A 56,438-nucleotide genomic window follows, 5' to 3' on the forward strand; every position below is an offset into this window, starting at 1 on the left:
CATCGAAGCCGCCGCCAAGGCCTTTCCCGCCTGGCGCGCCAAGACCGCCGGCGAGCGCTCCGCGCTGCTCCACAAGCTGGCGGACCTGATCCTCGCGAACCAGGATGAGCTGGGCCTCATCCTCACCACCGAGCAGGGCAAGCCCCTGCCCGAGGCGAAGGGCGAAGTCGGCGCCTCCGCCGCCTATGTGCGCTGGTTCGCGGAAGAAGCCCGCCGCATCTATGGCGACACCATCCCCTCCCCCTGGGCGGACCGCCGCATCCTCGTGACCAAGGAGCCGGTGGGCGTGGTGGCGGCCATCACCCCCTGGAACTTCCCCTCCTCCATGCTCTCGCGCAAAATCGGCGCGGCGCTGGCGGCGGGCTGCACCGTGGTGTGCAAGCCCTCCGAGCTGACCCCCTATTCGGGCCTCGCCTGGGGCGTGCTGGCGGAGATGGCGGGCATCCCGGCGGGCGTCATCAACATCGTCATGGGCGATGCCAAGTCCATCGGCGCGGAGATGACCTCCAACCCGCTGGTGAAGAAGCTGACCTTCACCGGCTCCACCGCCGTGGGCAAGCTGCTCATGAAGCAGTGCGCCGACACGGTGAAGAAGGTTTCGTTCGAGCTGGGCGGCAACGCGCCCTTCCTGGTGTTCGACGATGCCGACCTCGACAAGGCCGTGGAAGGCGCCATCGCCTCCAAGTATCGCAATGCGGGCCAGACCTGCGTGTGCGCCAACCGCTTCTATGTGCAGGCGGGCATCTATGACGCCTTCGTGGAGAAGTTCGCCGCCGCCTCCAAGGCGCTGAAGGTGGGCAACGGCCTCGACGAGGGCGTGGTGCAGGGCCCGCTCATCGAGGAGAAGGCCGTCGCCAAGGTGGAGCGCCTGCTGAAGGACGCCCTGGACAAGGGCGGCAAGGTGGTCACGGGCGGGCATCGCCACGCGCTGGGCGGCACCTTCTTCGAGCCCACCGTCATCGCCGGGGCGACGCCGGACATGGAATTCTCCCGCGAGGAGATTTTCGGCCCCATGGCCCCGGTCTTCAAGTTCGAGACCGAGGAAGAGGCCATCCGCCTCGCCAACGCGACGGAATACGGCCTCGCCTGCTACTTCTTCACCAAGGATCTCGGCCGCGCCTTCCGGGTGTCCGAGGGGCTGGAATACGGCCAGGTGGGCGTCAATGCGGGCGTCATCACCACCGAGGTGGCCCCGTTCGGCGGCGTGAAGGAGAGCGGCTTCGGCAAGGAAGGCTCCAAGTACGGCTGCGACGATTATCTGATCAGCAAATATGTCTGCATCGGCGGCATCTGACGCTGGCAGGCCCGTGTAGGATCGCACCGGCCGGGGCCTATCCCGGCCGGTTTTTCTTTGCCTGCCTTTCGGGAGGTTCGGATGGCGTTGCGCATCCCGTTGGCCCTCGCGGCCGTCCTTGTCGCGCTTCCCTGCATGGCCGCGCCCCTTGCCGCGCCCCTTGCCGTGGACCTGCGCAACGAGAGCGAGCCTGTCCTGTGCGCGGAGAAGGACAATGTGGCCCTCTCCTTCTCATCCGCAGCCGTCCGGCGCTTTCGCATTGAGGCCGTCCATCCGGCCTATCTGGGCACGCTGGTGGCCGACCGCACCGCGCCGGACTGGACCCAGTGCGACATGAGCGGCGACCCGGCGGTGCCGGCGAAGCCGCGCACGGAGATTCTCTATTCCGATAAGCGTTTCCGCCTCGTGGGCTTCACCTATGCCTCGTTCTGGCGAGCACCCATCGTGCCGGTGCGCGTGGCGGGCCGCAGCTTTGAGGGCCTGCACATGGTGCAGCTCTTCACCACCACGCCGCGCGGGCGCTATGAGGCGCTGGTCTTCTATCCGCCCGACGGTTATTGGCGCGCCCGCCCCTTGCCGCCCGCCCATCTGAAGGAGGCGGCCTACGGTTCGTCCTTCCTGGTCGGCCCGGTGGAGGTGGACGGGCGCCCTCTGGTGCGCCTGAAGGACGTGGCGTTCGATCCCGCCACCGCCACCTTCACCCTCGGCTTCGCGGCCGGCGGATCCGCCGCCATGCGCATCGCCACCCTGGATACGGAACGCCAATCCCTCGACATCACGCTGTCGGCGGCCGTTTCCGCCCGTCCCTTCGCGGCGCTGCGCTCCATGTATGTGACCGCCTTCAACAATGACGCGGCGGCAGCGGCCTGGAAGCCGCCGGAGGCGAAGGGCTGGCGCGAGGCGCCCATCATGGATGTGCCCGGCGGCCCGGTGCTGGAACTGTGGGCCGGGCGCATCTCGCCCTCACGGCACAATACCAGCGCGCCGGACATGGTGTTCGGGCCGTTCGCGGGGGACTGAAAACATGACGGCCCCCTTCCCGGCTTGGGAAGGGGGCCGCCCGAAAGCGATCGATCACATGGCCTTAGCGGGCAGGATGGCGATATCGCGCACCGTGCCCGAGAGCCCGGCAATCTTGCCCGCCGCCGTGGCCGTGCCGGAGGTGAGGTCCACCTTGTAGAGCGTGTCGCCGGACATGAGCCAGGCGGCGTTGCCGCCACTGCCGTCCGAGACGATGTCGAAGGCGGCACCCTTGCCGCTCATGCCGAGCTTGCCCACGGTGTTCAGCACGCCGTCATTGGGCGGCGCCTGCTTCACCAGCGTGCCGGAAGCGTCGATGTCGAACAAAGCGGTCTCCTTCGTGCCCTTCACCGAATTGGTGTAGGCGCCGGCGACGATGCTCGGCTTGGCTTCCTTCATGGTGTCCGTGCCGGAGAAGTTCAGGTTGCCGTCCCGGATCACCTTCCCGTCGTCCACATTGACCCGCAGGTTCGTGCCATCGGAGCCGATGAGGCGCAGGCGGTCCGCGACGGGATTGAAGTCCACGGTGGCAACCACGCCGGCGGGCAGCATGCTCTCCAGCTTCGCCTTTTGCGTGGCCTTGCCGGTGGCGGTATCGATGGTCACGATGGACCCATCATCCACCACGGCATAGAGCATGCCGTCGGCGGGGCGCACGTCGATGCCGAGAATCTTGCCGGTGATGCCGGTGACCTTCCAGCTTTTCTCAGCCTTCTTGGCGGCGGCATCCACCATGACGATGGTGTCGTCGCCCGTCAGGGCGGCGACGGACTGTGCGTGCGCGGCGCCCAGCGCGACGGAGGACAGGAGGGCGGCGAGGACAGCGGACTTGATCATGATCGGTCTCCATTTGCCTGCCGGCGCTGCGAGCCGGTCCCGAGGGCTACACGCCAGCTCGGCGTCCGGATGCAGCGGCACATGAAAAATAATTCCGCCACCTGCGCACGGTGCCTGCATCCGTGACGCGCCCCGGCGTGTAACCTCCCTGGCCAGTGGGAGACCTGATGTCCGCAATGTCCGGTATGGATCACGCTTTCGATTTCGACGCCGCCCTTGTCGCCTGCGCGCGCGGCGAGCGGTCCGGCCTCCAGGCGCTCTATGCCCGCGAGGCGGGACGCATGCTGGGCGTCGCCCGGCGGATCGTGCGCCGGCAGGCACTGGCCGAAGAGGCGGTCCATGACAGCTTCGTCCTCATCTGGCGGCAGGCGGCCTCGTTCGATCCCGGGCGCGGGAGCGGGCGCACCTGGATCTATGCGGTGCTGCGCCACCGGGCCCTGAACATCCTGCGCGGGGAGACCCGCACGGACCTCACCGACGATTTCGAGCCGCTGGGCCTGGAGGCGCCGGAGGAAAGCCCGGAGGCGGCCATGCTGCGCCTTTCGGAATCGGGGCGCCTGCGCGCCTGCCTGGAGGGGCTGGAGGCCTCGCGCCGCGCCGCCATCCTGCTGGCTTATGTGAACGGCCTGACCCATGGCGAGCTTGCCGGACGCTTCGGCGTGCCGCTCGGCACCATGAAATCCTGGATCCGGCGGACGCTCCTCTCCCTGCGGGAGTGCCTCGCATGAGCGACCGGCCCCATATGCCCGACGAGATGGACCTCCGGGCCGCCGAATATGTGCTGGGCCTTCTCGACGGCCCGGACGAGGCACAGGCCACGGAGCAGCTGCGCACGGACGCGACATTCGCGAAGGCGGTGGAGCATTGGCGCCAGCGCTTCTCCGAGCTGGATTTCACCGCCGCCGAAGGCGCCGGCGACCCGGCGCTCCTCGCCCGCATCCTCGCGACCCTGGACGGCGAGGCGCCGGAAACGCAGGCAGCGGGCGCGCAGACGACCCGCCTGCATGTGGGCCCCGACACTCTGAAAAGCAGCGCCCCGCCGCCGCGAGCGGCGCCGCGCGCCCGGGCCGAAAGCCCCATCTCCCGGCTCTGGCAGAGCCTCGGTTTCTGGCGCTCCACGGGATTCGCGGGGGCCGCAGCGACCCTGCTGCTCGCCCTCGGCATCGCCTTCGGGCCGTTCGCCGCCCCGCCGCAGCCGAAACTGGTGGCGGTGCTCATGGGGCCGCAGGGCGAGCCCGCCGCCGTGGTCAACGCCTATGGCGACGGCACGGCGGACCTCATTCCGCTGCGCCCCATCTCCGTTCCGGATGGGCGGGTACTGGAAGTGTGGACCCTGTGGGATCCCGCGCGCGGCCCCGTTTCCATCGGTCTCGCGGGCGAGGCACGGCGCATCAAGCTGGATCTCAAGAACCTGCCGCGCACCGGCCCCGACCAGCTCTTCGAGATCACCCTTGAGCCCAAGGGCGGCTCTCCCATCGGGCGCCCCACGGGCCCGATCCTGATGAAGGGGACCACCAGCGTCGCCCTGTGAGGTGCGGGGCGTCACGGGCCGCCGGGCCTCAACGCTCGACGATGCGCCGCCCCGTCGGCCGCAGCGTGGCGCAGGCCGGGGTGCCGTCCGCCCCGGTGCCACAGACCATTGTTTCGATGATGCCTTCGCCCCTGGCCGCACGGTCCAGCACATCAGCCCCGATATCGTGGATGTCGATCTTCATCCGGCGGGACCAGGGCGAGGACGGGTCGCCGGCCAATTGGCCGATCCGGATATAGACGAACCTGCGCACCGGTCCCTCGCGGCGCACCTGATCGCCGAAGAATTTCGGCCCCGGTTCCACCCGGACCTGGAAATCGAATGAGAGCGCCTCACCCGCACCGGAGTGTTTCGCATCAAGCGGTGACTCATCCTTGGCTTGAAGGCTATGGAGCACGCCCACGACCGGCTGCTCGATAACGATCCGCATAGTGATCATGGTCCGATCTCATTTGATTGGGATCTGATCGACAATATATCCGAACGACCTGAGGTCGACAGAAGCGAAACGATGCCGCCGCGTGCCGTGGCGGGAGGAAATCCGGCCGGAACCGCCGCCGAAACCGGCCTGCCATTGTCTCGCCGGCTTCGTGGTGCTATTAGCGCGCTCTTCAAGAGGACGGCCACGCCGATCCAGCCGACCGGGACCCGATCCCGGAGGTTACCGCCCGACAGCGCCATGCGCCCTCGGGCGCGTTCGGCGTTGTGCGTATTCTCGCGAAACCTCTCTCCGGCGCAAGCCGGGGACGACCGGACGGACCCATGTTCGACAGCCTTTCCGACCGCCTTGGCGGCATACTCGATAAGCTCAAGCGGCGCGGCGCGCTCAGCGAAGCCGATGTCGGGGAAGCCATGCGCGAGGTGCGCCGCGCCTTGATCGAGGCGGACGTCGCCCTCGACGTGGTGCGCGGCTTCACGGACAAGGTGCGCGAGCGCGCCGTGGGCGTGGAGGTGGTGAAATCCGTCACCCCCGGCCAGATGGTGGTGAAGATCGTCAATGACGAGCTGGTCTCCATGCTCGGCTCCGACGCGGAACCCATCGACCTCAATGCCCCCGCTCCCGTGCCGATCCTCATGGTCGGCCTCCAGGGTTCGGGCAAGACCACCTCCACCGCCAAGATCGCCAAGCGCCTGACCGAGAAGGGCAAGCGGCGCGTTCTCATGGCCTCGCTCGACACCCGCCGCCCGGCCGCCATGGAGCAATTGGCGACGCTGGGCACCCAGGTGGGTGTCGCGACCCTGCCCATCGTGGCGGGCCAGAGCGCGGTGCAGATCGCCAAGCGCGCCATGGAAGCCGCGCGCTTCGGCAATTACGACGTGGTGATGCTGGACACCGCCGGCCGCGTCACCCTGGACGAGGCCCTCATGGCCGAGGTGGCCGAGGTGAAGGCCGCCACCCAGCCGCATGAAGTGCTGCTGGTGGCCGACAGCCTCACCGGCCAGGACGCGGTGAACACCGCGAAGGCCTTCGACGGGCGCGTGGGCCTCACCGGCATCGTGCTGACCCGCGCCGACGGCGACGGGCGCGGCGGCGCCGCCCTCTCCATGCGCGCCGTCACCGGCAAGCCCATCAAGCTCATGGGCACCGGCGAAAAGATGGACGCGCTGGAGGATTTCGATCCCAAGCGCGTGGCCGGGCGCATTCTCGGCATGGGCGACGTGGTCTCCTTCGTGGAGAAGGCCGTCGAGAATATCGACATCGAGAAGGCCAAGGCCACCGCCGAGAAGATGCGCAAGGGCGCGTTCGATCTCGACGACCTGCGCGACCAGCTCAACCAGATGCAGAAGCTCGGCGGCATGAACGGGCTCATGGGCATGCTGCCCGGCGTCGCCAAGGTGAAGAACCAGATCGCCTCCGCGAACATCGACGACAAGGTGTTCAAGCGGCAGGTGGCCATCATCGGCTCCATGACCCGGCAGGAGCGTCGGAACCCCAAGCTTCTCGACGCCTCCCGCAAGCGGCGCGTGGCGGCGGGCTCCGGCACCAAGGTGGAAGAGATCAACCGCCTGCTGAAGATGCACCGCCAGATGGCCGACATGATGAAGGCCATGGGCGGCGCCGCCGGCAAGCGCGGGCCGCTGGCGGGCCTTGCCAACATGTTCGGCATGGGCGGCGGCATGCCCTCTCCCGAACAGGTGCAGCAGATGGCCGAGAAGATGCCCGGCGGCCTCGGCGGCGGCCTGCCGCCCACCATGCCGGGCCTTGGAAAGGGCCTGCCCCCGAACTTCCCCGGCGGCCTCAGCGGCCTCGGCGGCCTGCCCAAGGGCCTGCCGGGCCTCGGCGGCCCAAAGAAGAAATGACCATCGCGCCCTCGGGCGCCTTGTCCTCAACCCGTGATGGCCCGGGACATGCCCGGGCGCCACGGACCTGAAACGTGAACGTGAAGACCTGAAAGGAAAGTCCCATGTCCCTGAAGATTCGTCTCTCCCGCGGCGGTACCAAGAAGCGCCCCTACTACCGCATCGTGGTCGCTGACGCCCGCTCGCCCCGCGACGGCCGCTTCATCGAGAAGATCGGCACCTTCAACCCGCTCCTCGCCAAGGATGCCGAGAACCGCTTCACCCTCGACGTGGAGAAGGCCAAGGCGTGGCTCGCCAAGGGCGCCCAGCCCACCGACCGCGTCGCCCGCTTCCTGGACGCCGAAGGCCTGCTGAAGCGCGAAGCCCGCAACAACCCGGAAAAGGCCGAGCCCGGCAAGAAGGCGCAGGAGCGCGCCGCCGAGAAGGCCAAGAAGGCCGCCGCCGCTGCCGCCGCCGAGGAAACCGCTTCCGCCGAGTGAGGCCGCATGCGGCCTTCGGGCCGTACCGTTCAGGTCTTTTCAGGGATGGCCGGGCCTTGCTCGGCCATCCCCGGAAAGCCTGCCGGAACCACTGACATCACATCCCCTCCCGCACGCGGGAGCGGGATATGCGCCGGGTCCGCCGGCCGCCCTATCCCTTTCCAGCCGAACCTGAGCGCATCATGACCGACCGCGTCCTCATTGCCCGTATTGGCGCCCCCCATGGCGTGCGGGGCGAGGTGCGCCTGTTCGCTTTCGGGGAAGACCCCGGAGCGCTGCGTGACTATGCGCTGACCGACGAGAGCGGCAGGCGCACCTTCCGCATCGCCGCGCTTCGCGCCGCCAAGGACCATTTCGTCGCCCGTCTGAAGGACGTTGACGACCGGAACACCGCCGAGGCGCTCACCAATACCGATCTCTATGTGTCCCGCGCCGACCTGCCGCCCGCCGAGGACGAGGACACCTTCTACCACGCCGACCTGATCGGCCTTGCCGTGGACGACCCGGCCGGGGCGCGGTTGGGGACGGTGACCGCCATGCATGATTTCGGTGCCGGCGACATCCTGGAATTCGCCCCCACAGAGGGCGGCACCTCGCGCCTCGTGCCCTTCACCAAGGCCGCCGTGCCCGTGGTGGACCTTGCCGGCCGCCGTCTCGTGGTGGACCTGCCGCCCGAGATCGAGGCGCGCGAGGGGGAAGGCGACTCCGAGTCCGGCGAGGACTGAGCACCCTTCATCTTCAGGAACAAGATGCGATGGTTGGTTGCGCGGGCGCGCAACCAACCTGCTACACGCCCGTCAGTGCGCGCTCGACCCGCCGATCCGGTCCGACCAGGCCAGGATGAGGCTGGAGATCACGAACACCATGTGGATGATCACCAGCCACATGATCATGGTGGTGTCCGTGCTGGGATTCATGTTCATGAAGGACTTGAGCAGCGCGATGGCCGAGATGGCGACGATGGACGCCAGCAGCTTCTGCTTGAGGCCCGAAAAGTCCACCTTGGTCATCCAGTCCGGCCAGTCGGGATGCTTGGCGGTGTCGATCTTGGACACGAAATTCTCGTAGCCCGAGAAGATGACGATCAGCACCAGATTGCCGGTGAAGGTGAGGTCCACCAGGGTGAGGACCCCCAGGATGACGTCGCTCTCGCTGGCGGAGACGGCATGGGTCACGAAGTGCAGGAGTTCGTGCCCGAACTTGAACATCAGCACCATCAGCGCGACGATGAGCCCGACATAAAAGGGCGCCATCAGCCACCGGCTGCGGAACAGGACGCCCTCCAACACTTTCTCGACCATCGCACCTCTCCGGCTCTGACGCCCGGAACCCGAGGCCCGCGCCTTGGATCCCGCCCGCGCGGCGCCTGAACGACGCCCGCCCGGCTCCGGTCTCAGACCGGGGGCCGACGGCATGGGTGCCAGACCCTCCGCCGGAGGGCAAGGGGGTTGCCGCAGCGTCAGACCGGCAGGGCGGCCGGTCTATTCCTTCACGGCACCGGTCATGGACGAGACGTAATAGTCCACGAAGAAGGAATAGAGGATCACCACCGGCAGCGAGCCGATGAGCGCGCCGGCCATGAGCGCTCCCCATTCATAAACGTCCGAGCGCACCAGTTCCGTGAGCACGCCCACCGGCACGGTCTTGTTCTCGGACGACTGGATGAAGGTGAGCGCATAGATGAACTCGTTCCACGACAGGGTGAAGGAGAAGATGCCCGCCGAGATCAGCCCCGGCACGGAGAGCGGCAGGAGCACCTTGGTGAGGATCTGCCAGCGCGAGGCCCCATCCACCAGCGCGCACTCCTCCAGTTCATAGGGAATGGAGCGGAAATAGCCCATGAGCAGCCAGGTGGAGAAGGGCACGAGGAAGGTGGGATAGGTGAGGATGAGCGCCAGCTTGGTGTCGTAGATGCCCAGCTTGAACACCATGAGCGCCAGCGGGATGAACAGGATGGAGGGCGGCACAAGATAGGCCAGGAAGATGCCCAGCCCTACCCAGCGCGAGCCGTGGAAGCGCAGCCGCTCGATGGCATAGGCGGCGAACACCGAGGCCACCAGCGAGATCAAGGTGGCGAAGAAGGACACCAGCATCGTGTTCCAGAGCCACCCCGGATAGGAGGTCTCGAACAGCAGGTACTTGATGTGCTCCAGCGTCGGCTCCACCACCCAGAGCGGCGAGTAATTGGCATAGTCCGTGAGCTGGAAGTTCGGCTTCACGGCCGTGATCGCCATCCAGTAGAACGGGAACAGCAGCACGAACACGAACACCAGCAGCGGCAGGAACACGGTGACCATGCGCCGGGGCAGGCTGTCCAGGTAGCTCATGCCGGTGGAATTGTCGGTAAGGGGCTGGTCGGTCATGAGTTGGTCCTCGAAGTCTGGTCGCCGCCGAGAGCCCTCTCCCGCTTGCGGGGGAGGGTTGGGAGGGGGCCGGCCACAGGCCAGAACCGCTGGGAAATGGGAAACGTCGCAGTCCCTCGCTTCGCTCGCCCCCTCCCCCACCCTCCCCCGCAAGCGGGAGAGGGAGCGTGTGGCGTGGAATGACGGCGCATCAGTCGCCTCCTCCCTGCTGCCACTTGCGCCGCTGCAGCCCGAAATAGCTGAACAGGATGGCCGAGAGCAGGAAGGGGATCATGGCCACCGCGATGGCCGCGCCCTCGCCCAGTTGCCCGCCGGGAATGGCCCGCTGGAAGGAGAGCGTCGCCATGAGATGGGTGGCGTTCAGCGGCCCGCCACGGGTGAGCACATAGATGAGCTGGAAATCGGTGAAGGTGAAGAGCACCGAGAAGGTCATCACCACCGCGATGATGGGCGAAAGCATGGGCAAGGTGATGTAGCGGAAGCGCTGCCACCCCGTGGCGCCATCCAGCGTCGCCGCCTCATGGAGCGAGGCCGGGATGGTCTGGAGCCCCGCCAGCAGCGAGATGGCGACGAACGGGATGCCACGCCACACATTGGCGGCGATCACCGACAGTCGGGCATTGGTGGTGTCGCCCAGGAAGTTGATGTTGTGGTCGATGAGTCCGAGCTTGATGAGCGCCCAGGAGATGATGGAGAACTGGGCGTCGAAGATCCACCAGAAGGCGATGGCCGAGAGCACCGTGGGCACCACCCAGGGCAGCAGCACCACCGCCCGGAAGAACGACTTGAACGGCAGGTGCTGGTTCAGCAGCAGAGCCAGCCAAAGGCCGAGCGCGAATTTCAGGATCGAGGCGCCCACCGTGTAGAGGAGCGTGTTGAACACCGCGAGCCAGAACACGCTGTCGATCCACAGCAGTTCGTAATTCTCCAGCCCGACGAACACGCCCTCGCGGCCGATGCGCGTGTCGGTGAAGCCGAGCCACACGCCGAGGCCAAGGGGATAGGTCAGGAACAGGACCAGGAACACGGCCGCGGGCAGCAGGAAGAGCAGGCCGAGCACATGCCGCCCCTGCCCGATGCCCGCCCACCAGCTTCTGCGCCCGGCTGAACCGGCAGTCACATCGGCCATAACGCGAAATCTCCACCGCGACCCGCCAAGCGGGCATGCCACCGGCACGCGAGGTGCCGGACAAGTCTTTCGGAAAGGGAAGCGCCGCCCCGTTGCCCTGACAGAACGGGGCGGCGCGCAGGCTCAGCCGCGATAGATGCGGGCTGCCCGCAACTCGGCGCGGCGTGCCGCCTCTTCAGGCGTGCGCTGGCCGGTGGCGGCCTCCGCAACCATGTCCACCACGATCCAGTCCGCCATGGCCGCGGCCGATTGCGGGCCGAGCGGCCCGGAATAGCCATTGGGCCGCAGCGTCTCGGAGGCGCGCGAATAGGGCTTGTGGATCGGATTGTCGGTCCAGACCGGGTTCGCGGCGAACGCCTTGAGCGTCTGGCAGCAATAGGCGCTCGCGCCCTTGATCCAGGCATTCATCTGCGGCGCGTCGAACATGAAGGCCATGTAGGCTTGCGCCGCCTGGGGAAACTTCGTGTACTTGAAGATGCAGGCCGAGGTGGTCTGGTGAAGCTCCGCTTCTTTGCCCACCGGGCCGATGGGGAAGTTGGTGGAGCGCATGTCCGCCGCCATGTCGGCGAGCTTGGGGTCGTTCTTCGCGCCGTAATAGACCGACACGCCGTTGGCGGTGACGGAGATTTCGCCGGCGAGGAACGCCCGGTTGTTGTTCACGTCGAGCCAGCTCTCCGTGCCCGGGATGAAGGTGGGATAGAGTTCGCGCATATAGCGCAGCGCCGCCACGGTTTCGGGGCTGTTGATGACCACCTTGCCGCTGTCGTCCACCATCTTGCCGCCGTGGCTCCACAGCACCCAGTGGCAGAAATTGTTGCCGTCGCCGACCCCGTGGCCGAGGGTGAAGCCCATGGGATGGCCCTTGGCCTTCAGCGCCTTGCCCAGTTCAAGGAAGGCCTTGATGTCCTTCGGGAACTCGCTGAACCCGGCTTCCTTCACCCAGCTGTCGCGATAGACCACCGCATTGCCGATGGTGGCGAGGGGCAAGGCGATGAACTTGCCCTGGTTCTTCGCATAGAGGGCGGGCGCGTCGTACCAGCCGCCATATTTGGCGCCGAGGCCGTTGGCGAGCGTGGTCACGTCCAGCAGCTTGTCGGGATATTGCTGGGCATCGTCGAACCACACCCAGACGATGTCCGGGCCGGAGCCCACATTGGCGGCCACAGCCGCCTTGGGGCGGATATCCTCCCAGCTCTCCTTGTCGATGCGCACCTCGATGCCGGTGGCTTCGGTGAATTTCTTGGTGTTGGCGATCCAGGCTTCCTCCTCGCCCTTCACGAAGGGCGACCAGCGCAGCACGCGCAGGCTGGCCCCAGGCTCGGGCTTGAAGTCAGGCATGGGCGCGCCCTGCGCGAAGGCGCCGGGTGTGAAGCCCGGAAGAGCCGCGGCGCCCGCAAGGCCCGCACCCGCCACCAATAGGTCGCGTCTCGAAATGGTCATGGCGTTCCTCCCAAACGATCTGTCGTCGTTCACTCTTCTTCCCCGCCGTGTCCGGTACCGGCACGGTCTTTGGGGTCGTCAGTCCACGAGGCGGGCGCCGCTCGCCTCGTCGAACAGATGGGACATGCCCTTCTGGGGCGCGATGTGGATGATCTCGCCGGGCGCGAGGGACAGGCGCTCGCGGAACAGGCAGGAGATTTCCTGGCCGCCCTCCCCGCCGAGGCGGGCCACCGCCAGGATCTCGGAGCCCGTGGGCTCCACCACGACCACCTGGGCCGGGGCGCCCCCCTCCACGATGCGGATATGCTCGGGCCGCAGGCCATAGACGGCGCGCTGTCCCGGCCTGGCCCCCACCATCCCCTCCAGCGGCAGGCTCGCGCCCCCGTCGCAGGCGAAGGCGTGCCCGTCGGAACCGACCGCGCCCTTGATGAAATTCATGGCCGGCGAGCCGATGAAGCCCGCGACGAACTGGTTGGCCGGGCGATCGTAGAGATCGAGCGGGGCGCCGATCTGCTCCACCACGCCGTCATGCATCACCACGATCTTGTCGGCCATGGTCATGGCCTCGATCTGGTCGTGGGTGACATAGACGGTGGTGGTCTTGAGGCGCTGGTGCAGTTCCTTGATCTCGGTGCGCATCTGCACGCGCAGCTTGGCGTCGAGGTTGGACAGCGGCTCGTCGAACAGGAAGACCTGCGGATCGCGCACGATGGCGCGGCCCATGGCGACGCGCTGGCGCTGGCCGCCGGACAATTGGCGGGGATAGCGATCCAGCAGATGGGAGAGGCCGAGAATGCCGGCGGCGCGCTGGACGCGGCTATCGATCTCGGACTTGGGCGCGCTGCGCAGCTTGAGCGAGAAGCCCATATTGGCCCCCACGGTCATGTGCGGATAGAGCGCGTAATTCTGGAACACCATGGCGATGTCGCGCTCCTTCGGAGGCACGTCGTTCACCACCCGCTCATTGATGAGGATCGCGCCGCCGGTGATATTCTCCAGCCCGGCGATCATGCGCAGCAAGGTGGACTTGCCGCATCCCGAAGGTCCCACCAGCACCACGAACTCACCGTCGCGGATGCTCACATCGACGCCATGGATGACCGCCGTGGTCCCATAGGCCTTCTTCACACCGCGAATCTCGACGGTTGCCATTCCCGCTCCACCCTTGGACATCCAACCCGAATGGCCGAAGATGCGGGCCGAACCCTGCTCCCCGGCCTTAGTTTTTGCGGCCGAACTGCGTCAACCGCGCCGCCCTTTGAGCGGGCGTTGCAAAGATCATGGTGCCGGGGCGGCGGCTGATCAAGCGATTTTTAAAACGATTGAACAAAAGGACTATATAGGAAATGCCCGCCCGGAACCCGTCCTCAAATCCCGAGTCATCCATGCCCTCAGACACCCTTCCCGTCCTGCTCCAGACCGGCCTCGTCATGCCCAGCGTGGTGGAACAGCAGCTTAAGGAGCGCTTCCGCCTGGTGGGCGCCGAAGGCTTCGAGGCGGCGGTGGCCGAGCATGGGGGCGAGGTGCGCGGCATCCTGACGCGCGGCGCGCAGCCGGTGAACGATGCCCTCATGGCACGCCTGCCGCGCCTGGAGATCGTCGCTAATTTCGGCGTCGGCTACGACACCGTGGATGCCGCCGCCGCAAGCCGCCGCGGCGTCATGGTCACCAACACGCCGGACGTGCTCAACGAGGAGGTGGCCGACCTCACGCTGGGCCTGCTGCTGGCCACCGTGCGCGAGATTCCCCAGGCGGAGCGCTTCCTGCGTGCGGGCAAGTGGACGAGCAGCGCCTATCCGCTCGGCACATCCCTGCGCACCCGCAGCGTTGGCCTCGTGGGCATGGGCCGCATCGGCCAGGCCATCGCACGCCGCCTCGAAGCCTTCGGCGTGCCCATCGCCTATCACAGCCGCAACCCGGCGCCCGGCATCGCCTATCGCCACTATCCCGACCTCATCGCCCTGGCGCGCGACGTGGACACGCTCATCCTCATCCTGCCCGGCGGCCCCTCCACGCGCGGGCTGGTGGGACGAGACGTGCTCGCCGCGCTGGGCCCGGACGGCATCCTCATCAATGTGGCGCGCGGCAGCGTGGTGGACGAACCCGCTTTGGTGGAAGCCTTGCAGAACCGCACCATCCGCGCTGCGGGGCTGGACGTGTTCGCCCATGAGCCCGAGGTGCCCCAGGCCCTGCTCGCCCTCGACAATGCGGTGCTGCTTCCCCATGTGGGCTCCTCCACCCACCATACGCGCGGCGCCATGGGGCAATTGGTGGTGGACAATGTGGTGGGCTGGTTCGCGGGCAAGGGGCCGCTGACGCCCGTGGCCGAGACGCCCTGGCCCCGCCCGTGACGGCAGGACGGCGCCTGGGGGCTCCGGGGAAACCGCAACTTCACGGGGGCGGCGGCGTGGGTTAGCGTTGGCCCATGCGGTTCGCGCCTGTCCTCTCCGCCCTCCTCCTCGGTGCCGCGCTGACGGCACCCGCCCTCGCACAGACGCAGGGAAAGCCGGACGCCGCGAAACCGGCGGCGCCGGCAAAGCCCGCTCCGCAGCGCCCTGCCCCCGCCAAGCCGGAACCGGCCCGGCCGCTGGCCAGCGCGCCGAAAGTGGACCCCGCTTTGCTCGCCGCCGCCCAGAAGGTGGCGGCCACGTTCCAACTGGCCAGTGCGGACGGCGCGCGGGCCTGCGCGGTGACATTGACCACCGATCCGGCCGGCAGCGGCTTCGCTGTGGACTTCGCCCGCGACGCCTGCGCGGCCCTTCCCTTCATGGCGCAGGTCGCCTCCTGGGGGCCCGACCCGTCCGGCGCCATTCGGCTGACCGGCGCGGAGGGCCGCACGATCGCCGAATTCACCGAGGCGACAGGGGGCAGCTATGAGGCCCTGCGGGACGGCGACGGCGTCTATTTCCTCGCCCCGCCCAGCGCGCTCCACGGCATCGAGGCGGCACCCGAAGAGATGTTGGGCGAGTGGCAGTTGTTCCGCGCGGTCGGTGCCCCCGTTTTGTGCCGCTGGACCTTGACCGACACACCGGCCGGCGGCGGGCGCCAGGTGCAGGTGGCGCCGGGCTGCAGCGCCCCGCTCGCGGAGTTCGCCGCCACCGCCTGGCGGCTTGAAGGGGGAAATGTGGTGGTCACGTCCGCCGCCGGACAGTCCCCGTTGCGATTCGCCAGGCAGGAAGATGGGACCTGGGCGAAGACTCCAGAGCGCGGCCGGCCACTGCTTCTCATCCGCCCGTAAACAGCCGAAAACGGCCTCATTTGGCTGACTTCAACGCTTCCTTCGGTTGAGCGACTTTCAGTTCCTCCACCTTGTTGCACAACTGCAACATTGAAAATCCAGCATTCATGCGGGTTTGTTTAATTATTGTGCAAATCTTGCCCGATTTTTCACATTGGAGAAGGTTCGGAAATTTGGTCTCAATCTGGTCAGAAATCCATTGGGGGTCCCCTTTATGAAGAAGCTTGCCGTCGCCGCTGCTGCCACCATGATGTTCGCTGGTGCGGCCTCCGCTGCCGACATGGCTATCCCGGTGAAGGCCGTGGTGGCGCCCCCGCCGCCCCCGGTGTTTGACATCGCCTTCGGTGTGACGGGCACTTCTGACTACGTGTTCCGCGGCATCAGCCAGACGAACAACAACCCGGCCATCCAGGGCTTCGTCGAGCTCCAGATGTTCGACTGGGTTTACCTGAACGTGTGGGCGTCCAACCAGAGCTGGGTTGAGAACTTCCAGGTCGATGGCAACAGCTCGCTCGAAGTCGACTTCGCCGGTGGCCTGCGCCACACCTGGGGCGCCTTCACCATGGATGTCGGCGGCGTGTACTACACGTTCCCCGGCGGCACGGACAGCGTCGGCCTCAGCTCCACCGACTACAACTACTGGGAAATCTACGCGAAGCCCAGCTATGTGGTCGCTCCCTGGCTGACCGTTGGCGTGAACCTCTTCTGGACCAGCGACATGTACGCCACCGGCACCGACGGCACCGCGCTGTCGGCGACCGCGAAGGTTCCGCTCCCGGCCTTCGGCCCCGGCGGCGACTTCGGCTGGTACCTGTCGGGTGAGTACGGCTATCAGTGGCTGTCCACCAGCGCCTTCAACTATGACGTGACCTACGTGGTCGGCCCGTCGGTCGTCACCGTGAACGAGCAGATCTCCGGCTACAGCTGGTGGAATGTCGGCGTCGGCTTCACCTACAAGGCCGCCACCCTCGATCTGCGCTACTCTGGCTCGGACCTCTCCGAGAACAACTGCGCCTACATGATCGGCATCTACAACGGCTGCGGCGACAAGTTCATCGCCTCCCTTTCGTTCGCGACTTCGCTGAACGCTCTCAAGTGACCTCGCCAGCGCGGCCTAGCCGCGCAGGCACCTTCCAAGGCGCCGCGCTCACGCGCGGCGCTTTTTTTATGTCTGTTTCGGCGCTGCAGATGGCCGAGCCGCCATCGGTGGGCATTGCCCCAGCGCACGACATGAGCCGTTCGGGCAGCGGCAATAGCCATGCCCGGCATCCCGTTCGCGACGGGAACGTCCTTCAAAGTTCAGATGAGCCGCAGGCCCTTGAGGCTGGCATGGCCGTCCTTGCCCACGATGATGTGGTCATGGACCTCGATGCCCAAAGGCTTGGCCATGTCGATGATGCGGCGGGTCATGTCGATATCCGCCCGCGACGGCGTGGGATCGCCGGAGGGGTGATTGTGGCAGAGCACCAAAGCGCTTGCCGAAACCTCCAATGCCCGCTTGATCACCTCACGCGGATAGACCGGGGCGTGATCCACGGTCCCGGTCTGCACCACTTCGTCGGCGATGAGTTGGTTGCGCTTGTCCAGGAACAGGACCCGCACCTGCTCGCGCTCCGCAAAGGCCATGGAGGTGCGGCAATATTCGATCACGGAACTCCAGGAGGAGAGAACCGGCCGGCGCTTCACCTGCCCGCGCGCGATGCGGTGGGCCGCCGCCTCCACCACTTTCAGCTCCGTCACCACGGATGCCGTGATGCCGGGCATTTCCTCCAGCAATCCGGCGGGCGCGCCGACCACCTCGGCAAAGGAGCCGAACCGGTCCACCAGCGCCTTGGCGATGGGCTTCACGTCACGGCGCGGAATGGCGCGGAAAAGCACCAGTTCCAGCAGCTCATAATCGGCCAGCGCAGCCGCCCCCGCTTCCCGGAAGCGCGTGCGAAGCCGTTCCCGATGGCCGTGAAAATGCGGCGCCGCCTCCGCAAGACCGTCATCGGGCTTCCCGGCCATGCGGGTCAGGCCGGGAAATAGGGCGGCTTGTGGTAGCCCTTCGGGCTCTCGGTGAAGATCTCCACGCCCGTCTCGGTCACACCCACGGCATGCTCGAACTGCGCGGAGAGGGAGCGGTCGCGGGTCACCGCGGTCCAGCCGTCGGACAGCACCTTCACATGGGGCCGCCCGAGATTGATCATGGGCTCCACCGTGAAGATCATGCCGGGCTTCAGCTCCGGCCCTTCGCCCGGCCGGCCCACATGCACGATGTTGGGCTCGTCATGGAACACCTGGCCCACGCCGTGGCCGCAGAAGTCACGCACCACGCTCATATGCTGCGGCTCCACGAAATCCTGGATGGCCGCGCCGATATCGCCCACATGGCCGCCCGGCTTGATGGCCGCGATGCCCAGCATCATGGCCTCATAGGTCACGTCGAGCAGCCGCTCGGCGCGCCGGGGAACGTTGCCCACCGCATACATGCGGCTCGAATCGCCATACCAGCCGTCCACCACCAGAGTGATGTCCACATTCACGATGTCGCCGTCCCGCAGGGGCCGCGCATTGGGCATGCCATGGCACACCACATGGTTAATGGAGGTGCAGACCGAGTAACGGTAGCCGCGATACATCAGCGTGGCCGGATAGGCCTTGTTGTCCATGGCGAACTCGAACACGAGGCGGTCGATCGCCTCCGTGGAGACGCCCGGCCCGATTAGGCCCGCCACTTCGTCCAGCGCCCGTGCCGTCAATTGTCCGGCCCGGCGCATGCCCTCGAAGCCCTCGGGGCCGTAGAGCTTGATGTGTCCGGTCTTCCGCAACGGCGCCTGCGCCGCCTCTACATAAGTCATGTCCCTGGTCCTGCCGGTGAAAAGGCCCCCGGCCCGCCATCTGAACCATGATTTAGGCCAAAGAGCCCGCAAAGCAAGACGTTCCAAGCGCGCGCCCCATCAACCCAGCATGGGCACGGCGTGCGCCACGGTGATTCCGTCAAGATCCAGGGCACAGATGAGACCCAAGGCCTCCACACCTGCCTCCCGCGCCAGATCGAAGGCGTGGCCATAGGCCGGATCAATGTCGCGCGCCAAGGCGATGGCGGAGGCCGAGCCGATCTGGCTCAGATAGACCATCACCGCGCGGGCGCCCCCTTGCGCCATGGCGGCAAGCTCCACCAGATGCTTGGTGCCGCGCGCCGTCACGCAATCGGGAAACTCGGTCAGCCCCGGACGCCGGATGAGGTGGACATTCTTCACCTCCACATAACAAGGCGCCCGCCCCTCCCCTTCCAGAAGAAGGTCGATGCGGCTGTTGACGCCGTATTTCACCTCCCGGCGCAGGCTGGTGTAGCCGGCAAGCGCGGGAATGGCGCCCGCGCGAATGGCCTCCGCCACCAGCGCGTTGGGATGCATGGTGTTGACGCCCACCAGTTCGGGGCCCGCGCCGAAATCCGCCTCCACCATTTCCCAGCCGAACGCGAGCTTGCGCCCCGGCGAGCGGGCGGGAGACAGCCACACCCGCGATCCCGGCACCGCAAGGCCCGTCATGGCGCCGGAATTGGCCACATGGGCCGTGGTTTCGCGTCCATCCTCCAGCACCACGTCTGCGAGGAAGCGCTTGTAGCGGCGCACGAGGCGCGCGGGGACGAGGGGCTCCGGGAAGCGCATCAGGCGCGCGCGTCGCTCCGGCCCTGAAGGCACATGAGGGTCTGCGTCGCCGTCGCGCAATGCACCCGCTCAGTGCCCGTCTCGGCGAACACGTCCACCCTCACGATGGTGAGCGTGCGCCCGGACCGAACCACTTCGCCCACCGCCACAAGGCGATCGCCGCGCCCGGGCGCCATGATGTTGATCTTGTATTCCACGGTCAGAACGGTCGAATCAGCCGGAAACAGCGTGAAGGCCGCATAGCCGCCGGCCGTGTCCGCCACCGCGCCCACCGATCCGCCATGAAAGAAGCCGTGCTGCTGCGTCAGGCTCTCGGAATAGGGCAGGATGATCTCCGCCCGGCCCGGCGCCAGGGCGCCCATCTGCGCGCCCATGAGGCTCATGAAGGGCTGGCGGGCAAAGCTCTCGCGCACGCGGCGCTCGAAATCGGCATCGGGCGGCGTGAAGGTAGGCATGGCGGTCATGGCACATCCAGGCAGGAAGACGCACGCATAGAGACGCAAGCGCGAGCGGGTGGCAAGCCGCCGCCCCGCCCTCTCAGGCCAGAGCGTTTCAGCCTTTCCATGGAAACGCTGAAACGCTCGCTCTCTTTGTTTTTCGCGTTTCCTTCACGCGAACCGCTTCACACTTCGCTTGGAAACGCTGTTGGCGTCAGGCCCAGAAGGCCCTGATCTTGGGCGCTTCGACCTTGGCCCGCTCATATCCGGTCTTCAGGGCCGGCTCGATCTGCTTGGGGTCCAGCAGGTTCACCCCCGGCGGCGTGCCCGCGATGATGAGCATCGCCTTGGTGCCGGTGGCCTCCAGGGCGCTGATCTCGTTATGGATATTGTGGGGGATGCCGCTGAGCAGGCTGCCCTCATAGCCATTGGTGAGCGTGATCACGAGGGCGCGCTTCGAGCCGGCCACGAGATCGGTGTGCGCCCAGCTCTTGCTGATGCCGCCATCCATGCAGAAGCGCTGCCCGAGCTGCGTGGGGCCGATGACGCCCGGAAGCGAGGAGCTGGCGCCCGCCGCATGGGCGAGCGGGATGGCGTTGCGGCGGGCCACATCCTGACGCACCACCAGCCGCTCGCCGGTGTAGCAATCATTGGAGGTGGTGAACATTTTGGGCGTCGGCCAGCTGGTGCGGCTGTCGCCGGTCAGCAACCAGGCGAGGCGCTCCACGCCGTCCCCGTTCAGCCGGTTGTCCGCCGCCAGCGCCGCGTGGCCGATGGCGCGGATCGTCTCCGGGTTGCCGTCCTTGACGGCGAAATTGATCTCCTGCGCCCGCTTCTGGCTGGCATTGGGCGCGGTCACGGGCGCAAGCTTGGCGAACAGCCCCGGGAAATGGCCGAAGAAGTCGAACTGGGAGAGCAACTGCCAGAAGCGGCCGGAGAGAAGCGAGGAGCCCATATAGGCCCCGGCCGATGTGCCCACCACCATCTCGGCGATGGTGGGGTCCACGCCCTGTTCCTTCAGACCGTGGAAGAAGCCGCAATACCAGGCCACGTAATATTCGCCGCCGCCGCCGAGCACGAGCGTGCGGTCGAGGGTACGGGCGAAGTCCGACGCCACCGGCTGCGCGGGAATGGGAACGGCGAGGCCGTCACCGTCGAACAGCTTGTCGGAGATGGAGGCCGCGAGCTGGGCGACCGGGCTGGCGGCCACCTGCTCCTCCGCCGCCTGCGCGGCGGCAGGCAGAAGGGAGGAGGCCGCAAGGCCCGCCGAGGCCCCAAAGATCTGTCTGCGGGAAATCATCCTGGCCTCCTGCGTCGCGTCAGCGGGCACAAGCTAGAGCGCCATGGTCCGGGAGGGAAGCGTCCGCGCCGCCGCCATCCCGGATCCGGAATGTCTCCAATGTTATGCGCGCAGCCGCTAAAGCCTGATCCATTCAGGTTGAAACAACCCCAGTGGATCAGGCTCTAACACATTGATAGAGGGCGATTCACGCTCCACCTCAAAGCACTGCGGTGCTTCGAGGTGGAGCGATCGCGCTCTATTGCACGAAGGTGTTGCGCAGCGTGCCGATGCCGTCGATGGAGACCTCCACCTCGTTCACCGCATCCTTCATGGAGCCGACGCCCAGCGAGGTGCCGCAGGCGATGAGATCGCCGGGCAGGAGCGTCATGTCCCGCGAAAGCATGGCCACCAGCCGGCGCGGGGAAAAGATCATGTCCCCCACCGCATAATTCTGCCGCTCCGCTCCGTTGAGGATGGTGCGGATATGCGCGCCGTCCGGCGGCGCCTGCGTGGTGATGAAGGGGCCGAACGGGCCATAGGCGTCGAAGCCCTTCGCCCGCGCCCATTGCGGGAAAGTGGGATCCTTGTTGAGGATGTCGGCGGCGGTGATGTCGTTGACGATGGTGTAGCCGAAGATATGGGCGTCGGCCTCGGCCTCGGAAATGTTCGAGGCCGCCTTGCCGATGACGATGCCCAGCTCGCCCTCATAGACGGTCTTGCCCTCATAGGCGGGCGGGCGGCGCACGGTGGCGCCGGGCGCGGCGGCGGTGGTGGGCGCCTTCAAGAGGTAGAGCGGCTCGGCAGGCTCTGCCACGCCCAGCTTCGCCGCCAGAGCGTGGAAGTTGTTCCACAGGGCGATGATCTTGGTGGGCGCGCAGGGCGCGTCCAGCTGAACATCGCCCAGCGCGACCCGCGCGCCGGTGGGCCGGGCGCCGGAGAACATGCAGCCCTCATGGACCGTGATCTCCTCGCCCTCCAGCGTGCCGAAGCCCGCATTGCCGCCTGCGTTGAAACGCACCCAGTTCGCCATCTTGTCCTCCCGCGGCGCACCGCCGGAGGGCGGGGCCTAGCTTTTGTTCTGAAGTGACGCGAGAAGCTCCCGGTGGCGGCGCTCCTCATTGTCCGAATTGACCACCATGACGGCCCAGATGGCCGCCGGCAGCCAGCCGATAAGCGTGATCTGGAGGACCAGGCAAAGCAGACCCTGGAACATGCGGCCCCGAAGCATCAGGGCCAGCCAGGGCAGAAGCACCGCGACGGCGAACATCATCTCCATCTCTCCCAGCGGAAGGATGAAGGATATGTGGGGCCGAACGGCGAAAGTGGAAGGGGCGCACGCGGCAACGGGGGGCTTCGCCCACATCCGGCCGGACAGGTCCGCGGCCCTTGATCAGCAGCAGAGGAAAACGACCCTCGCCCGCGTGCGGGCAAGGAAGGGGGAGTGCGCCACGAAAACGAGCGCCCCTCCCCGCCTCGGCCCTCTCCCGCATGCGGGAGAGGGGAGACGCAAGGCTTGCCTCAGACCGCGCGGGCCGCGTGCATTTCCTTGATCTGGTCGGCGCTGTAGCCGAGCTCGGCGAGCACCTCATCGGTGTGTTCGCCCAGCAGCGGAGAGCCCGTCACTTCCACCGACATGTCGGAGAACTTGATGGGGCTGCCGACCGTCAGGTACTTGCCGCGCTCCTTGTGGTCCACCTCGACGATGGTGCCGCTCTCGCGCAGCGACTTGTCCTCGGCGATCTCCTTCATGGTGAGCACCGGGGCGCAGGGGATGTCGAACTTGCGCAGGATATCCACCGCCTCGAACTTGGTCTTGTCGGAGAGCCAGTTCTCGATGATGCCGAAGATCTCGAAGATCTTGTCCTGGCGGGCAAGCGCGGTGTTGTAGGCCGGATCGTCGATCCACTCCTCACGGCCGAGCGCGCGGCAGATGGGCGCCCAGGCATGGCCCTGGATGGTGAAGTAGATATAGGCGTTGGGATCGGTCTCCCAGCCCTTGCACTTCAGCACCCAGCCCGGCTGGCCGCCGCCGCCCGCATTGCCGCCGCGCGGCACCACGTCGGAGAACTCGCCGTGCGGATACTGGGGGTATTCCTCCAGATAGCCCACGCGGTCCAGGCGCTGCTGGTCGCGCAGCTTCACGCGGCAGAGATTGATAACCGCATCCTGCATGGAGACGGCGACCTTCTGGCCCTTGCCGGTCTTGTTGCGCTGGTGGAGCGCGGTGAGGATGCCGATGGCCAGGTGCATGCCGGTGTTGCTGTCGCCGAGGGCGGCGGCCGACACGGTGGGCGGGCCATCCCAGAAGCCGGTGGTGGAGGCCGCGCCGCCCGCGCACTGGGCGACGTTCTCATACACCTTCAGGTCTTCATAATGGTGGCCGTCGGAGAAGCCCTTCACCGAGGCGACGATCATGCCGGGGTTCAGCGACTTGATGTGCTCCCAGGTGAAGCCCATGCGGTCCAGCGCGCCGGGGCCGAAATTCTCCACCAGAACGTCGCTCTCCTTGATGAGCTTCGTGAGCACTTCCTTGCCGGCCTGGGTCTTCGTGTCCAGGGTCAGGGAGCGCTTGTTGGAGTTCAGCATGGTGAAATAGAGCGCGTCCGCATTGGAGACGTCGCGCAGCTGCGAGCGGGTCACGTCACCGGAACCGGGACGCTCGACCTTGATCACGTCGGCGCCGAACCAAGCCAAAAGCTGGGTGCAGGCGGGACCCGCCTGGACGTGGGTGAAATCGATGATCTTGATACCTTCCAACGGCTTAGACATCTTCGCTTCCCTTTTTCTAAAGCGTTGATCCGTTTCCTCCCGGCCCGGTGCCCATGGCGCCGATCCGGACGATTTTTCCCCTCGCGGTCCGGTGCGCCGCGGGAAGCGGCGCCGCCGGGCGCGGGGGATTTCCTCAGCCGCTTTGTCCTTGCCGGCTCATGGAGCCGGAGCCGGAAAGGACGCCGTCGGGAGCGCGGGAAGCACTCATCCAGATCGCCATTGGCCTTCTCCAGCTAAGCAAGGACAGCCGCTTGTCTTCCTTCGGTCCGCGCCCGGCCTGCAGCCGCGCGCGACATGGGAGTCGTCAGATCCCGCGTCTCACTCCGCCGCCATGCGCACCGGAACGCCCAAAGCGCCGGTGAGCCGGAGGGCCGAGATGCGTGCGTCGTCGAAGCCGAGCACATGCGCCAGGATGTCGTCCGTGTGCTCGCCCAGGAGCGGCGAGCGCTCCACGGGCACGTCATTGTCGGAAAGCTTGATGGGATTGCCGACCGTGACATAGGCCCCGCGCACCGGGTGCTCCACCTCCACCAGCGTCCCGGTGGCATAGAGGGAGCGGTCGGCGGCGATCTCCTTCATGGAGAGGATGGGCCCGCAGGGAATGTCGTATTTGTTCAGGATCTCCATGGCCTCGAACTTGTCGTGGGCCATGGTCCAGGCTTCGATGCGGGTGAAGATCTCGTTGAGGTGCGGCAGGCGCGCGGCGGCGGTGGCATAGCCGGGATCGGTCTTCCAGCCCGGCTCACCGATGACGTCGCAGATCTTCCCCCAGACCGGCGCCTGGGTGATGAAATAGATGTAGGCGTTGGGATCCTGCTCCCAGCCCTTGCACTTCAGGATGCGGCCCGGCTGGCCGCCGCCGGAATCGTTGCCCGCGCGGGGCACCGTCTCGCCGAAGGGCACGCCCTCGCCGAACTGGCTGTATTCCTGCAAGGGGCCGTGAGCGAGGCGCTGCTGGTCGCGCATCTTCACGCGGCACAGGTTCAGCACCGAATCCTGCATGGCCGCCAGCACCTTCTGGCCGCGCCCCGTATGCTCGCGCTGGAACAGCGCGGTGACGATGCCGAGCGCCAGATGCAGGCCGGTGCCGCTGTCACCGATCTGCGCGCCGGTCACCAGCGGAAGCCCGTCGCGGAAGCCCGTGGTGGAGGCGGCGCCGCCCGCGCACTGGGCCACGTTCTCATACACCTTGCAATCCTCGAACGGGCCGGGGCCGAAGCCCTTCACGGAGGCGAGGATGAGGCGGGGATTGAGTTCCTGGAGCCGCTCCCAGGTGAAGCCCATGCGATCCAGCGCGCCGGGAGCGAAATTCTCCACCAGCACGTCGCAGACCTTCACCAGGTCCTCCAGGATGCGCTTGCCCTCGGCATTCTTGGTGTCGAGGGTGATGGAGCGCTTGTTGGAATTCAGCATGGTGAAATAGAGGCTGTCCGCATTGGGGACGTCGCGCAGCTGGGTGCGCGTCACGTCGCCCTCGCCCGGGCGCTCCACCTTGATCACGTCCGCGCCGAACCAGGCGAGCAGCTGCGTGCAGGTGGGACCGGACTGGACATGGGTGAAGTCCAGGATGCGAACGCCGTCTAGTGCCTTGCCCATAAGAGCCTCGTTTTCCTCTTGGCACGCGCTTGAAGCGACGCTTGTTCTTTTTGTGTGAACCCTCTGGAGATGTCGGGCGGAGCCATGGCTCCGCCCGGTCGGCTGATGCCGTATTCAGCGCGTCCCGAGATCAGGACTTGCGCTTCACCACGCTCTGCGGATTGAGATTGCCGATGCGGCCGCTCTCGGTTCCGGCGGTGGGATCGATCACCGCGTTGATGAGGGTGGGCTTGCCGCTGTCCATGGCGGCGTCCACGGCGCGCTTCAGCTCGTCCGGCGTGGTCACGTTCACGCCGATGCCGCCGAAGGCTTCCATCATCTTGTCGTAGCGGCTGTCCTTCACGAACACCGTGGTGCCGGGATCGCGGCCCGTGGGATCCACGTCGGTGCCGCGATAGATGCCGTTATTGTTGAAGATGACGATGCAGACCGGCAGGTCGTAGCGGCAGATGGTCTCCACTTCCATGCCGGAGAAGCCGAAGGCGCTGTCGCCTTCCACCGCCAGCACCGGCTTGCCGGTTTCCACGGCGGCGGCGATGGCGAAGCCCATGCCGATGCCCATCACGCCCCAGGTGCCCACATCCAGGCGCTTGCGCGGCTGGTACATGTCGATGATGCCGCGGGCGAGGTCGAGCGTGTTGGCGCCCTCATTCACCAGGATCGCGTCGGGCCGCTCCTTGATGACCGTGCGCAGGGCGCCGAGCGCGCCATGGAAGTCCATGGGGGCGGAATTCTTCAGGAGGCGCGGCGCCATCTTGGCGATGTTCTCGTCGCGCTTGGTGACGATGGTCTTCGTCCAGTCGGCGGGCGAGCCCGGCCAAGAACCGTCGATGCCGTCCAGCAGCGCGGCGACGCACGAACCGATGTCGCCCACGAGCGGGGCGGCGATCTCGACGTTGGAGTCCATTTCCTTGGGCTCGATGTCGATCTGGATGAACTTCTTCGGGGCATCGCCCCAGGTCTTGCCCTTGCCGTGGGAGAGCAGCCAGTTGAGGCGCGCACCCACCAGCACCACCACGTCCGCATCCTTCAGCGCCGTGGAGCGCGCAGCGCCCGCGGACTGGGGATGGGTGTCGGGCAGCAGGCCCTTCGCCATGCTCATGGGCAGGAAGGGAATGCCGCTCTTCTCAACGAATTCGCGGATGGTCTCGTCGGCCTGGGCATAGGCCGCGCCCTTGCCGAGGATGATGAGGGGGCGCTTGGCGCCCTTGAGCACGTCCAGCGCGCGCTTCACGGCATCCGGGCCGGGGATCTGGGCCGGAGCCGGGTCGATCACCTTCACCAGCGAGTTGGCGCCCGCCTCGGCATCCATCACCTGCGAGAACAGCTTGGCGGGCAGGTCCAGATAGACGCCGCCGGGACGACCCGAGCAGGCCGCGCGGATGGCGCGGGCGACGCCGATGCCGATATCCGCCGCATGCAGCACGCGGAAGGCGGCCTTGCAGAGCGGCTTGGCGATGGCGAGCTGGTCCATCTCCTCATAGTCGCCCTGCTGGAGATCCACGATCTCGCGCTCGGAGGAGCCGGAGATGAGGATCATCGGGAAGCAGTTGGTGGTGGCGTTGGCGAGCGCGGTGAGGCCGTTGAGGAAGCCCGGCGCCGAAACCGTGAGGCAGATGCCCGGCTTCTTGGTGAGGAAGCCGGCGATGGCGGCGGCGTTGCCGGCATTCTGCTCATGGCGGAAGGAGACCATGCGGATGCCCTCGGCCTGGGCCATGCGCCCGAGGTCCGTGATCGGGATGCCCGGCACGTTGTAGATGGTCTCGATGCCGTTCAGCTTCAGGGCGTCGATGACCAGATGGAAGCCATCGGTCAGCTCCTGCTCGGGGGCTGCATCGATGCTGTGGGCTAGTGCGGACATTCCGTTTCCTCCCGGAAAAACTTTGCTTGTTCGATTTTGCGGCGTTCCCGTCGGGCTCCCTTTCGGGGGCTATTCGGGGAAGACCCCATGCTTTTCCACATGGGCCGCGAGGCCCATGGTGTGCTCGCGCACGAGCCGCTCGGAGCGGTCGCCATCGCCGCCCTCCAGCGCCTCGATGATCCCGGTATGCTCCCGCATGGAGGTCTCGGAGCGGTTCTCCTGCCGCATGGAGACGGCGCGGATGGCGCGCATGTGCAGGAACAGATTCTCGGTCATGTCCACGATGAGCTTGCAGCCGCCCATGCGGATGATGGCCTGATGGAAGGCGATGTTGGCCTGCGAGTATTCGTTCATGTGGACCGCGGGCGGGTCCTTCTCGAAATCGTCGAACAGGCGCCGCAGGCCCTTGATGTCGGTGGCGGTGGAGCGGATCGCGGCGAGGCGCGCGGCCATGCCCTCGAGCGCCGCCCACACCGTGATCATCTCGATGATCTGACGCTTGGTCTTGCGGACCACGAAGATGCCCCGGCGCGGCACGGAGCGCACGAAGCCCTCCTGCTCCAGCACGGTCATGGCCTCGCGGATCGGCGTGCGCGACACGCCCAGGTCCTCCGAGAGCTGGCGCTCGTCCAGCCGGAACTCGGTGGAGGCCCCGTAAATGTCCATCTCGGTGATCGCACGCTTCAGCGCGTCATAAGCGAGCATACGCAGGCTGGAGCTCGCGCCCAGCGGCTCGACATTCAGCTTCGGTGTGTCTGCGACGTGCTGCACCGGATGTTCCCTTCCCTGTGGCCGGCACCTTCTGTCGGGTGCTCGCGCCGTCGGTGAAATACTGTGTACTGTATTCTAGGCATGGACACAATCCCCGACCGGGTCGCTCGCGTCCGATATGTGGCCGGCTATCTGGAGCGGGTGGGAACGGGCCTCCGGGGCCGCAAGGCCGGGCGGAGGGACAGGACGCCGCGCGTGATGGGGCCGGATCGTCCGGGCGCACGCCTGTGCCCCGGGGGACGGCCCGGCGCCGAAGCGCCGGGCCGGTTTCGCTCACTCGGCGGCAGCCGGGCGCGGCCCGCCCATGAGGCGCTCCTTCACCTTGGTGATCAGCGGCCAGAACAGCATGGCCAGAGCCAGGGTGACGATGGAGCCCACCAGCGGGTTGGACCAGAAGATGCCGATATTGCCCTGGCTCACCAGCATGGCCTGGCGGAAGGAGCTTTCCGCCATATCGCCCAGCACGAGGGCCAGAACGAGCGGCGCCAGGGGGTAGTCGAGCTTCTTGAAGATGTAGCCGACGACGCCGAAGATCAGCATCACGGCGATATCCAGGCCCGCATTGTGGACCGTGTAGGCACCCACCGCGCAGATCACCAGGATGATGGGCGCGATGACGCTGAACGGGATGCGCAGGATCGCGGCGAACAGGGGCACCGTGGTGAGCACCACGATGAGCCCGGCGATGTTGCCGAGATAGATGGAGGCGATGAGGCCCCACACGAAGTCCTTCTGCTCCACGAACAGCAGCGGGCCGGGCTGGAGACCCCAGATGAGCAGGCCGCCCAGCAGCACCGCCGCGGTGGGCGAGCCGGGGATGCCGAGCGTCAGCATGGGCAGCAGCGCCGAGGTGCCGGCCGCATGGGCCGCCACTTCCGGCATCACGACGCCTTCCAGCTCGCCCTTGCCGAAATTCTTCCCGTTCTTCGAGAAGCGCTTGGCAAGGCCGTAGCTCATGAAGGACGCCGGGGTGGCGCCGCCGGGGGTGATGCCCATCCAGCAGCCCACGGCGGCGGAGCGCAGCGCGCCCACCCACATGGCCGGGAGCTTCTTCCAGGTCTCCAGCACCACCTTGGCGTTGATCTTGGCGCTCTTGCCCTTGAAGGCGAGCCCCTCCTCCATGGTGAGCAGGATCTCGCCGACGCCGAACAGGCCGATGACCGCCACCAGGAAGTCGAAGCCGCGCAGCAGTTCGGTGGAGCCGAACGTCATGCGCAGCTGGCCGGTCACGGTGTCGATGCCCACTGCCGCCAGGGCGAAGCCCAGCGTCATGGCCGCCAGCACCTTGAAGGGTGATTCGCGCCCCATGCCCACGAAGGAACAGAAGGTGAGCAGGTAGACCGCGAAGAATTCGGCCGGGCCGAACTGCAGCGCGAACTTGGCGATGACCGGCGCCAGGAAGGTGATGAGCAGCACGGCGATGAAGGCGCCGAGGAAGGAGCCGGTGAAGGCGCCTGTTAGGGCCTCGCCCGCCTTGCCCCTCTGGGCCATTGGGTGCCCGTCGAAGGTTGTCGCCACCGACCAGGGTTCGCCGGGAATGTTGAACAGCACCGAGGTGATGGCGCCGCCGAACAGGGCTCCCCAATAAATGGAGGAGAGCATGATGATGGCGGACACCGGCGACATGGAGAAGGTGAGCGGCAGAAGGATCGCCACCCCGTTTGCGCCGCCGAGGCCGGGCAGCACGCCGATGAGAACGCCCAGTCCGATGCCGACGAACATGTAGACGATGTTCATCGGGTCGCCGAGGACGCTAAAGCCTCCGATAAGATTTGAGAGCGCTTCCACTGTGTTCCTCCCCAGGTCCCCGGCCTTCAGGCGCGGGGCGTGCGGGTGACGTTTTGAGGTCGGTGTCCCGCTTGCGGGCCGCGGCTGAACGGCGGCGGATTGCGGAATCTGCTGGTTGTTCGGCGCCGCCCGCGCGGGCGGCGCGGGTCAGTAGCCGAGCGCGGTCTCGATGGGACCCTTGGGCAGGGGCACGAGGAACCAGATCTCGAACATCACGAACAGCACCGCGGGCACGCCGATGGCCACGGGCACGATGACCATGGGGCTGTATTTGCCCAGCCACCACATGAAGAAGGCGATGAAGATCATCGACGCGATATAGATGCCGATGAAATTGATCAGCACCACATAGACGATTGTCGGCACCAGAACCTTCAGGACCGAACCCAATTGCTCGCGGTCCACGAAATTGGAGAGGTTCGGCGTCTTGGTGAAGAGGTTCGTGGCCAGCGTGCCCACGCTCGCTAAGAACATGATGAGGCCGACATAGAAGGGGAAATAACCGGCCTGGGGACCATCGGACGCCCAGCGGGCGCCAATGCGCCAGCTATCCGCCATGACGAGCGCCGCGACGCCCATGAAAAGCAGGGCGACGACGATGTCCATGGTCCGCGTGGTGACGGTGTGCTCGGACTTTTCGGATTCGATTGCCATGACTGACGTCCTGTCGAGAAGATCATCGGACGGGATGCGGCCGTGGGAACGCACGCACGGGGGCGTGCGCGTCGCTGCGGACCGGAACCCCGGACCTTGCCGGCGCGGCGCGCGCCGGCATTTGGGATCATCATCCGGGCGGGGGATCATGCGGCTGCGCCTGCATGTCGGCCGCCCCGGCGGCTGGGGCTGCGACCCGGTTCCGCGCGCGGCGCGGAAGGGGCGGCGCCCCGCCGGAGCGCCGCCCGAGGGCAGCGCATCCGGCGCCTCATGCGCCAGCAGTCACCAGGTGACTACTTGGCGATGAAGCCGGCCTTCTCCATCAGGGAGCGGTGGCTTTCCGCCGCCTTGCCGAGCCAAGCCTTATATTCGGCGCCGCTGAGCATGGTGGTGTTGAAGGCCCCCTTCTCCATGAAATCCTTCCATTCAGGCGTCTCGCGCACCTTCTTGAAGAGGTTCACATAGTAATCGACCTGATCCTGCGTCACTTTCGGCGCCATGAAGATGCCGCGCAGCATCAGGTATTCGATGTCGAGGCCGCCGTCCTTGCAGGTGGGGATGTCGGCCCACGACTTGCCCGACGCCACCGGCTCCTTGTAGGGCAGGCGCTGGCTGTCGAACACGCAGAGCGGCTTCAGCTCGCCCGCGCGCCACTGCGACACCGCTTCGATGGGATTGTTCACCGAGGAGGTGACATGGCCGCCCACCAGCTGCGCCGCCACGTCTCCGCCGCCCTTGTAGGGCACATAGATGAACTTGGCGCCCGTGGCCTGCTCGATGGCGGCGGTGATGATCTGGTCTTCCTGCTTGGAGCCGGTGCCGCCCATCTTGAATTCGCTGCCGGGCTGCGCCGCCTTGAGGGCCGCCAGATAGCCCTTCACGTCGTCATAAGGCGCCTTGGCGTTCACCCAGAGGATGAACTCGTCCAGGGCCAGCATGGCGACGGGGGTGAGATCGTCCCACTTGAACGGAACGCCGGTGGCAAGCGGCGTGGTGAAGAGGTTCGAGAGGGTGATGATGATCTTGTGGGGGTTGCCCGAGGACCCCTTCATATCCAGGAAGCCCTCGGCGCCCGCGCCGCCGGACTTGTTGATGACCACCAGCGACTGGGCCATCAGGTTGTTCTTCTGGATGATGCCCTGAAGCATGCGCGCCATCTGGTCGGCGCCGCCGCCCGTGCCCGCCGGCACAATGAATTCGACGTTCTTGGTCGGCTCCCAGGCCCATGCGGACAGGGGGGAGAGAACCGCAACCGCAGTACAGACCGCCGCGAAACGTTGGATTGATCTGGCAAAAGCCGAACGCATCTTGTTTTCCTCCCGGGTCGCCCGCCTTCTTACGAGGCGGATTCTTGGCGTAACCTGTTGAAGAATTTTATCTTCTTACCACCTTGGCGTTTGGTGGATTTGGAAAGAGTATATTGTATGTCAACCTCACGCAATGGAAATCAGCAATTCTGAATTCGGTGCGCCGAATACATGCGTCATGTATTTTGCATAAAATATTTCAGGGAAAATGCGCAGATATTTGCTGCACGCGCACTGGCCATTTGCTGCAAAGCAGCACCTGAAGCGGCACCACGCGCCGCTCGCGGCCGGACGGAAAACATCCTGCAATGTCCGGGACTTGAACAATCACAGGTGGTCCTTGGCCCACCACCTTATCACCGATAGGCGACGAATTCCGGCGGCAAGGTCTCGTCAGCGCCCGAATAGAGGCGTGTCATCTGGTCGGCGGCGGCGACGATGCGGCGGCCCAAGCGCTCCACCCGGTCGTCGCTCATGCGCACGGACGGGCCGGACACCGACACCGCGCCGATGGGCTCGCGCCACTCGTTGAAGATGGCGGCCGCGACAGCGCGCATGCCGGCCGCATGCTCCTCATTGTCGATCGCGTAGCCGCGCGCGGAGACAGCGACGATGTCGTCCACCAGTTCCCGCTCGGACCGATGGGTGCGCACGGTGAAGGCCTCGTAGCGGACCTGCGCGAGGCAGGCCCCGCGAAAGGCGGGGCTGGCCGCCGCCACCACCGCCTTGCCCGCCGCCGTGGCATGGAGCGGCAGCCGGGCGCCCAGGCGGAAGAAGGCCCGGACCGGCGCATGCCCCTCCGCCTGCCCCACCACCACCAGCTCGTTGCCGTCGAACATGGCGAGGTTCACCGTCTCCTCAGTCTCATGCAGCAGGCGCCGGATCACGGGGCGGCCCACATCCGGCAGCTTGCGGATGCGCAGATACGCGGCGCCGATGCGGAACAGGCCGAGGCCCACGGTCCACAGGCCGTTCTCCTGGTCGTGATTCACCAATTGGCGCTTCTGGAGCGTGGCGAGAAGCCTGTGCGCCGTGGAGGCCGGCAGATCCGTGCGCTTGGTGATATCGCTGAGGCTCATGCCGTCCGCCTCGGCCAGCACACGCAATAGCGCGATGGCCCGATCCAGCGACTGAACCTCACCACCGTCCGACGCGGACGCGGGTCGGCCTCGGCGCCGCGGCAAGGCGATCTGGTCCTCCATAGCCCCTCCGCACATATTGGCCGGGCCGATTATCATTCGGCCTTGCCCTAGAAGGCGCTTTTTCCCCTGCCTGGGCAAGGGGCACACGCCCCGCGCGCACCAAGGTGCGACCACCTGCGGCAATTTTCCATATTACGGAAAAATATCCCATAAATATTCTTGGGGCATGGGGATGCAGGCAAACCTGCGCCCACGTTATTGGCATACAATATACACCATCAACGATACGGGAGGCTTCGCCATGAAAATCTGCATCTATGGCGCGGGAGCGATCGGCGGCTATCTGGGCGTGAAACTGGCCCAGGCCGGCGCGGATGTGAGCCTGGTGGCGCGCGGCGCCCATCTGGAAGCCATGAAGCAGAACGGCGTGAAGTTGCTGATCGGCGGCGAGGAGCAGGTGGCGCGGGTGCGCGCGACGGACGATCCCACGGAGCTCGGGCCGCAGGACTATGTGTTCATCGCCCTGAAGGCCCATTCGGTGCCGTCCGTGGTGGACCGCATGCGCCCGCTGCTGGGCAATGACACCAGCGTCGTCACGGCCGTGAACGGCGTGCCCTATTGGTATTTCTACAAGCATGGCGGCGCGCTTGAGGGCCGGACCCTGCAGAGCATCGATCCCGGCGGCAAGCAGTGGGAGGTCCTGCGGCCCGAGCGCGCCATCGGCTGCATCGTCTATCCCGCCACCGAAGTGGTGGCGCCCGGCGTCATCCAGCACGTCTATGGCGACAAGTTCCCGCTGGGCGAGCCCTCCGGCGAAGTGACGGACCGCGTGACGCGGCTCAGCACGCTCATGGAAGAGGCCAACCTGCGCGCGCCCGTCATGACCAATATCCGCGACGAGATGTGGCTCAAGCTGTGGGGCAATCTCTGCTTCAATCCCATCAGCGCCCTCACCCACGCGACCCTGGACGTGATCGCCACCGACCCGGACACCCGCGCCGTGGCCCGCGCCATGATGACGGAAGCGGAGACCATCGCCCGTCGCCTCGGGGTGAACTTCCGCGTGGACGTGGAGCGCCGCATCAATGGCGCAGGCGCCGTGGGCGGCCACAAGACCTCCATGCTCCAGGACCTGGAGCGGGATCGCCCCATGGAGATCGACCCGCTGGTCACCGCCGTCCAGGAAATGGGCCGCCTGCTGGAGGTGCCCACCCCCACCCTGGATGTAGTGCTGGCCCTGGTGCGCCAGCGCGCGGCCATGGCGGGCCTCGGCGGCCATCTCGCCACCCCGCCGCTCACTGCCGCCGACCTGCCGCCGGAGAAGACCCGTCACTGAGGGGGACGGCACACTCAACCGATCGGGCACCGGAAACATAAGAGGCCCCCGGCGCAGTGCGCCGGGGGCCTCTTCATGTCAGGCACTCTCTGAAGCTGCGCCTCACGGCCCGGGCCCATGGGGCCCGGCGCACGTCAGACGGCGCGGATCACTCGGTGGCGATGGCGATCGCAGCGCCGGTGGCCGCCACATCTCCGGTGGAGAGCGCGACGCCGGCGAGGGCGTAGCCGAGAACCAGGGTCGCGAAAACTGCGATGCGCTTCAACATGGGGCCACTCATCGAACGGGAAGAACTGGGGAGCGCGGGTGCGCGATTGAGGCACGCTGCGCCACAGAGGTTCCCAAAAAGTTAAATCCGGTGGGAGAATCGTTTCCGTCCCAACCCACCTTCGTCGGCAGGGTTAATGCACGACGAGCCACCCGAGTTCCACACGCCCGTCGCTCTTCGGAAACAAAAGCGCGAACCCTGTCGCTGCGGCGCAACACATGCTTCCCAAGGGTCAACTGGACAGGCACGCGGGCGCCGTCTATGCGGAGCCGACATCTCCTGCGGGAAGACCTCCACTCCATGCTCCGCAAGCTCTACGACTGGGTGCTCGCCTATTCCTCGCGGCCCTCCGCGCCCTGGGCGCTGGGCATCGTGTCCTTCGCGGAAAGCTCCATCTTCCCCATCCCGCCGGACGTGCTCCAGGTGCCCATGACGCTGGCACGGCCGGAAATGGCGTGGCGCTACGCGCTCATCGCCACACTGTCCTCGGTGGCGGGCGGCCTCGTGGGCTACGCCATCGGCGCCCTGCTCTATGACAGCGTCGGCCTGTTCCTCATCAATCTCTACGGCTACGGCGCCAAGGTGGATGCCTTCCGCCATGCCTATGCCCAGTACGGGCATTGGGTGATCCTGCTGAAGGGCATCACGCCCATCCCCTACAAGCTGGTCACCATCACGTCGGGCTTCGCCAACTACAATCTGTTCTGGTTCGTGGTGCTGTCGCTCATCACGCGCGGCGCCCGCTTCTTCCTGCTGGCGGCGCTACTGAATTATTTCGGCCCGGCCGCGCGCGAATTCATCGAGAAGCGGCTCGGCCTGGTCACCATCGGCCTGTTCCTGGTGGTGGTGGTGGGCCTCGTGGCGGCGGTCTATCTGTTCTGACGACACCCCGGCGGCGCAAACGAAAAAGGCCCTCCATGCGGAGGGCCTTTTCTGTTTTTCCGACCTGTCGGGGCGATCAACGCGGCAGCGTGGTCACGCCCATCAGATCCTTGTCGATGGCATGGGCCGCCTGGCGGCCTTCACGGATGGCCCACACCACCAGGGACTGGCCACGCCGCATGTCGCCCGCCGCATAGAGGCGCGGCGTGGAGGTGAGGTAGCTCTCCTCGTCCGCCGCCACGTTGCCGCGCTTGTCCAGCGCCGCGCCGCTCTGCGCCAGCATGCCTTCCACCAGCGGATGGGCGAAGCCGATGGCGAGGAAGACGAGATCCGCGCGCAGCACGAATTCCGTGCCGGGCACCGGCTGGCGCCGGCTGTCCACGCGGGCGCACTTCACGCCGGTCACGCGGCCGTTCCGGCCCTCAATGCCCAGGGTCGCGCAGGCGAACTCGCGCTCGGCGCCTTCCGCCTGGGAGGAGGAGGTGCGGAACTTGGTGGGCCAGAAGGGCCACACCGCCAGCTTGTCCTCCTTCATGGGAGGCACGGGGCGGATATCCAACTGGGTGACGGAGAGCGCCCCCTGGCGGAAGGCGGTGCCCACGCAGTCGGAAGCCGTATCGCCACCGCCCACCACCACCACATGCTTGCCGGCGGCCAGAATGGGCAGGTCGCGATTCACGTCCTCGCCACCCACGCGCCGGTTCTGCTGCACCAGATAGGGCATGGCGAAATGCACGCCCTCCATCTCCTGGCCCGGCAGCTGCGGATCGCGCGGGGCTTCCGAGCCGCCCGCCATCAGCACCGCGTCATGGGAATCCAGCAGGTCCTGGAGGCTCGTGGTCACGCCCACATTGACGCCGTAGTGGAAGGTAACGCCCTCCCCTTCCATCTGCGCGACCCGGCGGTCGATGTGGTGCTTCTCCATCTTGAAGTCGGGGATGCCATAGCGCAGCAGGCCGCCGGCCTTGGGCTCGCGCTCATAGAGGTGCACGTCGTGCCCGGCGCGGGCGAGCTGCTGGGCGGCGGCAAGGCCCGCCGGGCCGCCGCCGATGACAGCCACCTTCTTGCCGGTGCGCACCGCCGCGGGCTCGGGCTTGATCCAGCCCATCTTCCACGCCTTGTCGGCGATGGACTGCTCCACGGTCTTGATGGTGACCGGCATGTCCTCAAGGTTCAGCGTGCACGCTTCCTCGCAGGGGGCGGGGCAGACGCGGCCGGTGAATTCCGGGAAATTGTTGGTGGAGTGCAGGTTGCGCGCCGCCTCCTCCCAGTCGTCCTGATAGACGAGGTCGTTCCAGTCCGGGATCTGGTTGTGCACCGGGCAGCCGGTGGGACCGTGGCAGAAGGGAATGCCGCAATCCATGCACCGGGCGGCCTGATTGACCACCTCGGCATCCGGCAAAGGCAGGGTGAATTCACGGAAATGACGGATCCGGTCGGAGGCGGGCTGATACTTCTGCTCCCGCCGATCGATCTCAAGGAAACCCGTAACCTTGCCCATACCCACTCCTCCGGGAGCCCGTCGCAAGCCTGCGCCGATTAGCTCCATTACAAGAATTGTTCCAGCTTGGGGACTCTGCTTTTGCGGTGCGGTTGGTTGAGTGCGCCGCAATGCCCTCTCCCGCTTGCGGGGAAGGGGTAGGGAGGGGCACGCCGCACAGCGGCGAGCCGGCCTCCGAAGCACGACAGGGCATCCTCGCTTCGCTCGCCCCCCTCCCCCGCAAGCGGGAGAGGGATCGGCGGCAGCGCACGATGAGGAAGCTACTCCGCCGCCTGCAGGCCGCGCAGTTTCTCCATTTCGCGCAGGGCGCGGCGGTATTCCACCGGCATCACCTTCACGAACTTGCCGCGATAATCGGCCCAATTGTCCAGGATCGTCTGCGCCCGCGCCGAGCCTGTATAATGCAGGTGCTTGGCGATGAGCTGGTGCAGGCGCTCCTCGTCATGGCGCGACATGTCGCCCTGCACGTCGATACGGCCCTTGAACTCCAGGTCGCCGCCATGGTGGTGGAGGCGCTCCAGAAGATCTTCTTCCTCTTCCACGGGCTCGATATCGACCATGGACAGGTTGCAGCGCTTGGCGAAGCTCTTGTCCTCGTCCAGCACATAGGCGACGCCGCCCGACATGCCGGCCGCGAAATTGCGCCCGGTGGGGCCGATCACCACCACGATGCCGCCGGTCATGTACTCGCAACCGTGGTCGCCAGTGCCTTCAACGACGGCGATTGCCCCCGAATTGCGCACAGCGAAGCGCTCCCCGGCCACGCCGTGGAAGAAGCACTCACCCTCGATGGCGCCGTACATGACGGTGTTGCCGACGATGATGGAATTCTCCGGCACGATGGCGCTGTGGGCCGGCGGGCGCACGATGATGCGGCCGCCCGAGAGGCCCTTGCCCACATAGTCGTTGGCCTCGCCCACGAGGTTCAGCGTCACGCCCGCCGCGAGGAAGGCGCCGAACGCCTGGCCCGCGGTGCCCGTGAGATGCACCTCGATGGTGTCGTCCGGCAGGCCGGCGCCGCCATAGCGCTTGGCCACCTGGCCGGACAGCATGGCGCCGGCCGAGCGATCCACCGAGCGGATGGGGCTCTCGATCACCACCTTCTCGCCGTTCTCCAGCGCCGGCATGGCCTTCTTGATGAGCGTGCGGTCGAGCACGGTCTCGATGGGATGGTGCTGGCGCTCGGTGTGGTAGATCGAGACGTCCGCGGGCACATCCGGCTGGGCGAAGATGCGCGAGAAGTCCAGGCCCTTGGCCTTCCAGTGGTCGATGGCCTTGGTCTGGTCGAGATAGTCGGAGCGGCCGACGATCTCGTTCAGCGAGCGCACGCCGAGGGCCGCCATCATCTCCCGCACTTCCTCGGCGATGAAGAAGAAGTAGTTGATGACGTGCTCGGGGGTGCCCTTGAAGCGCTTGCGCAGCACGGGATCCTGCGTCGCCACGCCCACCGGGCAGGTGTTCAGGTGGCACTTGCGCATCATGATGCAGCCCGCCGCGATGAGCGGGGCGGTGGAGAAGCCGAACTCGTCCGCGCCCAGCATGGCGCCGATGATGACGTCACGCCCGGTACGGAAGCCGCCGTCCACCTGCAGGGCGATGCGCCCGCGCAGCCGGTTGGCCACCAGCGTCTGCTGGGTCTCGGCGAGGCCCATCTCCCAGGGCGAACCCGCATGCTTCAGAGAGGTGAGCGGAGACGCGCCCGTGCCCCCCTCGAAGCCGGAAATGGTGATGTGGTCGGCGCGCGCCTTGGCGACGCCAGCCGCCACCGTGCCCACGCCCACTTCCGAAACGAGCTTCACCGACACGTCCGCATCGGGATTGACGTTCTTCAGGTCGTAGATGAGCTGCGCCAGATCCTCGATGGAATAGATGTCATGGTGCGGCGGCGGCGAGATGAGGCCGACGCCCGGAGTGGAGTGGCGCACCTTGGCGATGACCGCGTCCACCTTGTGGCCGGGCAGCTGGCCGCCCTCGCCGGGCTTGGCACCCTGGGCCACCTTGATCTGCATCACGTCCGAATTGACGAGATATTCCGCCGTCACGCCGAACCGGCCCGAGGCCACCTGCTTGATGGCCGAGCGCATGCTGTCGCCGTTGGGCAGGGGCTTGAAGCGCTCCGGCTCCTCGCCGCCCTCACCCGTATTCGACTTGCCGCCGATCCGGTTCATGGCGATGGCGAGCGTGGTGTGCGCCTCGCGCGAGATGGAGCCGAACGACATGGCGCCGGTGACGAACCGCTTCACGATATCGGCGGCGGATTCCACTTCGCTGATGTCGATGGGCGCCTTGCCGATCTCCTGCGCGTCGCGGATGCGGAACAGCGCGCGCACCGTGAGCAGGTTCTCGGGCGCGTCCATCATCTTGGCGAAGGCGCGATAGCGGTCCTGCGCATTGCTGCGCACCGCATGCTGGAGCAGCGAGACGCTGTCCGGCGTCCAGGCATGCGCCTCGCCGCGCATGCGGTAGGCATATTCGCCGCCCACATCCAGCGCGAGCCGGTAGACCGGCGCGTCGGAGAAAGCGAGGCGATGCCGCAGCACGGTCTCTTCCGCGATCTCCGCGAGGCCGACACCCTCGATGGTGGTGGCGGTGCCGAAGAAATACTTGTTCACCAGCTCGGAGGAGATGCCGACCGCGTCGAAGATCTGCGCGCCGCAATAGGACTGGTAGGTGGAGATGCCCATCTTGGACATCACCTTCAGCAGCCCCTTGTCGATGGACTTGATGTAGCGCTTGACCAGCTCGTAGTCGTCAACCTCCTCCGGCAGCTCGTCGCGCATGGCGACCAGCGTCTCAAAGGCGAGATAGGGGTTGATGGCTTCCGCGCCATATCCCGCGAGGCAGGCGAAATGGTGGATCTCGCGCGCCTCGCCGGTCTCCACCACGAGGCCCACGGAGGTGCGCAGGCCCTTGCGGATGAGATGGTGGTGCACGGCGGCGGTGGCGAGCAGCGCCGGGATCGGGATGCGGTCCGGCCCGGTCATGCGGTCGGACAGGATGATGATGTTGTAGCCGCCATGGACCGCCGCCTCGGCGCGCTCGCACAGGCGGTCGAGGGCGTCCGGCATGCCGGCGGCGCCCTTGTCGGACGGATAGGTAATGTCCAGCGTGCGGGTGTCGAACCGCTCTTCCATGAAGCCGATGGAGCGGATCTTCTCCAAATCCTCATTGGTAAGGATGGGCTGACGCACCTCCAGCCGCTTGCGGCGGGCCGTGCCTTCCAGGTCGAAGATGTTGGGGCGCGGGCCGATGAAGGAGACCAAGCTCATGACCAGTTCCTCGCGGATCGGGTCGATGGGCGGGTTCGTCACCTGCGCGAAGTTCTGCTTGAAATAGGTGTAGAGCAGCTTTGACTTGTCGGAGAGCACCGAGACGGGCGTATCCGTGCCCATGGAGCCCACCGCTTCCTGGCCGGTGACGGCCATGGGGGGCAGAAGCAGCTTGATGTCTTCCTGGGTGTAGCCGAACGCCTGCTGGCGATCGAGCAGCGACACGTCGGTGCGCACCTCGCGCGCCTCCACGGGGCGCAACTCCTCCAGCACCAGTTGGGTGTGCTTCAGCCACTCCTTGTAGGGATGGGCCTTGGCGAGGGCGGTCTTCACCTCCTCGTCGGGCACGAGGCGGCCTTCCTCAAGGTCCACCAGCAGCATCTTGCCGGGCTGGAGGCGCCACTTGGTGATGATCTTTTCCTCGGGCAGGGTCAGCACGCCCATTTCGGAGGCGAGCACGATGGTGTCGTCGCTCGTCACCATGTAGCGCGCGGGCCGCAGGCCGTTGCGGTCCAGCGTGGCGACGATCTGGCGCCCATCGGTGGCGACGATGGCGGCCGGGCCGTCCCACGGCTCCATGAGGGCAGCGTGATACTCGTAGAAGGCGCGCCGCTCCTCATCCATGAGCGGGTTGCCCGCCCACGCCTCGGGCACCAGCATCATGGCCGCGTGGGGCAGCGAGTAGCCGCCCTGGGTCAGGAATTCGAGCGCATTGTCGAAGCAGGCCGTGTCCGACTGGCCTTCATAGGAGATGGGCCAGAGCTTGGAGATGTCCGCGCCGAACAGCTCGGAATCCACGCTCGCCTGCCGCGCCGCCATCCAGTTGACGTTGCCGCGCAGGGTGTTGATCTCGCCGTTATGCGCCACCATGCGATAGGGGTGCGCCAGCGGCCAGGCCGGGAAGGTGTTGGTGGAGAAGCGCTGGTGCACAAGGGCGAGCGCGCTCTCGAAATCCGGGTCGTGCAGATCGGGATAATAGGCGCCCAGCTGGTCGGCCAGGAACATGCCCTTATAGACCAGGGTGCGGCACGACAGGGACACCGGATAATAGCCGGCGAGCCGCGAATCCTTCGCGTCATAGATGGCGTTGGAGATGACCTTGCGCACCACGAACAGGCGGCGCTCGAAGTCATCCTCGCTCTGGGGAAGCTCGCCATGGCCGATGAAGACCTGGAGATGGTGCGGCTCGGTGGGCAGGACGCTGACGCCCAGCGACGAATTGTCGGTGGGCACGTCGCGCCAGCCGAGGAAGGCGAGCCCCTCCTCCGCGATCACCCGCTCGAAGGTCTCACGCACGATCTCGCGCCCCTCGGGGTCGCGCGGCATGAAGATATGGCCGACCGCATACTGGCCGGGCTCGGGCAGGGTGAAGCCGAGGCGCGCGGTCTCCTTGGCGAAGAAGCGGTGCGGGATCTGCACCAGCATGCCCGCGCCGTCGCCCGCGCGCGGGTCCGCGCCCACGGCGCCGCGATGCTCCAGGTTGAGCAGGATGTTGAGGCCGTCCTCGACGATCTTGTGGGACTTGCGCCCCTTGATGTCGGCGATGAAGCCGACGCCGCAGGCATCGCGCTCCTGCGCGGGGTCGAACAGGCCCGAGGCCGGCGGTCGGCCGACGATGGGCGCGGTTTTGACGGCGGTGGCCCCAGCCACATGAGCCGCGTTCACCCTGTCCATGCGATCCGTCGCCATCGCTCCGCCCTCTCCATTAAGCGGGCTCTCGCCCGCGATCCGTCCTCTCCACCGCTCCCCCCGGAAGCGGCCGGGCACGCGAAGGCGCGCATCCTTTGGCCGGATGCACGCTCTCGAACCCGGAATGTGCGAATGATAGGGAAGCAGGACTGCCCTATCTCGCGGAACATGACAGAAAAGCTTCACATCCACAAGGCCGCCGCCCTGCGTCGAACGCGGATCAGCCTGCGGAAATTGCGTGGATGAGCCCTTCTGCGCAACAACGGTACGGCGGGCCACGCTTCCGCGCAACGGTGTTGCGGCGCAAGAAGCCTTCCGCGTGCCCCCGCCTGCGTGCTCCCGCGCGAGGACAGCCTCGGACCAGCAAGCCCCGGCAGGATGGTGCTCCGGTGGGCCTCGGCCGGAGTCGCATCCGTGCCGCAATGGCAGTCTCTATTCGGCGCGTGTCCGTGGAAGGTGCCCTATGCGGTTCCGGTTGCCCCTGAAGATCGCCGCTCTCGCGACGGCCGCCGTCGCCGCAGACGCGGCGCACGCGCAGTACAATCCTGGCGCCACCCAATATGCCCCGCCCCCGCCGCAATATGTGGTTCCGGCGGAAGGCACGACGCCGCCCGGCTACGGCGCGCAGATCTACGCGCCCTCTTACGGCTATGCGCCGTCCTATAACGGGCCGCCGCCGTCGAACTACGGCCCCCCCGCGCAGTCCTACGCCCCGCCGCCCAATTACGGCCCGCCCAACGGTTACGGTGCGCCGCCGCCGGGACCGCAGGGCATGATGTCGCCGTCCCAGGCTCGCGCCATCGCGCAGAATCTCGGCTACGACCAGGTGGGCCGGGCGGTGCTGAACGGCAACACCTATATGATGACCGCCAATGCCGACAGCGGCCCGGTGCTGCTGGGCGTGGACGCCTTCACAGGCCGCCTGCGCCCGCTCGGTCCGGCTTATCCCCCACCCGGCAGCGCCGGCTACACGCCGCCGCCCGCCGCGCCGCGCCCGTCCGTCGCCGCGCGCCCGCCCGTCGCCATGCCCCAGCCGCGCCCGTCGGATGCAGGCCCCGGTGACGATGACGATGATGACGGCCCGGACGCGGCGGCCGTGGCGCCCCCGGATGTTCCGCCGCCCTCCGCCATGGCCGAACCGCCCGCCATGCCGCCCGCGACACCGCCGGCAGCGCCCCCGCCCGCGCACAGCTATGCGCCCACGGGGTCGGGCGCAGTCACGCCCGGCGACGGCGTTTCCGCGGGCTCCGCCTCGGTTCTCTCACGCGGAACGCAATAGCCGTCAGGCCGTCAGGCCCGCCGCGCGCAGGGCATCGGCCTGTCGCCGGGTCACCGTCGCCTCGCTGAAGCCGTCAATGGCTTCCTCGAACAAATGGTGGAAGTTCAATTCGGCCTTCAGATGCAGGAAGACCGCGCCGAGCCCGATGGCGGCGCGGTCCATGAAGACGAATTCGCGCGGCACCGTCACGGGCCCCAGTTCCTTCAGGGCCATGTGCACGCGATGGGCTTCCCGCCGCCCATACTGGCCGGGCTCCACGCCGTCCGCGATGGTGCGCACCCGGTCGTCCATGAGCGGGCCGTAGATGAAGCGCGCCCAGATGTTGAGGACGTCGATCAGCTCCCGCTTCAGCCCCTTGAAGCCCCAGACCTCATAGGCGTGCACCACCCGTGCGTCATCGCCTTCCAGCAGGCCCCGATAGAGATCCACCACGCCCGCCACGAAGCGCGGCGGGAAGATGCGGATGCAGCCATAGTCCAGCAGGTTGATTCCCGCAGGCTGCCCCTCCCCGTCGCGGAACACGGTGTAATTGCCCAGATGCGGGTCGCCATGGATGACGCCGAACCGGCTGAACGGCAGCCACCACGCGGCGAACATGGCGCGGGCCAACCGATTGCGCTCCTCCGGCGCGTGATCCACGAAGCCCAATATCTTCTCGCCCTCCAGCCAGTGAAGGGTGAGCAGGCGGCCGGTGGACAGGTCCTCGCGCACAGTGGGGACGCGCACCAGGGGCTCGTCCTTCAGAATCACCCCATAGAGCGCCGCGTGCCGCGCCTCGCGACGGTAATCGAGTTCCTCGCGCACCCGCGCCCCGATCTCACCGGCGATCTCGCGGGTATCGATGACGCCGTTCATGCGGCGATGCAGGGCGAACAGCACGTCCAGTTGATTGAGGTCCGCCTCCACCGCCGCCTGCATGTCGGGATATTGGAGCTTGCAGGCCACGTCCTCGCCGTCCAGGGCCACCGCACGGTGCACCTGCCCCAGCGAGGCGGCGGCGGCGGGGGTCTCGTCGAAGCGCGCGAACCTGCTCTGCCAGTCGCGCCCCAGCTCCGCCATCATGCGGCGACGCACGAAGGCGCGGCCCATGGGTGGGGCGTCGCTCTGTAGCTTCTGGAGTTCCGTCGCATATTCGGGCGGCAGCAGGTCCGGCACTGTGGCCATGAGCTGCGCCACCTTCATGAGCGGCCCCTTCAGGCCGCCCAGGGCCGAGGCCAGCGCGGCCGCATTCCCCTCCCCGCGATCGAGGCCCAGGAGGCGGGTTCCGGCGATCCGCGCCGCCACGCCCCCCACATTGGCGCCCACACGCGCATAGCGCGCCGCGCGGGCGGACAATCGGTCGCGTTCACGGTCGTCGGACATCACGGCTCCTTCGCGTCCGGCCCTCAGGGGGTCGCGGACTTGCGGGTGAGGGCCAGGAGAATGAGAAGGGAAACGGGCGTGAGCATGTCCGTATAGAAGATGGGCCCGGCATTGCCCGGCGCGAAATTGGCCGTGCTGACCATCTGGATGATGTGCCCCCACGCCGCGCCGCCCAGGAAGAACAGCATGAACAGCGACAAGGAGAGGCGGAAGTTCCAGCTGGTGCGATAGGCCGCGATGAGGCCCACCACGCCGACGCCGAGATTGCAGACGCCCACCTCGAACTGGAACGGGCTCGGCGCCCAGCCGATGGAAGCCGCCGTCTGGGCGGGAAAGCCGAGATGGCCGAGCGCGCCCCATAGCCCCTGTATGCCCACGGGAAACAGCATGATGGAACGGATGAGCGCCTGCGCCAGCGCGCCCGGGGGACGGGGCTTCGGGATCCGGCCATAGGTCACGCCCGCGACGAAAATCGCCAGCACCCACATGATGATGGGAAACCAGAAAACCATCCTCGTCCTCCCCCGGCAGCCCACGCCGCGAACATGGGTCGCAGGACCCGCGTCGCGATCCGAAAAACGCCCCTGGCACAGGCCCTTAAGCGGCGGGCCCGCGCTGTGGCCCACGGGATCCAAGCCAAGACTTACACCAAACGCCGGTCCCCGCCAGCGCCCCGCGCGCCCGCTCCGCTTTCCTCTCGCCCGGCGCCGGTCTACACAGCGCTCATGGACGCGCGAACGACAGCGAGCGGCACGGTGAGACGGTGGGCCCTTCGGCTCCTCATCGCCTATGCGCTGCTGTTCCAGGGCCTCGCCGGCAGTCTTGCGGGCACCCTCCACGCCTTCGCCGCGCAGGGCTTCGCCGATGCGGGTGAAATGTGCCCCCCCTCGCGCGGAGAGACCCCCGCACCACAACCCACCAGCCATGACGGCGTGTGCTGCACGCTGGGATGCGCGGCGGCCCAGCCGACTTTCGATCGTATCGAAGCACAGGATGCATCGGCTCCGGCGCGGCGCTGGACCGTGTTGCGGATCGGGATCGAGAGCACGGACGCCCCGACGCCGCTGAAGCGGCGCGGATGCGAGGCGAGAGGACCGCCGCGGGTCGCCTGACCCGCCGCCCTTTCGTCCTTACATCCTTCGGAGACGTTCCATGTCCCGCCTGTTCCTGAACGGCGCCGCCTGCGCGGCCGCCCTCCTCTTTTCCGCCCCCGCCTTCGCCCATGTGACGCTGGAGCAGAAGGAGGCCACGTCCGGCACCTTCTACAAGGGCGTGCTGCGCGTGCCCCATGGCTGCGGCGATGCCGCCACCACCAGCATCAAGGTGTCCATCCCCGAAGGGGTGGTGAATGTGAAGCCCCAGCCCAAGCCCGGCTGGACGCTGGCCACCGAGACCGGCCCTTATGAGAAGTCCTACGCGGTGATGCACGGCCCGCCCGTGAGCCAGGGGGTGCGCAGCGTCTCCTGGTCCGGGGGCAGCCTGTCCAACGCCAATTATGACGAGTTCGTCTTCGTCGCCTATCTGGCGCCGGACGCCGCGCCGAAGACGCTCTATTTCCCCACCCTGCAGACCTGCGGCACCCTCACGTCCGACTGGAACGAGATTCCCGGCGCCGCCACTCCCAAGCCCGCCCATCCCGCCCCCGGCCTGAAGCTGGCCGCGGCTGCGGACGCGGGTGCGGTGGCCAAGGCCGGTGACCTCGCCGTGGCCACGCCTTGGTCGCGGGCGACGCCGGGCGGCGCCAAGGTGGCGGGCGGATATCTCACCGTCACCAATGGCGGCACCACGCCGGACCGGCTGACAGGCGGCACCTTCGCCCAGGCAGGGCGGGTGGAAATCCATGAAATGGCGATGAAGGACGGGGTGATGACCATGCGCCCCCTGGCGGACGGCCTGGAGATTCCGCCCGGCGCCAGCGTCAGCTTCGCGCCCGGCGGCTATCACCTCATGTTCTTCGACCTGAAGCAGCCGCTGAAGGAAGGCGACAGCGTGAAGGGCACCCTCACCTTCCAGAAGGCGGGCACCGTGGACGTGACCTTCGACGTGCGCGGCATCGGCGCGGGTGCGCCCTCTTCCGCCCCCGCCGCGGGCGGCCACGGCGAGCACAAGCACTGACCCTTCCCTTCTAAGAGGGAACCGGCACCCGGCAGGATCGCGGCAGGCAGGCCCGCGCCGCGATCCCTCCGGCCGCCGGCCTCGACGGATATGAGCGAACCGCATCAGTCCGTCCCGGCGCAGGCGCGCCCTCAGTCTTCCAGCACCAGATTGCCGGCCACATCGAACCCGGTGAACGGGTTGAAGGCCACTTCCCACAAATGGCCGTCCGGATCGGCGAAATAGCCGGAATAGCCGCCCCAGAAGACGGCCTGCGCTGCCTTCACGAGGCGCCCGCCCGTGGCGGCGGCGCGGGTGAGCAGCGCATCCACCTCCTGCGGGCTTGTGAGGTTGCAGGCCAGGGCCACGCCGGAGAACGCAGACGGCGGCGTGTCCGCCACACCCGCATCGGCGGCGAGGTCCGCGCGGGGAAAGAGGCTCAGCACCGCCCCGCCCACCTCGAAGAAGGCGACGCCGTCATATTTGCGCGCCCGCCGCACGAGGCCGAGCCCGTCATAGAAGGCGATGGCGCGGGCAAGGTCGCCGACGCCCAGCGTCACCAGGGTCAGCCGCAAGGCGGGGGTGAGTGTCTCATCCATCCGGGGCGTCCTTCTCAGAAAAGCGAAAGCTGTTCGCCGGGCTGCACCGGGCGGCGGAAATGGGCCGTGGTGAGCTTCAGGCCTCGCCCCGCGAGGCCCAGGCGGCGGGCGGCGATCTCGAAGCGGCGGCCGATGGTCCAGGCATAGGGGCCGATCCCCTTGCCGCGCGTGCCGAAGGCCGAATCGTAGTCCTTTCCCCCGTGCATGTCCCGCACCAGCGCCATCACATGGCGCGCCTTGTCGGGCACATGGGTCACCAGCCATTCCTTGAACAGGTCGGCGATCTCCAGCGGCAGGCGCAGGGTCACATAGCCCGCCTCCCGCGCGCCCGCTTCCTTGCCCGCTTCCAGAAGGCGCTCGATCTCCATGTCGTTGAGGGCGGGGATCAGGGGCGCCGTCAGGATCGCCGTGGGGATGCCCGCCTCCGACAGGCGCCGGATGGTTTCCAGCCGCCGCCCGGGCGTGGAAGCGCGGGGCTCCATGGCCCGCGCCAGCTTGTGGTCCAGGGTGGTGATGGAAATCGCCACCTTCACGAGATCACGACTCGCGAGATCGCAGAGGATGTCCAGGTCCCGCGCGATCAGGCCGGACTTGGTGACGATCCCCACCGGATGGCCGAAGTCGCGCAGCACCTCCAGGATGCGCCGCGTCAGCGCATATTGCTTCTCGATGGGCTGGTAGGGGTCGGTATTGGTGCCGATGGCGATGATGCGCGGCTTGTAGGCGGGATGGGACAGTTCCCGCGCCAACAGCTCCGGCGCATCGGGCTTCACGAACAGCTTGGTCTCGAAATCCAGCCCTGCGGAGAGGCCGTGATAGGCGTGGGTCGGCCGCGCGAAACAATAGACGCAGCCGTGCTCGCAGCCCCGATACGTGTTTATGGAGCGGTCGAAGCCGATATCGGGCGACTGGTTGCGGGTGATGATGGTGCGCGCCCGCTCCTCCGTCACCTCGGTGCGCAGCGGCGGAAGGTCCTCCAGGCTCTGCCAGCCGTCATCGAACAGGATGCGCGCGGCAGGCTCGAACCGCCCCGCCGCATTGGACACCGCCCCCCGCCCCCGGCGCCGCTCCGCCTCCACCCCCGTGCCGCGCTCCGGCTCGTATCCAGGGCCGTCCAAGGGCGGGATTTCGGGCGCACGAGCCCTCTCGTCCTGTAGCCGCCCCAGAATGCGCGCGGCGCGCGTGCTTTTTTTCGCCGCAGGAGCGGACTTGCCGTCCGAGGACGCGCTCTCCGCCTTCGGCGGCGCAGCATTTGCGGGCCCTTGGGGCCCGAGCGGAAAAACGCTGGATTCATATAGAGAAGCCATGTTCCAAGCATAATCGAGAATAGGAACATAACAAGAACATTTTTCCGAAATGAACCTGCTGAGCAGCATTGAAAACCGATGAATTTTGTATACTGTGGACCAGAGCGAGTTGCCACAGTTGCCCTTCTCCGGTAAAGGGCCAGAGCTACCGCATGCTAGGGGGAAGACGCCATGGCCGAACACGGCACGCTGGAATACGCCACCGCCGAAGGCAACGATTACGAAGAGCATGCGCGCACCTACGCGCTGTTTACGAACCTGACCAAATGGGGGACGATCGCAGTCGCTCTGCTCATGGTCTTCATGTGGTTCTTCCTCCTCTGAATCGCGCCCTCGGGCCTCGGAGACGTTTCAATGAAAATCGCTGTACCCGCCGAGGTTGATCTCGGCGAGCCGCGGGTCGCTGCGACCCCGGATACGGTCAAGCGGCTGGTGACTCTCGGCGCCACGGTGGCGGTCGAGACGGGCGCCGGCCTGAAGTCGGGCATTATCGACGCGGACTATGAAGCCGCCGGAGCCACCATCGCCGCCTCGGCGCATGACGCGCTCGCGGGCGCGGACGTGGTTCTCAAGGTGCGCCGTCCCACCACTGCGGAACTGCCGGACTACAAGGCGGGCGCGCTGGTTCTGGCCATCATGGATCCCTATGGCAACGAGGACGCGCTGAAGGCCCTGGCCGATGCGGGCCTTGCCACCTTCGCCATGGAGATGATGCCCCGCATCACCCGTGCGCAGGTGATGGACGTTCTGTCCTCGCAGGCGAACCTCGCCGGCTATCGCGCCGTCATCGACGCCTCGTCCGAGTTCGGCCGCGCGCTGCCGATGATGATGACCGCCGCGGGCACGGTTCCGGCCGCCCGCTGCTTCATCATGGGTGCGGGCGTCGCGGGCCTCCAGGCCATCGCCACCGCCCGCCGCCTCGGCGCGGTGGTGACCGCCACGGACGTGCGTCCCGCCGCCAAGGAACAGGTGGAATCGCTGGGCGCCAAGTTCGTCGCGGTTGAGGACGAGGAGTTCAAGCAGGCCGAGACCGCAGCGGGCTATGCCAAGCCCATGTCGGCCGAATATCAGGCCAAGCAGGCGGCCCTCGTCGCCGAGCACATCAAGAAGCAGGACATGGTCATCACGACCGCGCTCATTCCGGGCCGTCCTGCGCCGAAGCTCGTCACCGCCGCCATGGTGGCCTCCATGAAGCCGGGCTCGGTGATCATCGACCTCGCGGTCGAGCGCGGCGGCAACGTGGAAGGCGCAGTGCCCGGAGAGGTAGCGCAGGTGAACGGCGTGAAGATCGTCGGCCATCTCAACACCGCCGGCCGCATCGCCGCGTCCGCGTCGCAGCTTTATGCGAAGAACCTTTATGCGTTCCTCGAAACCATGATCGACAAGCAGGCCAAGGCCCTTGCCGTGAAGTGGGACGACGAACTGGTGAAGGCCACTCTTCTGACCCGCGACAGCGCGGTCGTTCACCCCAATTTCGCCCCCAAGGTTGAGGGAGCCGTGCAATGAGCAGCCCCATCGCAGCCCAGACGGCGGTGGATGCCGCCGCGCAGGCCCGCGCCGCGGCGGAAGTCGCGCGCCAGGCGGCCGAAGCCGCCCAGATCTATGCCGACCAGGCGGCCACCGCGCTCGGCGCGGCGGCCCATGCCGCCACGGGCGGCGCCATCGACCCCTTCGTCTTCCGCCTCGCCATCTTCGTGCTGGCGGTTTTCGTTGGCTATTACGTGGTGTGGTCGGTGACCCCGGCGCTCCACACCCCGCTCATGTCCGTCACCAACGCCATCTCCTCGGTGATCGTGGTGGGCGCGCTTCTGGCGGTGGGTGTCTCGACGGCCGGTGATGCCGGTCATTCCTGGGGGGCGCGCATCTTCGGATTCATCGCCCTGGTCTTTGCATCGGTGAACATATTCGGCGGGTTCCTCGTGACCAGCCGCATGCTCGCCATGTATCAAAAGAAGAAGTGAGGACGTTGCGATGAACGCCAATATCGCCGCCGTCCTTTATCTGGTTTCGGGCATCCTCTTCATCCTGGCGCTGCGCGGCCTGTCCCACCCCACCACGTCGCGGCAGGGCAACCTGTTCGGCATGGTCGGCATGGGCATCGCCGTGCTCACCACGCTGGCGCTCTCCCCGCCCTCCGACGTGTTCGGCTGGGTGCTGGTGATCGCGGGCATCGGCATCGGCGGCGGCATCGGCGCGGTTGTCGCCCGCCGCATCGCCATGACCGCCATGCCGCAGCTGGTGGCCGCGTTCCACTCGCTGGTGGGCCTTGCCGCCGTGCTGGTGGCGGCCGCCGCGCTCTATGCGCCTGCCGCCTTCGGCATCGGCACGCCGGGCGACATCCATGGCGCGAGCCTCGTGGAAATGGTGCTGGGTGTGGCCATCGGCGCCATCACCTTCACCGGCTCCATCATCGCCTTCGCCAAGCTGAACGGGAACATGTCGGGCAAGCCGATCATGCTGCCCTTCCGGCACCTCATCAATATCGGCCTCGCGGCGCTGCTGCTGATCCTGATCGTGGCCTTCGTGCTCACCGGCTCGATCCCGCTGTTCTGGATCATCACCATCCTGTCGCTGGTGCTGGGCGGCCTGCTCATCATCCCCATCGGCGGCGCCGACATGCCGGTGGTGGTGTCCATGCTCAACTCCTATTCGGGTTGGGCAGCGGCGGGCATCGGCTTCACGCTGGGCAACACCGCGCTCATCATCACGGGCGCGCTGGTGGGCTCCTCGGGCGCCATCCTGTCCTACATCATGTGCAAGGCCATGAACCGGTCCTTCATCTCCGTCATCCTCGGCGGCTTCGGCGGTGAGACCGCCGGCGGCCCGGCAGGCGTGGTGGAGACCCGTCCCGTGAAGCACGGGTCGGCTGAAGATGCCGCCTACATCATGAAGAACGCGCAGAAGGTCATCATCGTGCCCGGTTACGGCATGGCGGTGGCCCAGGCCCAGCACGCGCTGCGCGAGATGGGCGACCTGCTGAAGAAGGAAGGCGTCGAGGTCAAGTACGCCATCCATCCGGTGGCGGGCCGCATGCCCGGGCACATGAACGTGCTGCTGGCGGAAGCCCAGGTGCCCTATGACGAGGTGTTCGAGCTGGAGGACATCAACTCCGAGTTCGCCCAGGCGGACGTGGCCTTCGTCATCGGCGCCAATGACGTGACCAACCCGGCCGCCAAGACCGATCCTGCCTCGCCCATCTTCGGCATGCCGATCCTGGACGTGGAAAAGGCCAAGACCGTGCTCTTCATCAAGCGCGGCATGGGCTCCGGCTATGCCGGCGTGGAGAACGAATTGTTCTTCCGCGACAACACCATGATGCTCTTCGGCGACGCCAAGAAGGTCACCGAGGAAGTGTTGAAGGGCCTCTGAGCCGAGCCTGCTGAACGCCCCGGCGTTCACGAAAGATGCAAGGGGCCGCCCGGCAGACGCCGCGCGGCCCCTTCGCTTTTCTGTTGGTGACGCAACGAATGCTTGCGCTTTTCAGATGAGTGCGATTCCCTGTCATGTATGATTGCGAATCAATAGTTCTTCGCAGAGGGGGAACGCACATGTCGGCCATGAAAATTCACAGCATGAGCATCGACGTCGTGCAGGACAAAGCCGTGATTTCCTTCGTGAAACCCGGCATCACGCCGAGTCTTCTGAAGCTCACCAACGTGCACGTCACCTGCCCGCTGCCCATCGAGGGCCAGGGCGACCTGCGCGACGCGACCCTCGCCCAGGCACGGGCCGCTCTCCAGGAAGCCATCCGCATCCTGGACCACGGCACCGCCTGAGAGGCGTGTCGTCGGTAAGCGGCACTGCCCCGGTGGCCGGGGCAGTGAGGTGAAGCCTGTGCCTCACGCCGCCTTCAGCGTCTTCTCCACATAGCGGCTTTCCTGCGTGCGCCCGCCATAGCCATAAGCGTCGGCCTTCACCTCGCGCACATGGATGTAGCTCTCGGGATGGAGCGCACCCAGCAGGCCCGCCATCTCCGCATAGACAGCCGCGATATAGGCCGCCTTCTCGTCCTTGGTGTTCGTGCCGTCCACCACGGCGATATCCAGCCAGAAGCTCGCCCGCCCTGCCGTCTGGAGGCTCGGGCCGCCGACAAACCAGTGCGCCTCCGGCAGGAAGGTGATGGCCACGGAGGTGAGCGCGGGATCCTTGCGCAAATGCTGGGCGGTGAGCGCGGACAAACGGGCGGCGACCTCGGCCGCCTTGCCGGCGTCGGGCGCGCCGGAGAGGGTCACTTGAAGAATGGGCATTGGTGGCGTCTCCGTTTGGGAACGCCATCACGCTAGGCCCGGCCGATACTTCAGAAAAATTGATTTATGGAAATCGACGAATTGGCTACCCTGATATGAAAGCCATATCGGGACCGCCATGCTCCGCAATCTCGACCTCGATTTGATCCGCAGCTTCGTGGCCGTGGCCGATCTCGGCTCCATCTCCGCCGCCGGCCAGCGCGTGGGGCGCACCCAGTCGGCGGTGAGCCTGCAGATGGACCGGCTGGCCGACGCCCTGGGCTTCCTGCCCCTGGAGCGGCGCGGGCGCGGCGTGGCGCTCACCGCGCGCGGCGCCGCCTTCCTGGACGATGCGCGGCGCCTGCTGGACCTGAACGACCGCATCCTCGCCCAGCATGTCCATGGCGGCTATGCCCATCCGCTGCGGCTGGGCTTCCTGCAGGATTTCGGCGAGGCCGCGCTCCAGCGCGTCCTGAGCCGCCTCGCGGCCCTGTTCCCGGATGCGCCACTGACGGTGCAGGTAAGCTCCACCGCGCCCATGCTGGAGCGCCTGCAGGCGGGCGACCTCGACCTCGCGCTCGGCCTGCGGACCGACCTGGACCTGCCCGCCACGCCGGCGGGGCGCGTGCCCATGGCCTGGATCGCCTCGCGAAACCTGCGGCTGTCTCCCGACGAGCCCGTGCCGCTACTGATGTTCGAAACGCCCTGCATCTATCGTGCGGCGGCGCTGAGCGCGCTCAATGCGGCCGGGCGGGCCTATCGCATCGCCTTCACCAGCCCCAGCCTGCCGGGCCTGCTGGCCGCCGCCGGTGCCGGGCTCGGCGTGACCGTGCGCACCTCGCGCGCCGTGCGCACGGATCTCGTGGCCGTGCGCGAACCGGACCTGCCGGGTCTGCCGGACGTGGAATTCGTCATGTACCGGCGGGCGGAAGTGGCGGCGCCCGCCTTGCTCCAGGCCGAAGAAGTGGTTCTGGAGGAACTGCGCCGCGAGCGGCCGCTCTACGCGGCCGCTTAACCTGTCACCTCAGCGACGGACCATGCCGACGATATCCTTCACGTCGGCGATGGTCTTGTCGGCGATCACCCGCGCCCGGTCGGCACCATCAGCGAGGATGGCATCGATGGCGCTCACATCGGCCATCAGGCGCTTCATCTCGCCCGCGATGGGGCTGAGCTTCTCCACGGCAAGGTCCACCAGCGCGCCCTTGAAGGTGGAGAACTGCCCGCCGCCGAACTGGTCCAGCACGCTCTGCTTGGTGCCGTCCAGCAGCGCCGCATAGATGCCCACCAGATTGTCCGCCTCCGGACGCTCCTTCAGGCCCGCCTCTTCGGAGGGCAGCGGCTCGGGATCGGTCTTGGCCCGGCGCACCTTGCCGGCAATGGCCTCCGCATCGTCGGTGAGGTTGATGCGGGAGAAGTCCGAGGCATCGGACTTGGACATCTTCTTGGAGCCGTCGCGCAGGCTCATGACGCGCGTGGCCGGGCCCGCGATGACCGGCTCGGTCAGCGGGAAATAGCCCTCGCCGAAGCCGAGGCCGGAGAGCGAGGGGCCGAAGTCCGTATTGAACTTCTGCGCGATGTCGCGGGTCAGCTCCAGATGCTGCTTCTGGTCCTCGCCCACGGGAACGTGGGTGGCGCGGTAGAGCAGGATGTCGGCGGCCATCAAATCGGGATAGGCGAACAGGCCCACGGAGACATTCTCCCGGTCCTTGCCGGCCTTCTCCTTGAACTGCGTCATGCGGTTCAGCCAGCCCATGCGGGCGACGCAGTTGAAGATCCAGGCCAGTTCCGCATGGCCGGACACCTGGCTCTGGTTGAAGACGATGTGCTTCTTGGGGTCGATGCCGCAGGCGATGAAGGCGGCGGTGACCTCGCGGGTGTGGCGCTTCAGCTCCTCGGGCTCCTGCCAGACGGTGATGGCGTGCAGGTCCACCACGCAATAGATGCAGTCGAAGCGCTCCTGAAGCTCCACGAACCGCTTGATGGCCCCGAGATAATTGCCGAGATGCAGGTTTCCGGTGGGTTGGACACCGGAGAAAACACGTTCCGCGACCGCCGCCATGGCGACCTCCTCACGGCGGCCGGGTTGGACGCGGCCGCCTCCTTTGGGACAAACCGGGCCAAGCGGCCCGAAACGAGGCCGCCTCATGCCATGGCGGGCAAGGGGCGGCAAGCCTCGCGGAACAACAAGCCCGGCTCAGGGATCGGCGCGGTCCAGGAACGCGGCGATCACCTTGTGGTCCTTCGCCTCCCACAGGAGCGGGGCGTGCCCCTGGCCCTCCACCGTATAGACCTCCATGCCCCGGTGCCGGTCGGCCATGGCCTCCAGGGCCGTCGCCGACAGCACGTCGGAGAGGGCGCCATGGATCACCATGAGAGGCTGGGGCGCCATGGCGTCGAACCCGTCCCAGAATTCCGGCAGGGGCTTGGTGGGATCGAAGGCCTTGAAGGCGTCCGCCATGGCGGGGTCATAAGCGAGGCGCGGCGTTCCGGCATCGTCCGCATAGATCTGGCGCGCATAGCGCTCCCAGTCCTCGGCGGTGAGGTTCGGGAACATGATGCCCTGCGCGGCCTTGAGCGAGGCGACGAGGGCCGGCCAGTCGCCGGGCGGCGGCGCGCCCACATAGCCGGCGATGCGCGCGATGCCGGATGTTTCCACCACGGGTCCGATATCGTTGAGGATCGAGCCCGCCATCACCTCCGGCCGCACGCTGGCGATGCGCATCATCACGAGCCCGCCCCGCGAGGTGCCCAGGAACAGGGCCCGGGAGATTCCGAGGTTCTCCAGGCCGTCCAGCGTGTCCTGCGCCTCCTGGACGATGTTGTAGGAGGCATAGGGCGCATAAGCGGACCCGCCCCGCCCCCGGAAGTCGAACGAGATCACCTGCCGTCCGCGCTCCGCCAGCGCCTCTGCCAGCGTCTCGAAATCGGTGGAGGAGCGGGTGAGGCCCGGCAGGCAGACCAGCGGCAGGAAACGGCTCGGCTCTCCCCAGATCCGCCCGAACAGGGCGCGGTCATCGCGGGCGGGATAGGCGAAGGTGCGGCTTGGGCTCACGAATTTCCCCTTCGGTCATGCATCCCCGGCGCGCGCCGCGAGACGGCGGCGCAGGAGGAGCCAGAGCGCACCATAGGTCGCCATCCCCGCCGCCACCAGCACGCCCAGGCGGAGCGCGGCGGCAAATCCCGCCCCCGGAGACGGCCAGAGCCAGGCCAGCCCCAGAACCACGCCCGCCATGGCAAGACAGGCGAGAAGGAGCCCGCGCGCCTGCCGCCACACATCTCCCGAGAGCGCCAGATGCCCCGCTCCCTGGAGGACCAACCCGAGCCGCACCGCCCCGTAGCAGGCCGAGAGCGCCACCGCGCAGGCGCCCGCCGTCGGGCCGATACCCAGGCCCAACCCCGCGGCGAGGACGGCGGCATTGACCAGCGACACGATGCCCGCCCGCTCCGCCGCGCCGGTGAGGCCATGGCTCATGGCGGCGGCGCTGAAGATCTTCTCCAGCCCCTGCGCGGGCAAGGCCAATGCGAGCGCCGCCAGCAAGGCGGCCGTCATCGCCGTGTCCTGCGCCGTGAAGCTGCCGCGCTGGTAGAGGACCGCGATGATGGGCTCGGCCAGCACCAGCAGGCCGGTGGCCGCCGGCAGCGCGAAGGCGAGCGCGGCCAGCGCGGCGCGGGTGGTTTCCACGCCCGGCCGCCGCGCGCGCCCGGTGGTGAGCAGAGGCACCAGCACCGCC

The 56,438-nt window shown here is 67.1% G+C and carries 53 protein-coding genes (2 of these 53 running past the window's edge); 21 read left to right on the plus strand and 32 right to left on the minus strand.

Going from position 1 to position 56,438, the window contains the following annotated elements:
* Together EJJ38_RS12210 and EJJ38_RS12215 are read left to right on the plus strand one after the other, a co-directional pair.
* Positions 1-1,294: the 3' portion of an NAD-dependent succinate-semialdehyde dehydrogenase gene (locus EJJ38_RS12210; protein ID WP_164738488.1), read on the plus strand. 134 nt of this gene lie to the left of the window's left edge; only the last 1,294 of its 1,428 coding nucleotides appear in the window; its start codon lies beyond the left edge, outside the window; its stop codon occupies positions 1,292-1,294.
* A gap of 81 nt (positions 1,295-1,375) precedes the next feature.
* Positions 1,376-2,314 (plus strand): hypothetical protein, encoded by a 939-nt coding sequence (locus EJJ38_RS12215; RefSeq protein WP_127090427.1) that lies wholly within the window; start codon positions 1,376-1,378, stop codon positions 2,312-2,314.
* A gap of 54 nt (positions 2,315-2,368) precedes the next feature.
* Here EJJ38_RS12215 and EJJ38_RS12220 read toward each other — a convergent pair whose 3' ends face one another.
* A complete protein-coding gene (locus EJJ38_RS12220) occupies positions 2,369-3,151 on the minus strand; it encodes a DUF4394 domain-containing protein (protein ID WP_127090428.1) in 783 nt (260 codons plus the stop codon).
* Between the two features lie 167 nt (positions 3,152-3,318).
* Here EJJ38_RS12220 and EJJ38_RS12225 point away from each other — a divergent pair, with 167 nt between their 5' ends.
* A complete protein-coding gene (locus EJJ38_RS12225; protein WP_127090429.1) occupies positions 3,319-3,879 on the plus strand; it encodes a sigma-70 family RNA polymerase sigma factor in 561 nt (186 codons plus the stop codon).
* Positions 3,876-4,682 (plus strand): anti-sigma factor, encoded by an 807-nt coding sequence (locus EJJ38_RS12230; protein WP_245454225.1) that lies wholly within the window; start codon positions 3,876-3,878, stop codon positions 4,680-4,682. Before EJJ38_RS12225 ends, EJJ38_RS12230 begins: the two co-directional genes overlap by 4 nt.
* A gap of 28 nt (positions 4,683-4,710) precedes the next feature.
* Here EJJ38_RS12230 and EJJ38_RS12235 read toward each other — a convergent pair whose 3' ends face one another.
* Positions 4,711-5,121: a DUF5990 family protein gene (locus EJJ38_RS12235; protein WP_127090430.1), complete on the minus strand. Its 411-nt coding sequence runs from the start codon at positions 5,119-5,121 to the stop codon at positions 4,711-4,713.
* Positions 5,122-5,444: 323 nt separating this feature from the next.
* Between EJJ38_RS12235 and ffh the strand changes: the two genes are divergently transcribed.
* The 3 genes from ffh to rimM all read left to right on the plus strand — a co-directional run bounded on the left by ffh (position 5,445) and on the right by rimM (position 8,187).
* Positions 5,445-6,983: a signal recognition particle protein gene (gene ffh / locus EJJ38_RS12240; RefSeq protein ID WP_127090431.1), complete on the plus strand. Its 1,539-nt coding sequence runs from the start codon at positions 5,445-5,447 to the stop codon at positions 6,981-6,983.
* A gap of 104 nt (positions 6,984-7,087) precedes the next feature.
* A complete protein-coding gene (gene rpsP, locus EJJ38_RS12245) occupies positions 7,088-7,462 on the plus strand; it encodes a 30S ribosomal protein S16 (protein WP_127090432.1) in 375 nt (124 codons plus the stop codon).
* Between the two features lie 182 nt (positions 7,463-7,644).
* Positions 7,645-8,187, plus strand: coding sequence for a ribosome maturation factor RimM (gene rimM / locus EJJ38_RS12250; RefSeq protein ID WP_205666163.1), 543 nt, complete (start codon positions 7,645-7,647; stop codon positions 8,185-8,187).
* A gap of 72 nt (positions 8,188-8,259) precedes the next feature.
* Here the strand turns inward: rimM and EJJ38_RS12255 are convergent, their stop codons facing one another.
* From EJJ38_RS12255 to EJJ38_RS12275, 5 genes are all read right to left on the minus strand, one after another.
* Positions 8,260-8,763 carry a TIGR00645 family protein gene (locus tag EJJ38_RS12255; protein WP_127090433.1) on the minus strand — a complete coding sequence of 168 codons (504 nt, stop codon included), beginning with the start codon at positions 8,761-8,763 and terminating at the stop codon, positions 8,260-8,262.
* Positions 8,764-8,943: 180 nt separating this feature from the next.
* Positions 8,944-9,825 (minus strand): carbohydrate ABC transporter permease, encoded by an 882-nt coding sequence (locus EJJ38_RS12260; protein WP_127090434.1) that lies wholly within the window; start codon positions 9,823-9,825, stop codon positions 8,944-8,946.
* 190 nt (positions 9,826-10,015) lie between these two features.
* The gene (locus EJJ38_RS12265) at positions 10,016-10,954 is read right to left on the minus strand and encodes a carbohydrate ABC transporter permease (protein WP_127090435.1); all 939 of its coding nucleotides are present in this window, start codon (positions 10,952-10,954) and stop codon (positions 10,016-10,018) included.
* Positions 10,955-11,077: 123 nt separating this feature from the next.
* On the minus strand, positions 11,078-12,394 hold the full coding sequence (locus EJJ38_RS12270; protein ID WP_127090436.1) for an ABC transporter substrate-binding protein: 1,317 nt from the start codon (positions 12,392-12,394) through the stop codon (positions 11,078-11,080).
* Between the two features lie 78 nt (positions 12,395-12,472).
* Positions 12,473-13,546, minus strand: a complete 1,074-nt coding sequence (locus EJJ38_RS12275) for an ABC transporter ATP-binding protein (protein ID WP_127090437.1) — start codon at positions 13,544-13,546, stop codon at positions 12,473-12,475.
* 233 nt (positions 13,547-13,779) lie between these two features.
* Between EJJ38_RS12275 and EJJ38_RS12280 the strand changes: the two genes are divergently transcribed.
* From EJJ38_RS12280 to EJJ38_RS12290, 3 genes are all read left to right on the plus strand, one after another.
* Positions 13,780-14,745, plus strand: a complete 966-nt coding sequence (locus tag EJJ38_RS12280; RefSeq protein ID WP_127090438.1) for a 2-hydroxyacid dehydrogenase — start codon at positions 13,780-13,782, stop codon at positions 14,743-14,745.
* Positions 14,746-14,819: 74 nt separating this feature from the next.
* Positions 14,820-15,632 carry a protease inhibitor Inh/omp19 family protein gene (locus tag EJJ38_RS12285; RefSeq protein ID WP_127090439.1) on the plus strand — a complete coding sequence of 271 codons (813 nt, stop codon included), beginning with the start codon at positions 14,820-14,822 and terminating at the stop codon, positions 15,630-15,632.
* Between the two features lie 214 nt (positions 15,633-15,846).
* Positions 15,847-16,731 carry a TorF family putative porin gene (locus tag EJJ38_RS12290; protein ID WP_127090440.1) on the plus strand — a complete coding sequence of 295 codons (885 nt, stop codon included), beginning with the start codon at positions 15,847-15,849 and terminating at the stop codon, positions 16,729-16,731.
* A 200-nt stretch (positions 16,732-16,931) separates the two neighbouring features.
* Here the strand turns inward: EJJ38_RS12290 and radC are convergent, their stop codons facing one another.
* From radC to EJJ38_RS12365, 15 genes are all read right to left on the minus strand, one after another.
* Positions 16,932-17,639, minus strand: a complete 708-nt coding sequence (gene radC / locus EJJ38_RS12295) for a RadC family protein (protein WP_127090441.1) — start codon at positions 17,637-17,639, stop codon at positions 16,932-16,934.
* Between the two features lie 5 nt (positions 17,640-17,644).
* The gene (map, locus tag EJJ38_RS12300; RefSeq protein WP_127090442.1) at positions 17,645-18,472 is read right to left on the minus strand and encodes a type I methionyl aminopeptidase; all 828 of its coding nucleotides are present in this window, start codon (positions 18,470-18,472) and stop codon (positions 17,645-17,647) included.
* Positions 18,473-18,571: 99 nt separating this feature from the next.
* On the minus strand, positions 18,572-19,285 hold the full coding sequence (gene sfsA / locus EJJ38_RS12305) for a DNA/RNA nuclease SfsA (protein WP_127090443.1): 714 nt from the start codon (positions 19,283-19,285) through the stop codon (positions 18,572-18,574).
* Entirely contained in the window at positions 19,285-19,749 is a 465-nt protein-coding gene (locus EJJ38_RS12310) for a PaaI family thioesterase (RefSeq protein ID WP_127090444.1), read from the minus strand. Before EJJ38_RS12310 ends, sfsA begins: the two co-directional genes overlap by 1 nt.
* A 187-nt stretch (positions 19,750-19,936) precedes the next feature.
* Positions 19,937-21,022 (minus strand): patatin-like phospholipase family protein, encoded by a 1,086-nt coding sequence (locus EJJ38_RS12315; RefSeq protein WP_127090445.1) that lies wholly within the window; start codon positions 21,020-21,022, stop codon positions 19,937-19,939.
* A gap of 238 nt (positions 21,023-21,260) precedes the next feature.
* On the minus strand, positions 21,261-22,034 hold the full coding sequence (locus EJJ38_RS12320) for a fumarylacetoacetate hydrolase family protein (RefSeq protein ID WP_127090446.1): 774 nt from the start codon (positions 22,032-22,034) through the stop codon (positions 21,261-21,263).
* Positions 22,035-22,070: 36 nt separating this feature from the next.
* Positions 22,071-22,274, minus strand: coding sequence for a YqaE/Pmp3 family membrane protein (locus EJJ38_RS12325; protein ID WP_205666164.1), 204 nt, complete (start codon positions 22,272-22,274; stop codon positions 22,071-22,073).
* A gap of 248 nt (positions 22,275-22,522) precedes the next feature.
* Complete coding sequence (gene frc, locus EJJ38_RS12330) at positions 22,523-23,773, minus strand: formyl-CoA transferase (RefSeq protein ID WP_127090447.1); 1,251 nt, start codon at positions 23,771-23,773, stop codon at positions 22,523-22,525.
* 318 nt (positions 23,774-24,091) lie between these two features.
* Positions 24,092-25,369: a formyl-CoA transferase gene (gene frc / locus EJJ38_RS12335; RefSeq protein ID WP_127090448.1), complete on the minus strand. Its 1,278-nt coding sequence runs from the start codon at positions 25,367-25,369 to the stop codon at positions 24,092-24,094.
* A gap of 130 nt (positions 25,370-25,499) precedes the next feature.
* A complete protein-coding gene (gene oxc / locus EJJ38_RS12340; protein ID WP_127090449.1) occupies positions 25,500-27,230 on the minus strand; it encodes an oxalyl-CoA decarboxylase in 1,731 nt (576 codons plus the stop codon).
* A gap of 69 nt (positions 27,231-27,299) precedes the next feature.
* Positions 27,300-27,935 carry a GntR family transcriptional regulator gene (locus EJJ38_RS12345; RefSeq protein ID WP_127090484.1) on the minus strand — a complete coding sequence of 212 codons (636 nt, stop codon included), beginning with the start codon at positions 27,933-27,935 and terminating at the stop codon, positions 27,300-27,302.
* A gap of 339 nt (positions 27,936-28,274) precedes the next feature.
* Positions 28,275-29,789 carry a tripartite tricarboxylate transporter permease gene (locus tag EJJ38_RS12350; RefSeq protein WP_127090450.1) on the minus strand — a complete coding sequence of 505 codons (1,515 nt, stop codon included), beginning with the start codon at positions 29,787-29,789 and terminating at the stop codon, positions 28,275-28,277.
* A 147-nt stretch (positions 29,790-29,936) separates the two neighbouring features.
* Entirely contained in the window at positions 29,937-30,443 is a 507-nt protein-coding gene (locus EJJ38_RS12355) for a tripartite tricarboxylate transporter TctB family protein (RefSeq protein WP_127090451.1), read from the minus strand.
* A gap of 293 nt (positions 30,444-30,736) precedes the next feature.
* Complete coding sequence (locus EJJ38_RS12360) at positions 30,737-31,750, minus strand: Bug family tripartite tricarboxylate transporter substrate binding protein (protein ID WP_127090452.1); 1,014 nt, start codon at positions 31,748-31,750, stop codon at positions 30,737-30,739.
* A 356-nt stretch (positions 31,751-32,106) separates the two neighbouring features.
* Positions 32,107-32,988 carry an IclR family transcriptional regulator gene (locus EJJ38_RS12365; protein ID WP_338021871.1) on the minus strand — a complete coding sequence of 294 codons (882 nt, stop codon included), beginning with the start codon at positions 32,986-32,988 and terminating at the stop codon, positions 32,107-32,109.
* Between the two features lie 205 nt (positions 32,989-33,193).
* Here EJJ38_RS12365 and EJJ38_RS12370 point away from each other — a divergent pair, with 205 nt between their 5' ends.
* Together EJJ38_RS12370 and EJJ38_RS12375 are read left to right on the plus strand one after the other, a co-directional pair.
* The gene (locus EJJ38_RS12370; RefSeq protein WP_127090454.1) at positions 33,194-34,228 is read left to right on the plus strand and encodes a 2-dehydropantoate 2-reductase; all 1,035 of its coding nucleotides are present in this window, start codon (positions 33,194-33,196) and stop codon (positions 34,226-34,228) included.
* A 568-nt stretch (positions 34,229-34,796) separates the two neighbouring features.
* Entirely contained in the window at positions 34,797-35,378 is a 582-nt protein-coding gene (locus tag EJJ38_RS12375) for a YqaA family protein (protein WP_127090455.1), read from the plus strand.
* Between the two features lie 76 nt (positions 35,379-35,454).
* Here EJJ38_RS12375 and EJJ38_RS12380 read toward each other — a convergent pair whose 3' ends face one another.
* Positions 35,455-36,879: a glutamate synthase subunit beta gene (locus EJJ38_RS12380; RefSeq protein ID WP_127090456.1), complete on the minus strand. Its 1,425-nt coding sequence runs from the start codon at positions 36,877-36,879 to the stop codon at positions 35,455-35,457.
* A gap of 260 nt (positions 36,880-37,139) precedes the next feature.
* On the minus strand, positions 37,140-41,837 hold the full coding sequence (gltB, locus tag EJJ38_RS12385) for a glutamate synthase large subunit (RefSeq protein ID WP_127090457.1): 4,698 nt from the start codon (positions 41,835-41,837) through the stop codon (positions 37,140-37,142).
* A gap of 463 nt (positions 41,838-42,300) precedes the next feature.
* On the opposite strand from gltB, the gene EJJ38_RS12390 reads away from it, so the two are divergent.
* Positions 42,301-43,116, plus strand: coding sequence for a hypothetical protein (locus EJJ38_RS12390; RefSeq protein WP_127090458.1), 816 nt, complete (start codon positions 42,301-42,303; stop codon positions 43,114-43,116).
* 3 nt (positions 43,117-43,119) lie between these two features.
* Here the strand turns inward: EJJ38_RS12390 and EJJ38_RS12395 are convergent, their stop codons facing one another.
* Together EJJ38_RS12395 and EJJ38_RS12400 are read right to left on the minus strand one after the other, a co-directional pair.
* Positions 43,120-44,478 (minus strand): ABC1 kinase family protein, encoded by a 1,359-nt coding sequence (locus tag EJJ38_RS12395; protein ID WP_420836885.1) that lies wholly within the window; start codon positions 44,476-44,478, stop codon positions 43,120-43,122.
* 23 nt (positions 44,479-44,501) lie between these two features.
* Complete coding sequence (locus tag EJJ38_RS12400) at positions 44,502-44,990, minus strand: DUF6790 family protein (RefSeq protein WP_127090460.1); 489 nt, start codon at positions 44,988-44,990, stop codon at positions 44,502-44,504.
* Positions 44,991-45,233: 243 nt separating this feature from the next.
* Here EJJ38_RS12400 and EJJ38_RS12405 point away from each other — a divergent pair, with 243 nt between their 5' ends.
* Both EJJ38_RS12405 and EJJ38_RS12410 read left to right on the plus strand, forming a co-directional pair.
* Positions 45,234-45,590: a hypothetical protein gene (locus tag EJJ38_RS12405; RefSeq protein WP_127090461.1), complete on the plus strand. Its 357-nt coding sequence runs from the start codon at positions 45,234-45,236 to the stop codon at positions 45,588-45,590.
* 40 nt (positions 45,591-45,630) lie between these two features.
* Entirely contained in the window at positions 45,631-46,593 is a 963-nt protein-coding gene (locus tag EJJ38_RS12410) for a DUF1775 domain-containing protein (protein WP_127090462.1), read from the plus strand.
* Positions 46,594-46,724: 131 nt separating this feature from the next.
* Here EJJ38_RS12410 and EJJ38_RS12415 read toward each other — a convergent pair whose 3' ends face one another.
* On the minus strand, positions 46,725-47,171 hold the full coding sequence (locus EJJ38_RS12415; protein WP_127090463.1) for a VOC family protein: 447 nt from the start codon (positions 47,169-47,171) through the stop codon (positions 46,725-46,727).
* Between the two features lie 14 nt (positions 47,172-47,185).
* Positions 47,186-48,298 carry a PA0069 family radical SAM protein gene (locus EJJ38_RS12420; RefSeq protein ID WP_245454227.1) on the minus strand — a complete coding sequence of 371 codons (1,113 nt, stop codon included), beginning with the start codon at positions 48,296-48,298 and terminating at the stop codon, positions 47,186-47,188.
* 351 nt (positions 48,299-48,649) lie between these two features.
* Here EJJ38_RS12420 and EJJ38_RS12425 point away from each other — a divergent pair, with 351 nt between their 5' ends.
* The 5 genes from EJJ38_RS12425 to EJJ38_RS12445 all read left to right on the plus strand — a co-directional run bounded on the left by EJJ38_RS12425 (position 48,650) and on the right by EJJ38_RS12445 (position 52,254).
* Entirely contained in the window at positions 48,650-48,802 is a 153-nt protein-coding gene (locus tag EJJ38_RS12425; RefSeq protein ID WP_127090465.1) for an aa3-type cytochrome c oxidase subunit IV, read from the plus strand.
* Positions 48,803-48,832: 30 nt separating this feature from the next.
* On the plus strand, positions 48,833-49,984 hold the full coding sequence (locus EJJ38_RS12430) for a Re/Si-specific NAD(P)(+) transhydrogenase subunit alpha (RefSeq protein WP_127090466.1): 1,152 nt from the start codon (positions 48,833-48,835) through the stop codon (positions 49,982-49,984).
* Positions 49,981-50,439, plus strand: coding sequence for a proton-translocating transhydrogenase family protein (locus EJJ38_RS12435; RefSeq protein WP_127090467.1), 459 nt, complete (start codon positions 49,981-49,983; stop codon positions 50,437-50,439). Before EJJ38_RS12430 ends, EJJ38_RS12435 begins: the two co-directional genes overlap by 4 nt.
* A 10-nt stretch (positions 50,440-50,449) precedes the next feature.
* The gene (locus EJJ38_RS12440; protein WP_127090468.1) at positions 50,450-51,847 is read left to right on the plus strand and encodes an NAD(P)(+) transhydrogenase (Re/Si-specific) subunit beta; all 1,398 of its coding nucleotides are present in this window, start codon (positions 50,450-50,452) and stop codon (positions 51,845-51,847) included.
* A gap of 203 nt (positions 51,848-52,050) precedes the next feature.
* The gene (locus tag EJJ38_RS12445) at positions 52,051-52,254 is read left to right on the plus strand and encodes a hypothetical protein (protein ID WP_127090469.1); all 204 of its coding nucleotides are present in this window, start codon (positions 52,051-52,053) and stop codon (positions 52,252-52,254) included.
* 63 nt (positions 52,255-52,317) lie between these two features.
* Here EJJ38_RS12445 and EJJ38_RS12450 read toward each other — a convergent pair whose 3' ends face one another.
* A complete protein-coding gene (locus EJJ38_RS12450; protein WP_127090470.1) occupies positions 52,318-52,725 on the minus strand; it encodes a tautomerase family protein in 408 nt (135 codons plus the stop codon).
* 118 nt (positions 52,726-52,843) lie between these two features.
* Here EJJ38_RS12450 and EJJ38_RS12455 point away from each other — a divergent pair, with 118 nt between their 5' ends.
* On the plus strand, positions 52,844-53,719 hold the full coding sequence (locus tag EJJ38_RS12455) for a LysR substrate-binding domain-containing protein (protein WP_127090471.1): 876 nt from the start codon (positions 52,844-52,846) through the stop codon (positions 53,717-53,719).
* A gap of 9 nt (positions 53,720-53,728) precedes the next feature.
* Here the strand turns inward: EJJ38_RS12455 and trpS are convergent, their stop codons facing one another.
* The 3 genes from trpS to murJ form a co-directional block, all read right to left on the minus strand.
* Positions 53,729-54,766, minus strand: coding sequence for a tryptophan--tRNA ligase (gene trpS / locus EJJ38_RS12460; protein ID WP_127090472.1), 1,038 nt, complete (start codon positions 54,764-54,766; stop codon positions 53,729-53,731).
* Between the two features lie 135 nt (positions 54,767-54,901).
* Positions 54,902-55,759, minus strand: a complete 858-nt coding sequence (locus EJJ38_RS12465; protein ID WP_127090473.1) for an alpha/beta fold hydrolase — start codon at positions 55,757-55,759, stop codon at positions 54,902-54,904.
* Positions 55,760-55,774: 15 nt separating this feature from the next.
* Positions 55,775-56,438, minus strand: the 3' end of a protein-coding gene (murJ, locus tag EJJ38_RS12470; protein ID WP_127090474.1) for a murein biosynthesis integral membrane protein MurJ. 863 nt of this gene lie beyond the right edge of the window; 664 of the gene's 1,527 nt are visible here — the last part of the coding sequence; its start codon lies off the right edge, out of view; it ends in the stop codon at positions 55,775-55,777.

Source organism: Aquabacter cavernae, from assembly GCF_003993795.1.
Lineage (GTDB): Bacteria > Pseudomonadota > Alphaproteobacteria > Rhizobiales > Xanthobacteraceae > Aquabacter > Aquabacter cavernae.

Coding starts and splice junctions, on each gene's coding strand:
- EJJ38_RS12445 (WP_127090469.1), top strand. CDS start 52,051: ATGAGCATCGACGTCGTGCAGGACAAAGCCGTGATTTCCTTCGTGAAA.
- EJJ38_RS12375 (WP_127090455.1), top strand. CDS start 34,797: ATGCTCCGCAAGCTCTACGACTGGGTGCTCGCCTATTCCTCGCGGCCC.
- EJJ38_RS12345 (WP_127090484.1), bottom strand. CDS start 27,935: ATGCTCGCTTATGACGCGCTGAAGCGTGCGATCACCGAGATGGACATT.
- EJJ38_RS12430 (WP_127090466.1), top strand. CDS start 48,833: ATGAAAATCGCTGTACCCGCCGAGGTTGATCTCGGCGAGCCGCGGGTC.
- EJJ38_RS12220 (WP_127090428.1), bottom strand. CDS start 3,151: ATGATCAAGTCCGCTGTCCTCGCCGCCCTCCTGTCCTCCGTCGCGCTG.
- EJJ38_RS12410 (WP_127090462.1), top strand. CDS start 45,631: ATGTCCCGCCTGTTCCTGAACGGCGCCGCCTGCGCGGCCGCCCTCCTC.
- EJJ38_RS12260 (WP_127090434.1), bottom strand. CDS start 9,825: ATGACCGACCAGCCCCTTACCGACAATTCCACCGGCATGAGCTACCTG.
- EJJ38_RS12270 (WP_127090436.1), bottom strand. CDS start 12,394: ATGACCATTTCGAGACGCGACCTATTGGTGGCGGGTGCGGGCCTTGCG.
- EJJ38_RS12395 (WP_420836885.1), bottom strand. CDS start 44,478: ATGTCCGACGACCGTGAACGCGACCGATTGTCCGCCCGCGCGGCGCGC.
- trpS (WP_127090472.1), bottom strand. CDS start 54,766: ATGGCGGCGGTCGCGGAACGTGTTTTCTCCGGTGTCCAACCCACCGGA.
- oxc (WP_127090449.1), bottom strand. CDS start 27,230: ATGTCCGCACTAGCCCACAGCATCGATGCAGCCCCCGAGCAGGAGCTG.
- EJJ38_RS12355 (WP_127090451.1), bottom strand. CDS start 30,443: ATGGCAATCGAATCCGAAAAGTCCGAGCACACCGTCACCACGCGGACC.
- EJJ38_RS12440 (WP_127090468.1), top strand. CDS start 50,450: ATGAACGCCAATATCGCCGCCGTCCTTTATCTGGTTTCGGGCATCCTC.
- EJJ38_RS12265 (WP_127090435.1), bottom strand. CDS start 10,954: ATGGCCGATGTGACTGCCGGTTCAGCCGGGCGCAGAAGCTGGTGGGCG.
- EJJ38_RS12380 (WP_127090456.1), bottom strand. CDS start 36,879: ATGGGCAAGGTTACGGGTTTCCTTGAGATCGATCGGCGGGAGCAGAAG.
- EJJ38_RS12255 (WP_127090433.1), bottom strand. CDS start 8,763: ATGGTCGAGAAAGTGTTGGAGGGCGTCCTGTTCCGCAGCCGGTGGCTG.
- EJJ38_RS12320 (WP_127090446.1), bottom strand. CDS start 22,034: ATGGCGAACTGGGTGCGTTTCAACGCAGGCGGCAATGCGGGCTTCGGC.
- frc (WP_127090448.1), bottom strand. CDS start 25,369: ATGGGCAAGGCACTAGACGGCGTTCGCATCCTGGACTTCACCCATGTC.
- rpsP (WP_127090432.1), top strand. CDS start 7,088: ATGTCCCTGAAGATTCGTCTCTCCCGCGGCGGTACCAAGAAGCGCCCC.
- EJJ38_RS12400 (WP_127090460.1), bottom strand. CDS start 44,990: ATGGTTTTCTGGTTTCCCATCATCATGTGGGTGCTGGCGATTTTCGTC.
- EJJ38_RS12360 (WP_127090452.1), bottom strand. CDS start 31,750: ATGCGTTCGGCTTTTGCCAGATCAATCCAACGTTTCGCGGCGGTCTGT.
- EJJ38_RS12450 (WP_127090470.1), bottom strand. CDS start 52,725: ATGCCCATTCTTCAAGTGACCCTCTCCGGCGCGCCCGACGCCGGCAAG.
- EJJ38_RS12215 (WP_127090427.1), top strand. CDS start 1,376: ATGGCGTTGCGCATCCCGTTGGCCCTCGCGGCCGTCCTTGTCGCGCTT.
- EJJ38_RS12415 (WP_127090463.1), bottom strand. CDS start 47,171: ATGGATGAGACACTCACCCCCGCCTTGCGGCTGACCCTGGTGACGCTG.
- frc (WP_127090447.1), bottom strand. CDS start 23,773: ATGTCTAAGCCGTTGGAAGGTATCAAGATCATCGATTTCACCCACGTC.
- EJJ38_RS12315 (WP_127090445.1), bottom strand. CDS start 21,022: ATGATTTCCCGCAGACAGATCTTTGGGGCCTCGGCGGGCCTTGCGGCC.
- map (WP_127090442.1), bottom strand. CDS start 18,472: ATGACTTATGTAGAGGCGGCGCAGGCGCCGTTGCGGAAGACCGGACAC.
- EJJ38_RS12275 (WP_127090437.1), bottom strand. CDS start 13,546: ATGGCAACCGTCGAGATTCGCGGTGTGAAGAAGGCCTATGGGACCACG.
- sfsA (WP_127090443.1), bottom strand. CDS start 19,285: ATGCGCTTCCCGGAGCCCCTCGTCCCCGCGCGCCTCGTGCGCCGCTAC.
- EJJ38_RS12390 (WP_127090458.1), top strand. CDS start 42,301: ATGCGGTTCCGGTTGCCCCTGAAGATCGCCGCTCTCGCGACGGCCGCC.
- radC (WP_127090441.1), bottom strand. CDS start 17,639: ATGGCCGGGAAGCCCGATGACGGTCTTGCGGAGGCGGCGCCGCATTTT.
- EJJ38_RS12230 (WP_245454225.1), top strand. CDS start 3,876: ATGAGCGACCGGCCCCATATGCCCGACGAGATGGACCTCCGGGCCGCC.
- EJJ38_RS12455 (WP_127090471.1), top strand. CDS start 52,844: ATGCTCCGCAATCTCGACCTCGATTTGATCCGCAGCTTCGTGGCCGTG.
- EJJ38_RS12290 (WP_127090440.1), top strand. CDS start 15,847: ATGAAGAAGCTTGCCGTCGCCGCTGCTGCCACCATGATGTTCGCTGGT.
- EJJ38_RS12225 (WP_127090429.1), top strand. CDS start 3,319: ATGTCCGCAATGTCCGGTATGGATCACGCTTTCGATTTCGACGCCGCC.
- EJJ38_RS12370 (WP_127090454.1), top strand. CDS start 33,194: ATGAAAATCTGCATCTATGGCGCGGGAGCGATCGGCGGCTATCTGGGC.
- EJJ38_RS12285 (WP_127090439.1), top strand. CDS start 14,820: ATGCGGTTCGCGCCTGTCCTCTCCGCCCTCCTCCTCGGTGCCGCGCTG.
- EJJ38_RS12365 (WP_338021871.1), bottom strand. CDS start 32,988: ATGATAATCGGCCCGGCCAATATGTGCGGAGGGGCTATGGAGGACCAG.
- EJJ38_RS12425 (WP_127090465.1), top strand. CDS start 48,650: ATGGCCGAACACGGCACGCTGGAATACGCCACCGCCGAAGGCAACGAT.
- ffh (WP_127090431.1), top strand. CDS start 5,445: ATGTTCGACAGCCTTTCCGACCGCCTTGGCGGCATACTCGATAAGCTC.
- gltB (WP_127090457.1), bottom strand. CDS start 41,837: ATGGCGACGGATCGCATGGACAGGGTGAACGCGGCTCATGTGGCTGGG.
- rimM (WP_205666163.1), top strand. CDS start 7,645: ATGACCGACCGCGTCCTCATTGCCCGTATTGGCGCCCCCCATGGCGTG.
- EJJ38_RS12235 (WP_127090430.1), bottom strand. CDS start 5,121: ATGATCACTATGCGGATCGTTATCGAGCAGCCGGTCGTGGGCGTGCTC.
- EJJ38_RS12435 (WP_127090467.1), top strand. CDS start 49,981: ATGAGCAGCCCCATCGCAGCCCAGACGGCGGTGGATGCCGCCGCGCAG.
- EJJ38_RS12325 (WP_205666164.1), bottom strand. CDS start 22,274: ATGATGTTCGCCGTCGCGGTGCTTCTGCCCTGGCTGGCCCTGATGCTT.
- EJJ38_RS12280 (WP_127090438.1), top strand. CDS start 13,780: ATGCCCTCAGACACCCTTCCCGTCCTGCTCCAGACCGGCCTCGTCATG.
- EJJ38_RS12310 (WP_127090444.1), bottom strand. CDS start 19,749: ATGACCGCCATGCCTACCTTCACGCCGCCCGATGCCGATTTCGAGCGC.